Source organism: Olleya sediminilitoris (genome assembly GCF_016785945.1).
GTDB lineage: Bacteria > Bacteroidota > Bacteroidia > Flavobacteriales > Flavobacteriaceae > Olleya > Olleya sediminilitoris.
Map to the genome: position 1 here is coordinate 115,343 of NZ_JAEMEF010000005.1, position 57,671 is coordinate 173,013.

The following is a 57,671-nucleotide window of genomic DNA, read 5'->3' on the forward strand; positions in this document are numbered from 1 at the left end:
TCTACACGTCTAGAATCATGACGTTCTGTACCAATGATGGCTAAACCACCAGCAGCTTTAACTTCGTCACTTAATTTAATATCTGTACCACGTCCAGCCATATTGGTTGCTATGGTAACTTGACCTGCTTTACCAGCTTGGTCAACTATTTCTGCTTCTTTTTTGTGTTGTTTGGCGTTAAGTACGTTGTGAGGTACTTTTCTAATAGATAACATTTTACCTAAAAGTTCTGAAATTTCGACACTAGTCGTACCAATTAATACAGGACGTCCAGCTGCAGAAAGTTTAGTAACTTCTTCAATAACTGCATTATATTTTTCACGCTTAGTTTTGTAAACTAAATCTTGTCTATCATCTCTAGCAATTGGTCTGTTGGTAGGGATTTCTACTACATCTAATTCGTAAATTTCCCAGAATTCTCCAGCTTCTGTAACAGCAGTACCTGTCATACCAGATAGCTTTTTGTACATTCTGAAGTAATTTTGAAGCGTTACCGTTGCAAAGGTTTGGGTTGCGTCTTCAATTTTTACGTTTTCTTTGGCTTCAATTGCTTGGTGTAATCCATCGCTATAACGACGACCATCCATGATACGACCAGTTTGCTCGTCTACAATCATAACTTTATTATCCATGACCACATATTGTGTGTCTTTTTCAAATAAAGCATAAGCTTTAAGTAATTGATTTAATGTGTGAATACGCTCTGACTTGATTCCGAAATCACGAAATAAATCTTCTTTAAGATTAGCTTCTTCTTCCGACGATAAGTTTTGAGCTTCAATTTTTGCAATTTCAACACCAATTTCTGGCATTACAAAAAAGTCAGGATTATCTTTTCCAGATAAATAATCAACCCCTTTATCAGTTAATTCTATCTGATTATTTTTTTCTTCAATAACATAGTACAGTTCTGCATCAATCTTAGGCATTTCGCGATTGTTGTCCTGTATGTAATAGTTTTCGGTTTTTTGAAGAATTTGTTTTACACCTTCTTCACTTAAAAACTTAATTAGGGCTTTGTTTTTAGGAATACCTCTATAAACACGTAGTAGTTTAAAACCACCTTCTTTAGTGTCACCTTCGGCAATAAGTTTTTTAGCTTCTACTAAAACTTGAGTTAAATATTTACGTTGTGTATTAACTATATCGTCTACTTTTGGCTTAAGCTCAGTAAACTCATGTACGTCTCCTTTTGGTATTGGACCAGAAATAATTAACGGTGTACGTGCGTCATCTACTAATACAGAATCGACCTCATCCACAATTGCATAATGGTGTGGACGTTGCACTAAATCTCCTGGTGCATGTGCCATATTATCACGAAGGTAGTCAAAACCAAACTCGTTATTGGTACCATAAGTGATGTCTGCGTTGTATGCTTTGCGACGTGCATCACTATTAGGTTGGTGGTAATCTATACAGTCAATACTTAAACCATGGAAGTTAAATATTGGAGCCATCCATGCGCTATCACGTTTTGCTAAATAGTCGTTTACAGTTACTAAGTGTACACCTTTACCAGCTAACGCATTAAGGTAAACAGGCAATGTTGCTACTAAGGTTTTACCTTCACCAGTTTGCATCTCGGCAATTTTACCTTGGTGCATTGCTACACCACCAATAAGTTGTACATCATAATGTACCATGTCCCAAGTTATAGCTTTACCAGCAGCATCCCAAGAGTTAGACCAAGTTGCTTTGTCGCCTTCAAGGGTTACAAAATCTTTGTCTCCAGATAGGTTTCTGTCAAATTCATTTGCAGTTACCGTAATTGTTGGATTGTCCTTAAAACGTTTAGCAGTTTCTTTTACAACAGCAAAGGCTTCAGGTAATATGTTATTTAATGTTGCTTCTGTAGCAGTGTACGAGTCGTCTTTAATTTTATCAATTGCAAGGTAGATGTCCTCACGTTTATCGATGTCTTCAGTCGCTTCAGCTTCTGTTTTTAAAGCTTCAATTTTACTGTAAAATGGTTCTCTTGTTTCAGCTATTATAGCTTTAAACTCATCTGTTTTAGCTCTTAATTGATCATGAGATAAAGCGCTTAGGGCTTTTTCAAAAGATTTAATTTTATCTACTATTGGTGTGATGGCTTTGACGTCTTGTTTAGACTTGTCGCCAACAAACACTTTTAGTACGGAATTTAAAAAACTCATAGTTTTTGTGTTTTATTTAAGATGAAAGACTTTGGTTTTAAAGGCTTTCATGTTTAGTTTTTAATAGGTTAAGTTGCTTTGCTTAATAGCTTAGTAACTTTAGGTTTGTTAATACTTTGTCAAATCGTGTGAATACTTACGATTGATATTTTTTTTAAAGACACAAAAAAGTGTTTTTAAAACGGGTTTAAATATACGTTTTTAGCTGCGCTTAGCTAAATTTTAAAGCACAAAAAAAGTCTCTAATTGAGACTTTTTTGTACTATTTGATGTTATTAATATTCATCCTCATTCCAGAGGTAATCTTCGTCAGTTGGATAATCTGGCCAAATTTCTTCTATAGAATCGTATGAATCTCCTTCATCTTCAATAGATTGTAAATTTTCTACAACTTCTAAAGGTGCTCCTGTTCTAATTGCGTAGTCAATAAGCTCATCTTTAGTTGCTGGCCAAGGTGCATCACTTAAATAAGATGCTAGTTCTAATGTCCAATACATTTCTTATGCGGTTTTTATTTTTGCAAAAATAAATTTTTAGTTTAAATAGTCAAGAAAAAAGTGAATTATTTTTTCATTAAAAAAAAGAACGTCTTTTAAACTGAAACTACTTGATACTAAAGTGTTTTGCAGTGTTATTAATCACAGTCCTTTATAAAACGGTTTACTTTTTTTCCGGAATCCACTTTACTTCGTCTGCTTGTAAGTCATGAGACAATTTTCGTGCCAATACAAAAAGATAGTCAGATAGACGGTTTAAATAGGTTAAAGCATTAGCTTCAAAAGGTTCTAAATCGTTAAGTGCTGATGCTAAGCGTTCTGCACGTCTACAAACCGTTCTGGCAATGTGACAGAATGACACAGTTTGGTGTCCGCCTGGTAACACAAAATGTGTCATTGGTGGTAAAGCTTCATTCATACCATCCATTTCACGTTCTAAAATAGCAATGTCTTCATCTGATATTTTATTAATGTTTAATCGCTCTTTTCCGTTTTTTAAGATTGCTTTTTCTGGGTCTGTGGCTAAAATAGCTCCTACCGTAAACAGTTTATTTTGAATGACAATTAAAATGTCTTTGTATAATGTGTTTATGTTTTGGTCTCTTATCAATCCAATATATGAATTAAGTTCATCAACCGTTCCGTAGCTATCAATCCTAATATGGTGTTTTGGTACGCGTGTGCCTCCAAACAAAGCAGTTGTACCTTTATCTCCTGTTTTAGTGTAAATTTTCATGTTTACGAAGTTAAAAGTTATTAGTTTAAAAGTGAAACTAATTTTTGTAAAAATGTGACTGTTAAAATGAAATTTAAAAAGATTGTAAGACGTTTAGAGGTAGAGTTATTTGTTACAGAATAAGTTTACAGTCTTATTGTAAAATGTTCTTTAGCTTGTTCTTGTCGGAAAAATACAAACCCAAAAGCATAAGTATCTATAGTTACAGTGACTCTAGGGTGTTTTTTGATAGTTTCCCAAGCTTCAGTCATGTCTTTTGACCAATAAATATCGTCAAAAATTAGTATTGAATCATTGTGGGTTTTTGGTAGTAATGCCTCAAAATAGTATAAGGTAGCTTGTTTGTTGTGGTTACCATCACAATAGATTAAATCGTAGGTGATTTGTGAGTCTAACTGCTGGATCACTGTTTTGAAATCACCTGTTTTTAAAGTAATATTATTTAAGTCGAAATGTTTAAATTGTTCTCTAGCTACTTCTGAAATATTTGGACAACCCTCTATTGTAGTAATGTTTGCTTCTGGACTGCCTAATGCTAAAGCTTGTGTTGCAACACCTAAAGATGTTCCTAATTCAAGAATGGTGTTGGGTTTAAAATAACTAGCAAGTCTGTATAGTAGTTTTGCTTCTTTATAATTTGAACCAGCCACTTTAGTGATTTGTGATATGGTTCTGGATTTGCTTTTAAAAACTTGACTTCCTGCACCTAAATCTGTAACCTTTATTGTAGTCTTGTTTTGTCTTAAGCGTTTCTGGTAAGCTTTTATTGTTTTGTAAGCTTGTTGTTTTTTTGAATTATAAAAACATTTAGTTACTAAATCATATACAAAAGGCGAGTGGACACCATGTTGATTGGTTGATTTTAAAAGTATTTTAAAATACTGTTTAATTTGGTATAGCATATAATGCTTTATTTTTAAAAAGGTAGTAATTATTAAAAGTTGATTGTTTTAAGATTCTTTTAATTTGTTTAATGCTTTGATTTGATTTTTTAAATCAGCATTTTCTTTTTTTAAATCTATAATTCTTTCTTTTTGTAATTCTATCATATAATCCAATTGATTAACATCTACTTCTGGTGTTTCATTGGATACGCCTCTAAATAGCCAATTAGCATCTAAATCTTTAAATTCATTCAATATTTTGTATATTTTGTCTGTACCAAAAACTCTTCCGTTTTTAATATTGCTAATTTGACTACCAGAGAAACCTAATTTTCTGGCAGTGTCATTAATACCTAAACCTTTGTTTTTTAAGTATTTGTAAAATCTAAGTCCTACTTCGTTAAATTCAGGCATTAAAATATTGTGGTTTTAATAATAATTACATCGTTCAATATAATGTATAATCAGACAAAATATTATATATTCGCACAAAAAAATGAATATTTCATCATTTTAACAAATATAATATTACAATAATTATTAAATAAATAATACAAAACCCCTAAATTATGTCTGATTTTTTAAATCAATTTGCGAGTGAATTGAAAGAGAATGTTTCTGGATATCTAGCAGTGACAGTAACTGAAATTAAAAGTGGAATTTCATACTATTCGGATTCAATATCTCCAGATTTTGATCCAGAACTTGCAGCAGCATTTAACCTTGAAGTTGTAAAAGCTAAACTGAAGGCTATTGAAGTTTTAAATTTAGATCAGAGTATTGATGATATATTAATAAATATAACTGGTCAAATTCATATTATTGATATTTCTGAAGATAATAAATACTTTATTTATTTAGCAGTTGATTCAACTAAATCTAATTTAGGTATGACTAAGTCGTTATTAAATAAGTACAAGAATAAACTTTCTGGTAAGCTATAAGTTTTCTTACTTTAAAATAAAAAAAAGCACAATAATTTTATTGTGCTTTTTTTATGTTTTAATCTAACTCTAGTTTTGGTCTTCTAATTTTTCGGCAAGTTCCATCCAGCGCATTTCTTTTTCTTCAATGCTATCTAAAATGGCTTGTATTTTATTAGATAATTCATTGATTTGATCTTGTGTTAAATCGGGATTTAAAAACTTCTGTTCTATTTCTTTTTTATCAAACTCTAAGGATTTGATTTTGCTTTCTAGATTATTATATTCTTTTTGCTCGTTATAAGACAATGCAGTGTTGTTGTCTTTTTTCCAGTTTTTCTTTTCTTTTTTGTCTTCAGAATTTGATGTGTTCTCTGGAGGTTTACTGTCTTCGTAAGTACGATAATCTGTGTAGTTACCAGGAAAATCTTCGACAACACCTTCGCCTTTAAACACTAAAAGATGGTCTACAATTTTATCCATAAAATAACGGTCGTGTGACACCACAATTAGGCAACCAGGAAAGTCTAGTAAAAAGTCTTCTAATACATTTAGTGTAACAATATCAAGGTCGTTGGTAGGTTCATCAAGTATTAAAAAGTTAGGGTTTTGTATTAAAACGGTACATAAATATAAACGTTTACGCTCTCCACCACTTAGTTTTTCAACAAAATCGTATTGTTTTTTTCTGTCAAATAAAAAGCGCTCTAATAATTGTTGCGCGCTAATTTGACGTCCTTTTTTTAATGGAATATAATCACCAAACTCTCTAACAATATCAATTACTTTTTGACCTTCTTTAGGATTAATACCTGCTTGAGTATAGTATCCAAATTTTACGGTTTCACCAATAATTATTTTTCCACTATCAGGTTGTGTGGTTTGGGTAAGCATGTTAAGAAAGGTAGATTTTCCTGTACCGTTTTTACCAATAATACCAACACGTTCGCCACGTTGGAAATTGTAATTAAACTTGTCTAAAATGGTTTTATTTTTAAACGCTTTAGATAGGTTAACCATTTCTACAATTTTGCTTCCTAAGCGTTCCATATTAAGTTCAAGCTCTACCACATGGTCATTTCTTCGTTTATGGGCTTTGTGCTTTATTTCGGCAAAATCATCAATTCTAGATTTAGATTTTGTTGTACGTGCTTTAGGTTGGCGACGCATCCAAACTAATTCTTTTTTAAATAATTGTTTGGCTTTACCAGTTTCTACTTGCTCTCTGGCAACACGTTCTTCCTTTTTTTCAAGGTAATAAGAGTAGTTTCCTTTGTAGCTGTATAACTCGCCATGGTCAAGTTCTATAATTTCGTTACACACACGTTCTAGAAAAAAACGGTCGTGAGTCACCATAAATAAGGTGATGTTTTCTTTAGCAAAAAAAGCTTCAAGCCACTCGATCATTTCTAGATCTAAGTGGTTAGTAGGCTCATCTAAAATTAATAAATCAGGTTTGTTAATTAAAGCATTGGCTAGACTTAGACGCTTTTTTTGTCCACCAGATAAACTACTTATTTTTTGATCTAAATCGTCTAATTTAAGTCTGAATAATATTTGTTTGTATTGGGTTTCAAAGTCCCAAGCATTGTGTCTATCCATTTGCTCGAAAGCTTTTTGGTAGACGTCTTCATCTTCAGGATTAAGTAATGCTTTTTCGTAATTTTTAATAATATCTAACACAGGATTGTCTGCGTCAAAAATAGCTTCTTCAATAGTAAGCGTTGGATCTAGTACAGGTTCTTGTGGTAAAAAAGCGACTTTAATATCTTTTCTGTAAATAATATTACCTTGGTCAGGCACATCAAAACCAGCTAACATTTTTAGTATGGATGTTTTTCCAGTTCCGTTTTTAGCAACAAAAGCAATCTTTTGATCTTTATGAACGCTAAACGAAATGTTTTCGAATAAAGTTAATTCGCCATAAGATTTGGCAATGTTTTCTACAGTTAAATAATTCAAGACGTTAATTTTTTTACAAAGATGGTTATTTTAGATGAATAGAAGAAAAGAGAGTAGGGGAAAAGTGAATGCCAAGCTGTAAGTCGGTTTTTATATTTGAAAAGCAATAATATTATATTTGAAGAAGAGTACCAGCGAATCTTGTTTTTGTGACATTAAAACAGGTATTTAATAGAATAACAAAATCATGAAAATACAGACCTGTTATTGATGTATTTTACTTTTTGTAAAAGTCCAAAAACGTCGATATATGTTTTGTTTTTCAGGTTGAAAGGTTATATTTGTGACTTATCAAACGTCTTATTAATGAAGCAAATTATTATGTGTATTGTTGTTGTACTTGGTCTTTTAAGTACATCTTGTATTACTCAAAAGGACGTGGTTTACCTTCAGGATAAAGGAACTGTTGTTAACGATTCCTTACAGATCCAAGCTTTAGCAACACCTTATAGAGTGCAAGTCAATGATTTGCTAAGTGTAAATGTTAAGGCAGAAAAAAAAGAAATTAACGATTTAGTACAAATATTTAATCCAACAACTAATATTGTTAATGATTCTGAACAGTCATTGTATTACAATGGTTTTACTGTGGATTTACATGGTAATATCGAGTTTCCTATTTTAGGAGAAGTTAATGTTTTAGGCTTTACAACTGATGAAGTCGAGCAAAAAGTAAAGGATGTTATACTTCAAAAATATTTAAAAGACACTGCAAAAATATTTGTAACTGTTAAGTTGTCTGGTTTAAAATACACTACTCTGGGTGAAATAAGTAACAAAGGAACTCAAGTGTTATATCAAGATCGTGTTAATATTTTAGAAGCTATTGCTAATGCTGGAGATATTTTAGATACAGGAGACCGTAAAGATGTACTTATTGTGAGGCAATACCCTAATGGTCAAAAAATACACCACATAGACTTGACTGATATTGCAGCAATGCAATCTGAATTTTATTACATCCAACCCAATGATTTAATTATGGTTAAACCATTAAAACGTAAATCTCTAGGAGCAGGACAAACCGCTACACAAACGTTAACTACAATTGCTAGTATCTTTTCGGTATTAGTAAGCACTTATTTTTTAGCACGTAATTTATAGATTATGGAAGATCATTTAAGTAACGGTAATTCTCAAATGTTTGACTTTAAGGCTTTTGTTTACAGAGCTATTAGTTACTGGAAATGGTTTGTGTTATTATTAATTGTGGGCTTGTATGTTGTTTATCAACAAAATATTAGACGCGAGTTTCCTTATACATTAGAAGCCTCTTTAACTGTACAAGATGATAAAAACCCTTTATTTACTTCTAATACAAGTTTGGTTTTTAACTATGGTGGTATATCAGGAAAAGTTCAAGAAGTGTTACTTAATTTAAAGTCAAGAAAACATCATGAGAAAGTAGTCGATAGTTTAAACTTATATTTAACTTATTCTACACAAGGACGTTTTTATAAAACAGATATTTATGGTAGTCAGCCTTTTAAATTTGTTGGTTTAGATAGTGCATATCAGGTTATAGGTCAGCCAATAAAAATTAATTTTAGTGACGCTAATACTTTTACTTTATCTTATGATTTTGGAGAAGCAACCAAAGTTACTGCTCAAAATTATCTAGATAAAAGCATTAAGACAATTGCTTTAAAGACACCAACGTTTTCTAAGTCCTATACTTTAAATGAATATATAGACTTGCCTTTTTTTAAAGGTAGTATTGTGAAAATTAAAGCTAAAGCTAAAGCTATAGCTATAAATACAGACTATTTTATTCAGTATAACAACTTTAACAGTACTGTATCTTCTTTTGTAAATAATTATGCTGTCACCAATCAACAAGGTTCACCATTGTTAGTGACTAGATTAACTAATAAAAATAAAGCTAAAATTGTTGATTATATTAATACGTCTGTTTTTATTTTAGAACGTGATCAATTGCAACGTAAAAATCAATATGCCATAAATACAGTTGCTTTTATTGACAAACAATTAGCAAGGGTTAAGGGTCAGTTAAACAGAAAAGCAGACTCGTTAAACGACTTTATGCGTAGTAATAAGATATTTGATTTAGAAAACGAAAGTACTTTGCTATCGGCTAAAATTGAAGGTTATAATGATCAAAAAGAAATACTGAATCAATCGTTACTGTCTTATGATTTATTAAAAAATTACTTATTAACAAGTCAGGACTTTACAAGTTTTCCTGCGCCAGCATTACAAGGGATTGACGATCCAAATATTTCGGCAAGTATTTCTAAGATTATAAGTTTGTCCATACAAAAATCTACTTTAGAATCTTCCGTAAGAGATAATGTTTCGGTATTTGGTGATTTAAATAATCAGATTGAATCATTAAAGAATGTGATGTTAGAAAACATTGCTTCGGTTAAAACTAACATTGGTTATCAAATTCAATCTATCAATTCAAAAATATATAGTTCAGAAAGTCAATATTCTACTTTACCAGAAAGTCAACAAAAATTAGAAGCTATTGAACGCGAGTATTTACTTAGTCAAAGTACTTATAATTTGTATTTGGCTAAACGTGGTGAAGCCGATTTAATAAAAGCCTCTAATATTTCTGATATTATTTTAATTGAGCCAGCAAAAGATATAGGTCAAGGTCGTAATAAGGTTAACCTTAGCATACGCTATGTGTTTGCTGTTTTGGCAGCTTTAATACCAATTATAATACTTGCTTTTATTATTACATTTTTTGACAATAAAATACATGTTCCGAGTGATTTAGAAAAACTGGCTAATATTCCGTTATTGGGTGTTGTCGGTAAAAATGATACAGATAATAATTTGGCTGTATTTAATAAGCCTAAATCAGCAGTAGCAGAGGCATTTAGAGCGGTACGTTCTAGCCTTCAATTTATATATAAAAAGCATGAATTAGAAGGGACTAAAACCGTTATGGTGACGTCTTCAATTAGTGGAGAAGGTAAAACGTTTTGTTCTATTAATATAGCATCTGTTTTCGCTTTAAGCGGAAAGAAAACCGTGTTAGTAGGGTTAGATTTACGTAAACCGAAGATTTTTGGCGATTTTGATATTGATAATTCTATTGGTGCAGTTAATTATTTAATAGGTCAAAAGAATTTATCTGAAGTCGTGCAAAAGACTAAAGTTGAACATTTGGACGTCATAACCTCTGGACCTATTCCTCCTAATCCATCAGAATTACTGATAGGAGAACAAATGGATCGTTTTATAGAGGAGTTAAAAGCGAATTACGATTATATTGTTTTAGATACACCACCTCTTGGTTTAGTAGCCGATGCGTTTGAGTTAATTGAATATGCGGATGCGTCTTTATATGTTGTACGTCAGGATTATACTAAAAAAGAAATGCTAGGTTTAATTAATGATAAGCATAATAAAGGTGAGGTAAAAAACATCAGTTTTTTGTATAACTTTTATGATCAAAAAGGAAAGTATGGTTACGGCTATGGTTATGGCTATGGTTATGGTGCTTATGGTAATGGCTATCATGAAAATGAAGTAGAAAAGCTAACGGTATTAAATAAAATTAAAGGACTGTTTAAAAAGTAACTGTATAATTTTAAAAAAAAAATAAATAACAAACATTGAATTCTGTTTCAGAAAATAACGACTGGTTATATACAATTTCACCTAAACGAAAATTAATAGATTTTAATTTTAAAGAAATTTGGCGTTATCGTGACTTGCTATTCTTGTTTGTTAAACGCGATATTATAACTCAGTATAAGCAAACCATATTAGGTCCATTATGGTATTTTATACAACCCTTGTTTACAGGAGTTATATTTACTTTAATATTTAATAATCTAGCAGCAATACCAACAGGAGATGGTATCCCGTCGTTTTTATTTAATTTAGCAGGTATCACGTCTTGGAACTATTTTAGCACCTGTTTGACAGGTACAAGTAATACCTTTTCAGCTAATCAAGGGATATTCGGGAAAGTGTATTTTCCTAGGGTTATCACACCTTTATCTGTGGTGTTTTCAAATTTGTTAAAATTCGGAATTCAACTTTTAGTATTTACTATTTTTTACCTGTATTTTGTGTTCTTTACTGACACAGCTTACAGCGCATTACCACAATTAGAAATACTATTACTTCCTGTTTTAATAACTTTTATGGGCTTGTTTGGTTTAGGATTTGGAATGATTATCTCATCCATGACTACTAAATACAGAGATTTAACTTTCTTGGTTGGTTTTGGCGTCCAGTTATTAATGTATGCTTCGGCTGTGATGTATCCCTTGTCTTATTTTAAGGAAAAAGTACCTGAATATTCTTGGATTGTTGAGTATAACCCAATGACTACCATTATAGAGTTGTTTAGATATATGACCTTGGGTGTTGGTGAGTTTTCAATATCAAAATTTATTTATGCTGGAAGCGTCAGTATTATAGTGTTTTTGATTGGATTGGTCATTTTTAATAAAACGGAAAAGTCTTTTATTGATACAGTTTAGTTTGGTTATTAGTGAGGTAGTGAAAAGTGAAGCGTGAGTATTTAGAAGTGAATAGTGAAATAGATAAAAAGAAGAATGATTAGTTTTTTGTTTTTTATTATTCTTTAAATATTATGAAATATTTTAATTAGGTGTTGGATTAGTTCTTCTTTAGTATATCTCCCTTTTGTTTTGAACAGGAGATATTTTTGTTTAACAGTTTTTTTAATCTTTTGAAGCACTTTTGTTAGTTTTTAACTAAAGTGGTTAACTCTGGTGCATTACCATGAACTATCTATGGCTTTACTATGGAGTATCTATGGAGTATCCATGAAGTATCTATGAAGTAACTATGGTTTAGGAAGATGAAAGTTAGAAGTGAGAGATTGAAAGTTAAAAGAGGATAGTGAAATAGTGAGGATTTAGAAGTGAATGGTTGGAAATGACCTGTTATAGTTTACTTGTAGCGTGATAATTGGTGTTTATTATTTTGCTATCGGTTATTTTTGGATCGCTATTTATTACTGAAAAAATGAAAACTACTAAGTATTAGAAAAACTTTTTTTTACAAAAGCATCTTAGTTTTGCTGTCTGATTGGCTATAATTTTTGTTATTTTACCTGCTTAAAGTATATTGTTTACTACAAACATTGAATAATAAAAATAATGAGTGTTATTTTAAAAGCTGAAAATATCTCTAAACAATACCGTTTAGGTCTTGTTGGTACAGGTACGATTAGTCATGATTTAAATAGATGGTGGTCTAAAATACGTGGTAAAGACGACCCGTATTTAAAAGTCGGCGACAATAACGATCGTAGTACAAAAGGAGAGTCTCAGTATGTTTGGGCTTTACAGGATATTAATTTTGAAGTTAAACGCGGAGAAGTTTTAGGGATTATTGGTAAAAATGGCGCAGGAAAATCAACACTTTTAAAAATACTCTCTAAAGTTACTGGGCCAACGACTGGAGAAATTAAAACAAGAGGACGTATCGCTTCTTTATTAGAAGTAGGAACCGGGTTTCATGGAGAGATGACAGGTAGAGAAAACATCTATTTAAATGGAGCGATTTTAGGAATGACTAAAAAAGAAATAGCTTCTAAAATAGATGAAATTATAGATTTTTCTGGTTGCCAACGTTATATAGATACGCCTGTTAAACGTTATAGTTCTGGTATGACGGTAAGATTAGCGTTTGCAGTAGCCGCTTTTTTAGAGCCAGAGATTTTGGTGATAGATGAAGTTTTGGCTGTAGGAGATGCCGAGTTTCAGAAAAAAGCGATAGGTAAAATGCAGGATATCTCAAAAGGAGAAGGACGTACAGTTTTGTTTGTAAGTCATAATATGGCAGCGGTTAAAAGTTTGTGTACAAGAGGTGTTGTTTTGGAGCATGGAAAGGTTGTTTTTGAAGGAGGTATAGAAAAAGCCATCAATCATTATCTCTCGATAGGTAAATTGAGTGTTGAGGGTGTAAATACTACTTTAGGTGTTTTTAATTTAGAAAATCATAAAGATAAAACTGCAAAAGGATTCGGAATTATTGAAGCTAAAGTATTTGTAAATGGTGTTTTGTCAGAACATTTAGAGTCAGGGTCCAATTTAATTTTTGAATTAACCATAATATCTAATAGGGATTTATTTAAACCAGAGGTAGGTTTTGCCATTAAAGATGAAAATGATATATCATTTATTGCATTGAATAATATAAATATTGGGAAAACCCTAAATATTGAAAAAGGATTAAATATTGTGAGAATAGAAATTAAAGATTTTCCTATTTATGCTTCAGGAAATTACTTTATTAATTTTTATTTTGGTGATGATGGTTCAGTAGATTATGAGTGTTTAATGGATGCAATTAATATTAAGAATGTAACTCATGATGTATATGCTTCTGGTAGACAATTGGTAGAGAGTTTAAATAAAATTTATCACAAATCTATAGAAATTAAAAGACTATGATATTTTTATATAATTATGTGTATTTAGTAATAAGAAAACTATTAAAAAAACTAGACTTTAAATCTGTTGTTTTTTTTTCTTTACCATCTAGTAAAGATTTAATGGAATTAACTTTTAAGGTTAATAAATCCTTTTCTTTTATTCAAGTTGGAGCTAATGATGGTGTTAGTTTTGATGATTTATATGAATTTGTAAAAAAAAGGGATTCCAAAGGTTTAGTTATAGAGCCAATCAAAAAATATTTTAATGAATTAACTTTAAATTATAATTACAATCAACAAATAATAGGTATAAACAAGGCTTTACATCCCTCAAAAAATAAAGTTTTAGTTTTTAAAGTTGTGGATAATGCGATAATAAATTATCCAGAATGGGTAAAAGGAATAGCCTCTTTAAGTCTTGATCATTTAAAAAAACATAATATAATGCACGAAGATATTGAAGAAGAAGAGGTTAAAGCTGATTCTTTTTCTAATATAATTAAAAGTAATTATAATTTTAAAAATTTAGATTATTTACAAATTGATACAGAAGGGTTTGATTTAGAGGTTCTTAAGATGTTTGATTTTAGTAATTTTAAGCCCAATATTATTAAGTATGAAAGTGTAAATCTTAGTAGTCGTGATTTTAAAGAATCTGTTAAGCTACTAAAAAGTAAAGGTTATTATGTTTTTAAAGAAATGAATGATAACATTGCTATTAATCTATCAACTGTTCGATTAAAATGATACCTAAAATTATACATTATTGTTGGTTTGGAAAAAAAAAGAAACCCACTCTTGTAAAAAAATGTATCAAAAGTTGGCATCAGTATATGCCAGGTTTTGAATTTATTGAATGGAATGAAGATAATTGTGATTTGACTTCCCCTTTTTTGCAGTCATGTGTAAAACTTAAAAAATGGGCTTTTATTTCAGACTATATTAGATTAAAAAAACTTTATGAATATGGAGGGATTTATTTAGATACAGATATGCTTGTATTTAAAAACCTCGAGCCTTTTTTAAAGCATGACTGTTTTTTTGGAGCAGAAGATTTTAACTATGTTAATGCTAGTGTTATGGGTTCTGTTAAGAATAACTTGTTTATTAATAAACTTTTAGATTATTATAAAAAAATAAAAGGAATAACAAGTAATACAAATTTAACAGATATAACTATACCAAGAATAATTACAAAGTGTTTGAAGCAAGAAGTTAATTTAAGCAATGTAATATTTGACAAAGTTGAAAATTTTCAAGAAATTACAGTTTACCCATATAAGTATTTTTATCCATTACCATTTGACAAGAGGTATGAAGTTAAAAATTATAGTCAATTTTGTTACACAGAAACTTACGCTATTCACCTTTGGAATGCTTCATGGATTGATTACAGTGAGTTTCATTATTTACGAGTAGGTGAGTATAGAAAAGGTTTTTTTAAAATTTTATCGGGTAATAATTCTCAAAAAGTTAATCTAAAGTATTTAAAAAAAATAATAGCTTCTATTTATCAATCTTTAAAATGAATCACTTAATATCTATAATCATCCCATGTTATAATCAGGGTCTTTATCTTGATGAAACCATAGCTTCTGTTTTAAATCAAAGCTATACTAATTGGGAATGTATACTAATAAATGATGGTAGTACGGACAATACTGCTAGTATTATAGAAAAATGGGAATCGATTGATAATAGGATTAAAAGCCATTACAAAGAAAACGGAGGATTATCTAGCGCAAGAAATTTAGGTTTAAAAAAAGCAAAAGGATTTTATGTTCAGTTTTTAGATTCTGATGATTTATTGCATATAAATAAATTAAAAATAGCTTTAGAATATTTACAAAAAAATGATCTGGATATAGTTGTTACAAATTATGCTCATTTTACAAACGATGTCGAGAATATAACGTCACCTTATTACACTTTAAAACAAGAGTTTTTAAATTATAACAACATACTGTATCAATGGGATACTGATTTTGCGATACCAATACATTGTGCTTTGTTTAAAGCAAGTTTATTTGAGCTTTTTGAATTTCCTGTAACATTAAAAGCAAAAGAAGATTGGTATATGTGGACAGTCTTATTTTACAATAACCCTAAATCTATCTATATAAATGATACTTTATGTTTTTATCGTATACATACTAAAAGTATGACAGGAGATAATTTTAATCATATGATTAATAATACTATGTTGTTTTATGATTTGATTAAAACAGTAATACCCAAGGACGATTATATAAAACTCATAGAATTATCAAATAAAAAATATATTAATAAAAGTGCTGTTGAAAGTCAAAAAAAACAACAGATAAAACAATCAAATGCTTTTAAAATAGGAAATAAAATAGAAGTCTTTTTAAAAAAGATTGGGTTAAATAATCTAAGTCAAAAAATAATAAAAAAGTTTAGTGAAAAATAATGCTAGCCATCGTTATTCCATATTATAAAATTAATTTTTTTGAAGCGACATTGCAAAGTTTAGCTTTTCAAACTAATAAGCAATTTCACGTCTATATAGGTAATGATGCTAGTAATACTGATCCCTCAAATCTACTAGAAGCCTATAAAAATAGTTTTTTATTTACTTACAATAAATTTGATAATAATTTAGGAGGTCAAAATTTAGTAAAGCAATGGGAACGTTGTATTGCAATGACAGCAAATGAAGATTGGATAATGATTTTAGGCGATGATGATGTTTTGGGACCTAATTGTGTTGAGGAATTTTACAATAATTTAGAAATTATAAAAAAACATAACGTGAATGTTGTGCGTTTTGCAACTGTAGTTATTAATGCTAGTGATGTTGTAATATCAAAAAAACATGAGCATCCAAAATTAGAAAAATCAACTGCTTTTTTTGAACGTAAACACCAAGGTGGTACTAGAAGCTCTTTAAGCGAGTATATATTTAAGAAGGAAAACTTTAAGCTTAAGCCTTTTCCTTTAGCATGGCATACAGATGATTTAGCGGTTTTAGAATGTTCAAATTATGGTTTGGTGTATACCATAAATAATTCATGCGTTAAATTTAGGCATAGTACAAAAAATATTACTTCAAATACAGATAATTTGAAGCAGAAAAACGAAAGTTCTTTTCAATACTATTTTTATTTGTATTCAACTAAAATTAATTTTTTTACTAAAAAGCAAGAACATATTATTGTTTATAAATTAAACAAAACGGTAGCGACCAATAAAAAGAACGTTTTTAGAATATTTCGATTAAGTTTTTATTATTTAAGACATTTAAAGATTAATCACTTGATACATTTAAAACTAATGATAGTACAGTCTGTTATAAAACAATAAAAAGATAAAATGAAATTTTTAATAATAGCTCAAGATTTAAGGCATACAGGCACAAGTGAAGGTATAGTATCTCGTTCATTTATTGCAAATTTAAGAGACATATATCCGCAAGCGATTATTGATGTTTTTTATATAAAAAGTCATGATTCGCATGATTGTAATGAGCTTTTAGGTGCAGATTCTATAGTAGAATATACAATACCTAGAAAAATACCTTTAGTAACAAAGTGGTTAAACAAAGTATATTGGCGTTTGTTTAATGAGTCTTTACGGGAACGTTACATACAAAACTTATACAAAAAGAAAATAGCAACAATAGATTACAAGGCCTATAACCATGTGTTTATTAGAAGCTCTGGTTTAGAGTATGAAACACTATTAGCCTGTAACAATTTACCCATTTTAAAACAAGCCATAATAAATTTTCATGATCCTTATCCTAATTTTTGGGATACTGGTTCGAACATTAAATTATCTAATTTAGAATTGTTTAGGTTAAAACGAATAAAAGCAGTGGTTGAACAGGCTAAAGTATGTATAAGCCCATCAACTTATTTATCTAGAGATTTAACTGTACTTTATGGTTCTAATAAGGTTTTTAAAACACTACCACATCAATTTAATAAAACGGCATTTAACTTTGAACAAGTAAAACATGTAAGAGAAAAACAAAAACCTTGCTGTATTATGTATCACGGTACACTACAATTAGGGCGCGATATGGATACTGTTTTAGATGCTTATGTAGATTGTATAAACAAAGATTTTAATATAAAGAATAATTCAGAATTTGTGTTACGTTTAAAAAGTAATCAATACAGTAGGCTAAAAGCAAAATATGAAGCTGTTTCTAATATTATAATACTTGAAGCTAATGATTTTTCAAGTTCGTATATAGAACAAAGCCAGCACTCTAACATTTTAATAATTCTTGAAAATAATAGCGGTTATAGTAATATTTTGCCAGGAAAAATACCTGTTGCAGCTGCTACAGGATGCCAAATATTAAATATTTGTCCAAAAGAAAGCGAAACACGACATATAACAATTAATGAAACCTGTATCGCTACTAGTACAAATAAAAGTGAAATTGCTACCCAATTAGAAGCATTAATAAAACTTCAATTAGATCATGCTCCGGCGATTTTGGCATATGGTGATTATTTTAGTGTAGACCAATTTAAATCTAGTATTCAAGATATTTTAAACTAAATTTTAAAAGATGATATTAAAACGATTCATTAATTTAATTAAAGATAATAGAGAAAGGCATAAACGAACCGAAAAACTAACCAATGAAGTTATTTGGGCAAATGTTTTTCATGATAGTATTAGAGGTGTAGATTGCTTAAATAATTTATCTATTAATGTAGGACGATGGGCTGGAAACTATTCTTTTTTTTATATTTTAAAACGTATTTTATTTGATGTAAAACCACAATCTATATTAGAATTGGGCTTGGGAGAAAGTTCTAAATTTATTTCTACATTAATTAAAAATGATATTATAAATGCATCGCATGTTATTATAGAGCATGATCGTGAATGGATTAATCGTTTTAATACTAACTTTTCTTTATCAAATCAATCTAAGATAATAAACCTTCAAACAGCAAATAAATCAATATTTAACAAAGAATATTTAGGTTATGTTGATATTGAAAATATAACCAATGATTTTAGTTTATATATCATAGATGGACCATTTGGAAGTAAAAACTATTCTCGATTTGATATTGTTAATCTGGCTAAACAATTTAATGAAAAAAAAGAGTTTATAATTATAATTGATGATTATAATAGAAATGGAGAAAAAGAAACAGCCCAAGAGTTGCTAAAAGTTTTAGAAGAAAACAATATTGCAGTAAAATCTAAAAATTACGATGGGATAAAAAGCCAATTAGTAATTGCTACAAAAGCCTTTGAAATGGCTTTAACCTTATAAAGTATTAATTATGAGAAAAGGTGTGAACCCACAAAAAAAACAAGATGTTATTGAAGTAGATTCAATACATAGAATTATTCTTGTTGTATACATACCAAATAATATTTCGTTTTATAAAAATAGTTTTGAAGTTTTTAAATTGTGTTTAGAATCGTTGATAAAAACAATTAACTCTCAAGCGAAAATAACAGTAGTAAACAATGGTTCAAACGAACAAGTAACACAGTATATTTATAAAAAACACCAAGAAAAATATATAGATACACTTATACACCATAATACAAATATTGGTAAAATAGATGCTTTACTTGGAGCAGCAAGAGGCGCGCGAGAAAAATATATAACATTATCAGATGCTGACGTATTATTTAAAACAGGATGGATGGAAGAGGTGACCTCTGTTTTTAATAATTTCAAAAATGTTGGTTCTGTATCTCCTATTTCAGTAAGAAATGCAGAAACTTATGCTACTAGTAGCGGAATGTTAAAAGTATTAACCAAGCAATTAAAATTTGAATATAAAGCAATACCAGAAAATTTTGAAGATTTTAATAGGTATATGAGTAGTATAAATTGGGATTTAGAAACAAAGCCAAATTTGAAATGGCCAGTAGTAGAATCTAATTCAATTAAAGCTAATCTTGGTAGTGGTCATCAAGTTTTAACAATTGATAGGGATTTGTTATTTTCTTACATACCAACAAGTCCATCATATATTTTAATTGGAAGAAATTCTGTAAATGATTTTATAGATGACCCAATTAATAAATCTGGTAAGTTAAGATTGTCTACTTATAATAATTTTGCATATCATATGGGGAATACTGTAGAAAAATGGATGGTACAAGTTCAAGAAGAAAACATGAACAATATAAATAACATAGAAATAAAAGATTACAAGTTAACGTATCCTTTTAAATTAACAAGTCATAAAATTTATACTTTAAAACGATTATTTATAAAAAAACTATTTCTTCTCTTTTTTAAGAGGTAGTTAAATTTACTTAAATGCATCATCAACAATTCGCCATATTAATCACCACAAGAAATAGACTTGAAGATTTAAAGATCACTTTAGGTGAAATTTCCTATTTATTAAATAATGAAAACGTAGCATGTATTATTTGTGATGATGGTTCTACCGATGGCACATTCCAGTATTTAAAAGATAATTATAAGCAAATACAGGTTATACAAAACAAAACAAGTAAAGGTTTAATTTTTAGTAGAAACCGTTTATTGAATTTAACCACAGCAGCTTATGCTATCACTTTAGATGATGATGCCCATATTGTTACTAATAACCCCTTAGAAATTATTGATGATTTTTTTATAAATAATAGTCAATGTGCAGTAATAGCAGGTAGGATTTTTTGGGGGAAAGACTTACCTTGTAATCTTGCAGATGCCTCGAGTAGTACACGCGTAAAAAGTTTTGTAGGTTGCGGTCATGTTTGGCGTATGGATGCGTGGCGAAGTATACCAAATTATCCTGATTGGTTTGTGTTTTATGGTGAGGAGGAGTTTGCAAGCTTTCAATTGTTTAAAAATGAATGGGAAGTATGGTATGTTCCAGCTCTATTTATACAGCATCGCGTTGATGTGAAATCCAGAAAAAAGAAAAAAGATTATACTACAAGGTTAAGACGCTCCTTAAGGTCTGGTTGGTATTTGTATTTTATGTTTTATCCCTTACATTTAATACCTAAAAAGTTTTTATATACCTTGTGGATGCAATTAAGATTAAAAGTGTTTAAAGGTGATTTTAAAGCTTTGAAAGCAATAATTTTAGCGTTGTTTGATTTAATTATTAATCTACCAAAATGTATAAACATTAATAGTAGGCTATCTTTAAATGAATATCAAAAAATTGAAGAATTGAAAAATAGTAAAATATATTGGAAACCAAAGGAAGTATGAGTATTACCTTAAATAAATATTCATTATAATAAATATGATTGACCATTTTAAAAATAAAATTTCAGAAGTAAAACGATTAAAATTAAAGTATAAGTTACGAGCTTACAAAGCAATGTTTTTCCCGTTTAATTTGTCTAAAATTGCTTTTCTTCATAAAACAGATAAATTTGGTAGACATAACTATACTCCTCATTATCAAAAACATTTTAGAAAATATAAATTCAAAAGAAATACAATATTAGAGATTGGTGTTGGTGGATATAAATCCCCTTTTAAAGGTGGTAATTCATTACGTATGTGGAAAAGTTATTTTCCTTTCTCAAAAATATTTTCATTAGATATTTATGATAAATCTTTTTTAGAAGAACGCAGAATTAAAATATTTCAAGGTAGTCAAGTCGATATCCCATTTCTAGATAAAATAACAACTGAAACTGGTGATTTTGATTTAATTATAGATGATGGAAGCCATATAAATGAGCATGTAATAGAAAGTTTCAAATATTTCTTTCCTAAATTAAAAAAAGGAGGTATTTATGTAGTAGAAGATACACAAACCTCTTATTGGGAAGACTATGGTGGAAATTCAACTAATTTAGATAGTAAACATACAATTTATGGTTTTTTTAAAAGTTTAATTGATGGCTTGAATAATGAAGAATTTTTAATCGAGGGTTATAAAAAAACTTATTATGATAAGCATATTATTTCAATGCACTTTTACCATAATATGGTTTTTATTTATAAAGGTGATAATGATGAAAAATCGAATTATGTTATAAATAATAAGAAACCAAATGCCTAAACCAAACATAGCCATAATAACCACTGTTGCTAATTTTGAATTGTATAATATTACTTCAAAACTATTTCCCCAAAACATACGAAAGTATGTGATTGATGGAAGAAATGGAATGCATGGTATAAGTAGTATTTATTATATGTTTGAGAAGCTAAAAGATGAAAATATCGATTGGTTAATTATGGCAGATGAAGATGTTATTTTTAATGATAGTGAAATTGTTTTTTCGATAATAGAAACAATGAAAACCAATAATTATAGTGTGGCTGGTGTTCGAGATGGAGGTGTAATAAAACACAGAACGTTTAATCCTTATATGATAAATACTTTTTTTTCAATTCTAAATTTTAGAGAAGTGTTAAGTATTTGGGATAAAAAAGAGTTACAAAAGAATCAATATATTGTTAAAAATGAATTTTCAAATCAAGATTTAAACCTTGAAGGACAATATGATGTTAGTAGTTTGTATGAACCTTATTATTGTTTTTATCTCTGGTTGAAAAGACTGAACAAAAAAATTCTATATTTAGATGCGAATATGCATCCAGATACTATATCTAATACAGTTTTGTTTAGAAATAAAGTTTTTTTATGCCATACCTGGTATGCCAGAAGTTATGGTAAAAATGAAAAACATACAAACAGAATAGATGTTATACTTAACAAAAATAAGGTGGCAATAGATAGTGGATTAAACAAACAAGATTATATCCTGTATAAAGCACCATTTTTTGCCTTAGAACAAAAAACCAACAAGTTTTTAAAAAAAATTAAACGTAAATTAAAAATAGCATAACCTATCAAAACCATCGCCATTATACCAGCACGAGGCAACTCCAAACGCCTACCTGAAAAAAACATAAAACTTTTGGGTGGTATGCCATTATTAGTGCATAGTATTAAGTATGCTAAACAATTTGATTTTATAGACGCTGTATATGTGTCTACAGATTGTGACACTATAAAGGCAATAGCATTAGCGCATGGAGTTAAGGTTATAGACAGACCAGAACATTTAGCTGGAGATTTTGAGCCTACAGTAAGCGCATTAAAACATGTTTTAGGAGCTGTAAATACTAAAGTAGATATAGTGGTGTTGTTACAAGCCACTAATCCGTTACGACCTAAACTATTATTACAAGATGCATTTACTGTTTTTAATCAAGTAAAAGCAGACAGTTTGTTTACAGTGTCTAAAAATCATCTTAAATTTGGAACTATAAAAAACGAACAGTTTAAACCATATAATTATAAACCAGGACAGCGTAGTCAAGATTTAGAACCTTTATTTTATGAAAACGGGTTACTATATATCACCAAGGCTAGCTGTATTTTAAATGATGAGATTATAACTAAGGATGCTTATCCTTTAGTCATTGATCATCCTTTTGCAAAAGTTGATATCGATACACAAGACGATTTTGATTATGCTGCGTTTATGCTAAACCATTATAATAATGAGTAATCCATATATAGAGATAGCAGGTAGAAAAGTAGGGCAAGATTTTCCGCCTTTAGTCATTGCCGAAATAGGTATTAACCATGAAGGTTCTTTACAAGTAGCAAAAGACATGGTAGATGCGGCGCATCGTGCAGGCGTTGAGGTAGTAAAACACCAAACCCATATTGTAGCCGATGAAATGAGTGGTGCTGCAAAACAAGTTATTCCTGGTAATGCAGACGTGTCAATATATGATATTATGGAGCGTTGCTCATTACATGAAGCAGATGAATTAGCGCTTAAGGATTATGTAGAATCAAAAGGGATGATTTTTATTTCTACACCATTTTCTAGAGCAGCAGCAGAGCGTTTAAAACGTTTTGATATTCCTGCCTATAAAATAGGCTCTGGTGAATGTAATAATTATCCATTACTAGAACACATTGCGCAATTTGGTAAACCTGTTATTTTAAGTACTGGTATGAATACAATTGCCAGTGTAAAAAAAGCAGTCGCTATTTTTGATAAATATGAAGTACCAGTCGCCTTATTACATACCACCAATTTATATCCCACACCAACACATTTAGTACGTTTTGGAGCGATGCTGGAATTACACGAGGCTTTTCCTGATAAGGTCTTTGGGTTGAGTGATCATACTTTAAATAACAATGCGTGTTTAGGTGCAGTAGCATTAGGAGGTTCTATTTTAGAACGTCATTTTACAGATCACATGCAACGTACAGGACCAGATATTGTATGTAGTATGGATGAACAAGCTTGTAAAGCTCTTATTACAAATAGTGCTGAAATGGCTTTGATGCGAGGCGGTACTAAAGCACCTGCAAAAGAAGAGCAGGTGACTATAGATTTTGCTTTTGCAACGGTATGTACTATAAAGCCTATTGCAGAAGGGGAACTCTATACTAAAGATAATATTTGGGTAAAACGACCAGGAACAGGCGCGATTTTAGCCGATAAGTTTGATAGTATTTTAGGTAAAAAAGCAACCAGATCCATAGCAAATGATGAACAATTAACTTGGGCAGATATTGAGTAATATTAAAAAAATAGCATTTTTAACAGGTACCAGAGCTGATTTTGGTAAAATAAAACCTTTAATTCAAAGCGTAGAGTCTGAAACAGGATTTGAGGCTCATGTATTTGTAACAGGTATGCATTTGCTTGAAGCTTATGGTTATACGTTAATAGAAGTAGAACGCTGTGGTTTTAAGCATATTTCTACTTTTAATAATCATACGCATGAAGCTACCATGGATTTAACATTAGCAAAAACAATAACAGGTTTTTCTAATTTTATAGCAGAAACACAACCCGACTTAATAGTTATACATGGTGATAGGGTAGAAGCTTTAGCAGGTGCAATTGTAGGTAGTTTAAATAATGTTTTAGTGGCACATATTGAAGGCGGAGAACTTTCTGGTACTATAGATGAGCTTATACGACATGCTACAAGTAAAATGAGTCATATTCATTTTGTGGCAAATGCACAAGCCAAGCAGTTACTGGAGCAAATGGGAGAATTGCCAGGTTCTATTTATACTATAGGGTCACCAGATATAGATGTTATGTTTTCAAGTACGCTACCTAATTTAAGTATCGTTAAGGATTACTATAATATTCCTTTTAAAGATTATGCAGTTGCTATGTTTCATCCTGTTACGACAGAACATGAAGATATGGAAGACTATGCTCAACAATATGTAGATGCTTTATTGCAAAGTGATAAAGAATATGTGGTGATATATCCTAATAACGACTTAGGTAGTCAAGCCATATTAAAAGCTTATAAACGTTTAGAAAATAATCCGAAGTTTAGAATATTTCCTTCTATAAGATTTGAATATTTTTTAACCTTGTTAAAGTATGCTAATTTTATAATAGGTAATAGTAGTGCAGGTGTAAGAGAAGCGCCATATTATGGTATTCCAACAATAAATATAGGCACACGTCAAGATAATAGAGCGGTTTTAAATTCAATAATCAATACCAATTACACAAAAGATGCTATTGTTAAGGCTATTTTAAAAGATAAAATAAAACAACCTAAAGCACTTGATATTTTTGGAAGCGGAAAGAGTGCCGACGCTTTTATTCACTCATTAAAATTAGACCGCTTTTGGGAGATTAACCATCAAAAACAATTTAGAGCTATATAATGAAAACATTAGGATTGGTAATTACAGATGGTGTTGGCTTTAGAAATTTTATATTAAGTGATTTTTTGAAGGAAGCTGAGCAACAATTTGATAACGTTATTATTTTATCATGTTTACCCAAATCTGTATATAAAACGCATACCGACTGTCAAGTTATAGAGTTGGATGTATTTACTGAAGGTTATGCAACCTGGTTTTTTAGAAAAGCTAAAGAGATTGCCCATTTAAAATTACATGCTAAGGGTAATTTAGGGATTCAGGATAATTTAAAAACTAACAGGTCAACTTTAAAAACTACTCGTGGTTATGGTACACGCTTTATTTATAAATTAACCACGTTGTTTCATTCAGAGAAAGCGATACAAAAGTTTCAATATTTTCAAAATAAAACTTTTGCAAATCATACTATTACAGCGCAATACAAAACTATTTTAGAGGAAGAAGCGATAGATTTATTGTTTTTTACTCACCAACGACCTCCATACATAGCGCCTTTAGTCTATGCAGCACAGCAATTAAAAATTAAAACAGCAGCTTTTATTTTTAGTTGGGATAATTTAGCGTCTAAAGGCAGGATGGCCTCCAGTTTTGATTATTATTTAGTATGGAGTACACTCATGAAAAAGGATTTGTTACAATTTTATAGTACAATACAAGATCAGCATGTAAAAGTTGTAGGTACGCCACAATTTGAGCCTTATGTATTGCCAAGGTACAAAACCAGTAAAGCCGACTTTATAAAAGCCTTTCGTTTGGATGCTTCATTACAAACCATTTGTTTTAGTTGTGGCGATAGTTCTACCAGTAAAAATGACGAATTATATATCACAACTATAGCCGAAGCTATAAAAAACCAACAGATACCAGCAGTTAATTTTATAGTAAGAACTTCTCCAGCTGAAGACCCAAAACGTTTTGATGCTTTGGTAAAAGGGTTTCCTTTTATAAAATGGAATTTTCCTAAATGGGAACAAGTTAGAGCTAACCATCAAGAGTCTTGGTCGCAACGTATACCATCTACTGAAGATGTAAAACAACTTAGAGCCTTGTTGGAATATTGCGATTTAAATATTAATATGTTGTCTACCATGAGTTTGGATTTTATGTTATTTGATAAACCCGTAATCAATACTATATTTGGTAATGCTACTAATGGTTTGTATGATGATCAGCGCTTTTTAGGTTATGAGCATATTATGCATGTTGTAGATAGTAAAGCGACAAGAATTGTAACTACTACAGCAGAATTAATTCAAGCAGTTAATCATGATTTAACTAAAGATAGCAACACTAAAAATCGTAAACAACTTATTGCTCAGCAAATTGGTGTGGACTTAATAAGCACCAGCCAATTGACTGCAAAAACACTAATGCAATGGAGTTAGGCACAAATCATATTGCCATAATCTGTAACTACAAATTACTTGACAGTCGAGTAGGTGGTATGGATTATTTTTTCTGGGCCTTTAATAGATCCTGTCAAGATAATAATATTCGTGTCGATTGGTTTTTTCCAAATACAGCAACACATGGTCAGTATAATGAGTTTCATATTATAGAAAGCAACAGCAGCTCTTTACAAGCTCATTTTATTAAGCATGTTAAAACAACTCAAACAACTTATACTCATGTTATCACACATTTTGTAGAGTTATGTACTTCATTTCATGCTGAGGTCAAGCAATTATTACGTACAAAAGTTATAGCAGTAGACCATAATCCAAGACCTTTAGGAGGTTATACACTTGTAAAACAGCTCAAAAAGCGAATTAAAGGCTATTTATATGCTAAACATATTGATCAATTTATTGGTGTTTCGGATTACACAAGCGATGCTATTATAAAGGATTTTGGTAGTTTTTTAAAACCAAAGATTAAAACCGTTTATAATGGTGTTTTAATTCAGGATATTGTGCCTAAAGTTTCAGAAAGAGCAATGTTGAATCCTAAATTTATAGTGGTGTCACATTTGCGATTTTCAAAAGGGATTCAAGATTTAATAGTAGCAGTTAGCAACTTACCACAACATTTAATTAAAGACTTAAAAATTGATGTTTTTGGAGATGGACCTTATGAAAAAGAGTTATTACACTTGGTTAGTGAATATAAATTAAACACTGTTTTTACTTTTAAAGGTAGCAGTGCGACTTTAAATACTAATTACCAACATTACGATTATCTATTACAACCTACACATATGGAGTGTTTTAGTTTATCTGTTTTAGAGAGTTTAGCAGCCAATATACCAGTAATTACAACGCCAGTTGGAGGTAATGAAGAAGTTGTTACTCATGAAAAAAACGGATTTATATTTAAAGCTAAAGATATATTTGCATTAACAGCTTTGTTACAATCTATTATAACAGGTGAAAAGCAGATTAAAATAAATACACGTAAATTAATTGAAGATCAATTCTCAATTGAATTAATGGTGAAAAATCATTTTAACCTTTTAAATTAATTATGAAAATAGCCTTTTTAACACCAGAGTATCCGCATGAACGTATTGGTCATTCAGGAGGTATTGGTACCAGTATACAACATCTTGCGCAAGCATTACATACTTTAGGTCATGAAGTAATATTGCTTATTTATGGTCAAAATGAAGATGCTCAGTTTAAAGACCAAGGCCTTCAGTTTTATAAAATTAAAAACCCGAAACTAAAAGGTTTGTCTTGGTTTTTAACTCGAAAAAAAATACAAAAACTAATCAATAGTCTACATAAAGCGGGTAAATTAGATATTGTTGAAGCTCCTGATTGGACAGGAATAGCTTCGTTTATTAATGTTAATTGTCCGATTGTTATTAGGGAAAATGGAAGTGATACTTATTTTTGTCATTTAGACCAAAGACCTGTTAAGGCAATTAATCGTTTTCATGAAAAACAAGCCTTAAAGCAGGTTGATGGTATTATTGCGGTTAGCCAATTTACTGGAGATTTAACTAATACACTATTTAATTTAAACAGACCTTTTACAGTCATACCTAACGCAATAACCTTAGACGCCTTTAAACCGTCTAATTTAAATTTAGATACTACTACTAAAACCATACTGTATTTTGGAACGCTAATAAGAAAAAAGGGATTGTTAGAATTGCCTTATGTTTTTAATATCGTCAATCAAATACATCCAGAAGCAACTCTACTATTGGTTGGAAAAGATAGTCCTGATATTAAAACGGAATCTCAATCAACATGGGCATTAATGCAACCTTTGTTTTCAGAAACAGCTTTACGAAAAGTAAATTATATTGGAGCTGTCCCTTATGCAAAAATGAGAGAACAGATTGAGGCAGCTAGTGTATGTGTGTTTCCTACATTTGCAGAAGCCTTACCAGTATCTTGGCTAGAAGCTATGGCTTTGGAAAAACCTATTGTGGCCTCTAGTGTTGGCTGGGCAAAAGAAGTTATTGATGATGGGGAAAATGGGTTTTTAGTCCATCCAACAGCACATCAAGAGTATGCTGATAATATTATAAAACTTTTTGAAGACCAAAGGTTGAGTGAAACTTTTTCTAAAGCCGCAAGACAAAAAGTAGTACAAAGATTTAGTTCAAAGATTGTAGCACAACAGAGTGTAGATTTTTACACGCAATTTATAAAGCCCTAATTGTAAATGAATTTTAAAACATTTAAAGCCTCAAACGGAAGTGTTATTTTATATGTTGGTACTCCAGATTTAAATTTGCTAGATACTTTAGCCAAAGGGGAAGGCGATATTTGGCACAGTAGTTTAGATCAAGGTTTTAAAAACTGTTTGCCAGATATAATATACCAGACTGTAGTCTATTTTTGGTATGGTAATGATTTTGATAATTTAGACCATTGTGTGAGTTGGCGATTAAACCCAAACCAATTTGCTATTAGAGAAAGTGTTTGGGAAACTTTAGGTGGTTTTGATACCGATTATTTAAATCCGATAACAGCAGCCTTGGATTTTGCCTTTAATGGTATGCGTTATCAAGGCGCCATACCTTTACATGTTAAAGGATTGTTTCCTGTAAAAATAGAAGCTGTCAGTCTTAGTAAAGAAGATATTTATACATTCTATTTTAAAAGTTTTAAACGCTCGCAAGCTTTGTACATGTTACTCAGAAAAGGGGTTTGGAAGTTTAGAGAACTTAAAGCTTATAATTATGCAAGACAATTTAAATTGAAATCAAAAACAAAAGTTGTCGCGCCAAGACCCTTAGATGCTATTGAAGGTCAGCCTTCAGTAAGTTATATTATACCAACTATGTTGCGCCAAGACTTTACCTTAAATCTATTAAATGATTTAGAGCATCAAACCTATAAACCAACAGAAGTAGTTGTTGTAGACGCAACACCAGAAGATAAAAGAGTGCTTTCGTTATATAAACCAGACAACTATTCATTTAAAGTTACTTTTAAATGGCAAACGTCTAAAGGCAGTTGCCGAGCACGAAATGAAGCTATACATTTATGTACAGGAGATTATATAGTATTTGGAGATGACGATATACGTATCCCACCTGAATTTATAGAAAACCATATAAAACTATTACAGACTTATAATGCGGAAGCTTGTAATGGGTTAGATATAAGGGCAGACCATCAACAACAGACTTTAGAGGATTTAGATGTTAAATTAAAAGCCTTTGATAATGAACGTTGGAAAGTTGGAGCAGCTCAATCGTTTAGTAATGCTAATTCCTGTGTTTCAAAACGCATAGTAGATAAACTTGTAGGTAATGATATAAATTATGATGGTGGCTATGGAGAAGATAGCGATTTTGGAATGGCTATAACCAAACTAGGAGTTACCGTTTTACATAATCCGTTTTCTGCCAATTTACATTTAAAACCACCTATTGGAGGATATCGTTTTTGGGGTACACAAGCTAAAATAAAAGGAAAAACTAGAAAACAACAACCCTGGGAATTAGATACGCCTGTAAAGCATATTGTACCTAAACCAAGTCCAACCATAATGTATCAATTGCATAAACATTTTACAGCAAGGCAACGTAAAGAATATAAAATTAAGTACTTTGTGTTTTATTTTACTAAAGCCAAATTAATAGAATGGCCCATTAAAATTATAAAATTACCAAAACGTTTACTACAGTATAAAAAGTCTGTTTTTTATGCTAAGGCATTAATGTCTTTGGGTAAACGTACAAAATAGAATATGCAGTTTTCTCTAATAGTTTGTACCTACATGCGCCCTAAACCGCTTTTGCAATTGCTTGAGTCGGTCAACAAGCAAACCTTATATCCTAATGAAATTATTATTGTTGATGGGTCGGTAAATGATGACACTAAACATGTTTTACAAGACCATATGTTTGATAATTTAAATTATTATAAAGTTAATGAAACAAACCGTGGTTTAACTAAACAGCGTAATTTTGGAGTTAATAAGGTTAGTGAAATATCAGACATTATATGTTTTTTAGATGATGATATTATATTGGAAAAGCGCTATTTTGAAATGTTAATTGGTACTTATAAAATACATCCAGAAGCTTTGGCAGTTGGTGGTTATATAACCAATGAAATACGTTGGGATACAGAATCTGCAAGAAATAGCACTTCTTATTTTTATTATGATGGATGGCAACGCTTAGAGCCTTTAAGGTTTAAAATACGACAACGATTTGGTTTATTACCAGATGCAAAACCGGGTTGGATGCCTAGCTTTTCTCATGGAAGATCTGTTAGTTTTTTACCTCCATCAGGAAGCATTTATCAAGTCGAACAAATCATGGGAGGCGTGTCGTCTTATAAAAAGGAGATTTTTAATACCTTGTCTTTTTCAACGTATTTTGAAGGTTATGGTTTGTATGAGGATGCCGATTTTTCGTTACGTATAGCAAAATTGGGGAAGCTTTATATTAATACTAATGCTAAGTTAGCGCATTATCATGCTGCTGCAGGACGACCAAACCAATTTAAGTACGGAAAAATGGTAGTACGCAATGGTTGGTATGTTTGGCGTGTAAAATATAACACGCCTAAATTAGAGGCTAAGCTTAAATTTTATGCCACCTCAGTATTATTAACTTTAATACGTGCCACTAATGTCATTACAAGTTCTAATAAAAAAGAAGCATTCACAGAGACTTTAGGTCGTGTTGTTGGTTTGTTTTCGCTTATATTTAACAAACCAAACATTCCATCTTAAAAAGCAATACATGTCTTTATTATCATTAATAGTTTCTGATTATAAAAAATACAAGTCGTATGGAGGACACTTCTTGTCAATAATTTTCTTTACTCAAGGGTTTTGGGCTATTTTTCAATACAGGATTGCACACCGTTGTTATCAATTAAAAATCCCTGTTGTTAAGCATGTATTGTTGGTTTTATGTTTATTATGGCAAAAGGTGATTGAAGTCTTAACCGGTATATCCATTCCTGCTTCCGTAACTATTGGCTCGTCATTTTATATTGGACATTTTGGAGGTATTATTATAAATGCTAAAGCAACTATTGGTAATAATTGCAATATTTCTCAAGGGGTTACTATTGGTGTCAGTGGACGTGGAGATAACAGAGGTGTCCCAACTATTGGCAATACGGTATATATTGGTGCCAACGCAGTTATTGCAGGACCAATACAAGTTGGAAACGATAGTGTTATAGCAGCAAACTCATTAGTTACTCAAAGTATTCCGAATCATGTTACAGTTATGGGTGTGCCAGCAGTAGTGGTTAATCAAAATTCATCTAACGCTTATATTTAATGAAGTTTTTAGTCATTACCAATGCACCTACTTTAAAAAAAGATTCTGTTTATCAGGCTTATAGTCCGTATGTTCGTGAAATGGATATTTGGTTTAATTCAGTAGATACTGTTAAAATTGTATCACCTACAAAATATAATAGACCATTATTGACTTCCGCTTTTAAAAAGCAACCCTTAGTAGTTTCTATTCCAACGTTAAATTTTACTACATCGCTAGAGGCGTTAAAAAGTTTCTTTTTTTTACCTATTATATTTATAAAATTATTAAATGGAATGTTGTGGGCTGATCACATCCATTTGCGTTGTCCAGGTAATATTGGATTATTAGGCTGTATGCTGCAAGTTTTTTTTCCGAAGAAAATAAAGACTGCTAAATACGCTGGTAATTGGGATCCAAAAGCTAATCAGCCTTTAAGTTATCGCATTCAAAAACGTATTTTATCCAATACCTTTTGGACTAAAAACATGACTGTTTTAGTGTATGGTGCTTGGAGCAATCAGACCAAAAATATTAAACCATTTTTTACAGCAAGTTATACTGATGATGAGCGATGTAAAATAGAAACAAAAGATTACTCAAAAACATTACGGTTTGTATTTGTAGGAAGTTTGGTTAGTGGTAAGCGTCCTTTACTGGCTATTCAAATTATAGAAGCACTACAGCATAAAGGCTATTCTGTGACACTAGATTTATATGGCGATGGTGTATTAAAATCAGAATTACAAGATTATGTTGATGCAAATAAATTACAAAATATTATAGTTTTACACGGAAATCAAAGCAGTCCTATAGTCAAACAACAATTAAAAGCTGCTCATTTTACGCTATTAGCTTCTCAGTCCGAAGGTTGGCCCAAAGCTATAGCAGAAGCTATGTTTTTTGGAGTCATACCCATTGCTACAGCAATATCTTGTGTCCCTAATATGTTAGATAATGGTAATAGAGGTATTTTAATAACGCCCAACGTAAATGAAGCAGTAGTTGCAATTGAAGCAGCACTATCTAACACTAAAACATTAGAGCAAATGTCTGAAAGTGCTCTAGCTTGGTCACAGTATTATACCTTAGATTTGTTTGAAGATGAAATAAAAACGCTAATACAGAATTAAATGCGAGTTCTTCAATTAATTGATAGTTTAGAAGCAGGAGGCGCAGAGCGCGTTGCAGTTAATTATGCCAATGGTTTATTAAGTAGCGTAGATGGTAGTTACCTGTGTGCTACCAGAGCAGAAGGTTTATTAAAATCTAATGTAAACAAAAGGGTAGGTTATTTGTTTTTAAAAAAGACAAAAACTTTAGATTTTAAAGCAATATGGACTTTACATCGTTTTGTTAAAAAAGAAAAAATTACTTTAATTCATGCGCATTCAACGTCTTATTTTTTAGCCACTTTAATAACTATTTTAAATTCTAAAGTTAAACTAGTATGGCATGATCATTATGGTAAAAGTGAATTTTTACAACAACGTCCTCAAAGGGTTTTAAAATATTGTTCCAACTATTTTAATCACATATTTAGTGTTAATTTAAAATTAGAACAGTGGGCAAAAACTTGCTTAAACACCAAGTCGGTTAGCTATTTACATAATTATGCAGTTTTAACAGCTACAAATTTAAAAACGGATTTAAAAGGTGTAGATGGTAAACGTGTCGTCTGCTTAGCTAACCTAAGACCTCAAAAAGATCATTTTAATTTATTACAAGCGTTTCAAATACTTGTAGCTAAATATCCAGATTGGACTTTGCATTTGGTAGGCAAAGATTTTAAGGATGAGTATTCAAAACACATTTCAAAATTTATATTGACAGCAAATTTAGAACAACATATTTTTGTATACGGAAGTTGTAATGACACTTCAGCAATACTTAAAGCAAGTACTATAGGTGTTTTATCATCTCAATCAGAAGGTTTACCTTTGGCTTTATTGGAGTATGGATTAGCAGGACTAGCAGTTGTAGCAACTAATGTTGGAGATTGTAGTCAGGTTATTCAATCAGATAAAACAGGATTATTAGTTAATCCAAAAGATGAATTAAGCTTATTTAAAGCTATAGAGCGGTATATCCAATCTGAAGCGTTAAGAGATGAACACTCTAAACATTTACAGCGATTGGTCACTCATTCATTTTCAGAAAGAAATACTATACAAAAACTAACAAATACCTATTTAGGCCTGAACTAATTTAAATGCAAAATAATTACTTAAAACTTTTAGGCTTACATGTTATCATAGGTGTCTTGGTGTACTTGTTTAGACCATTAGGACAGGTTTATTTTTATGGTGTAATCAGTTATTTTATTTTAAAAATTATATCAACTAAACCTCAATTAAAAGGTTTTCAAATTGTAAGTGCTTGCGCATATATTGTTGGTGCTGAGGTTGTATTTAGGGTAACAAATAGTGGTCCTTTTTATGAGGCTAGTAAGTATTTAATAATTTTATTTTGTGTTATTGGCTTATTTTATCAAGGGTTTAGTAAAAAAGCGACTTCCTATTTGTTATATCTATTGTTGTTAATACCTAGTATATATGTCTCTTTATACGTATTGGATATTGGTCAAAACATAAGAAAAGCTATCGCTTTTAATTTAAGTGGACCAGTTTGTTTAGGCGTAGCTGCTTTGTTTTGTTACAATCTTAAATTAACCAAAACACAATTAGGTAGTATGCTTAATTATGCTGTTTACCCTTTAGTTAGTACTTTAGTTTATGTTATTGCTTATAATCCTAATGTAGCAGCTGTATCCAATAGTACAGGGTCTAATTTTGCAGCATCAGGAGGTTTTGGCCCTAATCAAATGTCGACTGTTTTAGGATTAGGTTTTTTTATAATGACCATTAGGTTTTTTTATTTTAGTAAAACAAAGTTGATTCGTTATTTAGATCTACTGTTTATTCTTCTTTTTGCTTTTAGGGCTATAGTTACTTTTAGTCGTGGTGGTGTATTAACAGCTATAATAATGATTCTAGCTTTTGTTGTAATTTTATATAACCATACAAGTAAGACGCAAAAAAGAAATCTATTGTTTTCTCTAATAGGTTTTTTAGTGATAGGACTAGTAACTTGGTTAATTTCAGCTAGTCAAACCAATGGGTTAATAGAAAAGCGTTATGCTAATCAAAACGCTATGGGTATTGAAAAAAGTGATGTTACTACTGGACGAGGAGAATTGTTTTTAGCAGAATTTGATGAGTTTCTAGAACATCCATTTTTAGGAGTAGGAGTAGGACGAGTCAAAGATCTTCGATTTCAGAAAACAGGTATTCATGCAGCATCACACAATGAAATGAGTCGTATTATTGCAGAGCATGGATTATTAGGCATGATTGCTTTTACTATTTTACTATTAGTACCTTTGTTTTTTAGATTGCAAAATCGAAGCAATGTCCTCTTTTTTTCCTTTTATTTATTTTGGTTACTCACTATCAATCACTCAGCGATGCGTATTGCAGCACCAGCTTTTATTTATGCATTAAGTTTATTATACATCATAGATGACACACCTAGTTTACATAGGAAACAAATTAACAAAGCACAATAAAACCATAACGACCATTGAGACTTTGGGCAAAGGTCTAGAGGCTTCAGGTTTTAATGTGACTTATGCTTCTAGTTATAAAAACATAGTTTTTAGATTTGTAGATATGTTGTGGACTGTTTTTAAGCATCGTAAAACAGCAGACTATGTGCTAATAGACGCTTATAGTACTTTAAATTTTTATTACGCATACGCTGTAGGTTTATTATGTCAATTTTTAAATTTAAAATACATTCCAATATTACATGGAGGACATTTACCTAATCGTTTAAAAAGCAGTCCTAAGCTATGTAAGCAGTTATTTGATAAGGCCTATATAAATATTTCGCCTTCAGAATATTTAAAATCCTCATTTCAAGCTTTTGGTTATAAAAATGTAAAGGTTATTCCTAATAGTATTACTCTTGACAATTATCCATTTACCAAGAGACCAATGGATACTATCCGATTACTTTGGGTACGTTCGTTTTCAAAACTATACAATCCTAAATTAGCTATAGATATCCTGATCCAATTAAAAAAACAAGGCTATCCTGTCAGTTTGTGTATGGTTGGTCCAGATAACGATGGTAGTTTGTTAACAACCCAAGCCTATGCTAAAACTTTAAATCTTGATGTCACCTTTACAGGGAAATTAAGTAAGGATGAGTGGATTGCATTATCTAAAAATTATAATCTATTTATAAACACCACTAATTTTGATAATACTCCAGTAAGTATCATTGAAGCTATGGCTTTAGGTTTGCCAATTGTGAGTACCAATGTTGGAGGTCTTCCGTTTTTAATTACTGACCAATCTACTGGTTTATTAGTGTCACCAAATAGCACTGAAGCCTTTGTTGGAGCTATTTTAAAGTTGTATAATAACAAAGCCTTAGCATCAAGCATTGTAAATAACGCAAGACAACAAACAGAGGCTTTTGATTGGAATGCTGTAAAATTACAATGGATTTCTACTTTGCAATAAAAAACTTGTTAAAGCCAATTTACTTACTATATTTGAAGTTATACGACTACAACCTTAAACCAAACTACTAGAATGTCCACTAGGCAAGGCATACATTTTGAAATTTCAGAACGTAAATTACTTTTACGGTTATTTGATTTACTTTTTATAGGTGTGTCTTTGTATGGTGTTAGTACTTTTTTTGACTTTGATTATTTTAATGTCAATGCACAACATTGGGCTTGGTTTGTTGTTTTAGCAATTTATATTAGTGTTTTTGGGACTGTTTTAGAATTGTATGATTTACAAAAATCAAGTCGTTTAGACACCGTTTTAGGGACCATTTTATTGACAACTTCGGTAACTGTTTTATTTTATTTACTAACTCCTTTTTATACGCCTTCATTGCCAGAAAACAGATTACAAATCCTGTATTTTTATCTAGCTATTTTAATTGGCTTATATGTTTGGCGTTGGATGTACATCACTTTTATTTCGTCTCCGCGATTTTTTAAAAAAGTATTATTGGTAGGTGAAACCTCTAATATCAAGGCCATTATTAATGCTTTTGCAAATGCAGATCCAAATTATAAAATCATAGGTTTTATTAACTGTGAAATAGCAAAAAAAGAAACTATTACATTTAATGGGTTAACAGAATATCAACCTTCAGAACTGCAAACAATAATTGAAAAAGAAGGGATTTCAGAAGTTGTCATAGCAAGTTATAACTCTGAAAATATTACACCTTCTATTTATACTGATTTAATTTCTTTGCTTGAAAAAGGATTTCCAATAAAGGAATACACACAGGTTTATGAAGATATTACTTATCGTGTACCAGTGCAGTTTGTAGGTAAAGATTTTTATAAATATTTTCCTTTTAGTAGAAACAATAAAAACAAGCTGTACCTTGCTTATAGACGTCTTTTTGATTTAGTAATATCTATTATTGGTTTGGTGTTAGGGACCTGTATATTACCTTTAATTTTACTTGGGAATATTTTAGGTAATCGTGGGTGTTTATTCTATAAACAAGAGCGAATAGGTAAAAATGGGATGCCATTTACGATTTTTAAATTTAGAACAATGGTTAAAGATGCTGAGGCTGCAGGAGCAGTTTGGGCTACCAAAAATGATAGTCGCATTACTGCTTTTGGTAAATTTTTAAGAGTGACACGTTTGGATGAATTTCCTCAGTTTATCAATATTCTTAAAGGCGATATGAGTTTAATTGGTCCACGTCCAGAGCGTCCATATTTTGTTAACGAATTGTCTCAAGTGATTCCGTTTTACGAAACCAGACATATTGTTAAGCCAGGTCTTACTGGTTGGGCTCAAGTTAATGCACGTTATGGGTCTAGTGTGGATGATAGTTTACTTAAACTTCAGTTTGATTTATATTACATCAAACACCGAAGCTTTTTATTGGACACCAATATTATTATTAAAACCCTAAGTACAATGATCTTTTTTAGAGGTCAATAAAAAAATCTTAAACGGATTGGTTTATTTTGTAATACCTTAATAAATATATGTATCTTATTGCTAAAGCTATTATTAAAGGTACCAAAGCAGGCGCAAAGCGTTGCACACCAATGGTCCAATGCATAACCATTAAACATAGCATTAATATCATGAATTTGATGTAAGCGATGTACCATTTTTTTGGAGTAGCTTTTAATATTTGCAGTATGCAAAATAAGCTTATTGGAAATGCCCATAAGACGTTATAGTTATAAGCTGTTGCTGTATGGTCTGTTGCAAACCATAATAAAAATAACAGTACGCCAACACTACCAGTTATTATAAAAATAGTCATGTCCAAGCCTTTAGTTCTTGTATTGTTTTTATAATCTTTATACGTTATAAATAGTATTACACTAGCTACTATTACTAGTATAAACAAAGGACTGATTAAAAAGGCGCTAACTTTATTACCGTTTATACCTTGTTTGGTATAAATAGCGTTGCTATTAGTTACAAGTTTTTGATTGTTGTTTTTTAATGTCGCATTATTAAAAAAAACATTAACTTTTTCTGGTAAAAATAATTGTTCTCTAGCAGTTGCTTTACGATCAATAATAGACCCTAATGCAATGTCAATACCAAAGCTTCCCCAAGTATTCCAATGTAAATTATGATCTATTAATTGTCTAAAAGTCTGTTCTTGATAGTCTTTTGGTACATTATAAACTAGTTGACCATCCAAAGTAGTTTCAACTATATCTCTAATTTTTGTAGCACAATTATCATAAAAAAAGTCATAGAGATAAGCCCCTTGATTTTTTTTGTAATTGGCTTCTAAGGTATTATAAAGGTCTTGTTTTTGTGTTGTAGTTAAGTTTAAAGTTTGCTCTGTTATTGACCTGTCTTCATTTTTGTAAAATGAAATTAAGTTTTTGTAGTTATTTTTTCCTTGTAAATAGTTTAATTTTCCTCTGGCAAAATTTAAATAGAAATTAGGTGCATCAAAATCGTATCTACCAAAATCATAAGCTATATCAAAAAAGCGTGATTTAACACGAATGGCATTATGGCCAAAAGCATCGTTTAGGTTGTTTCCTGGTCCAAAAGTGATTACACTAACCGTAGTGTCTTTTGATAATTGAAGATTTTGAGACCAACCTAAAGTCGCCCAACATAAAAAGAGAATTTGTAATACTAATTTCATGTTACAAAGATAACTTATCTAAAAACACTAAAGTCTAATTTTAACGAAAACACATTAGAATATAAAGCAACACTTTGGTCACCAATATCTGTAAAAGCATAATCTACATGAATGCCTTTATATTTAAAACCTACGCCAAAACTTGGTTGAAAGGTTAAATCTTCAGAGTTATCTATTTGTAATTCGTTTTGAAAATTACCAACTCCAGTTCTTAAATAAATCATGTCTATGTAACCAAATTGAAATCCTAAAGCAGGATTTATACTTACAAAAGACGTTGAGATCACATCATTATTTTCTTCAAAACGAACGTTTAAATCCAGTTCGGCATCCAAAGTATAGTCATAATGAAAACGATATGATTTTGCGATACCTATTTGTAGTTTAGGTATTGTAATTTCTGTAGTTTCAGGTAATTCTTGATTTTGTCCTTCTACAGCATTTTGTACTTTAGCAAATTCATCTTCGTTTATAGTCCAAGCATTAAAAGTTGTTGTAATATCACGAGCCATAACACCAAATCTCCAATTGTTTTCAGTTTCAAACTGAATAGCAGCATCCAAACCAAAGCCCCAACTTTTAGCAAAATCTCCTATAATACGTCTAATAATTTTGGCGTTAACACCATAACTCAATCCTTGTATTGGTAAATCTCTGGCGTATGAAAATGTAACACCATAATCAGCAGTAGAGAATAAGCTGATTCTATCATAGTTTATATTACCTTGTTCGTCAATTAATTGTGTAGTATCTAAAATGTCATCTACAGCAAAACGAATAAGAGATACTCCAAAAGCACTTTGGTCGTCCAGAGGCATTGCAAATGCAGCGTAATCGTAATTGGCAATATTAGCAAAATAACTAGAGTGCATTAATGCTAGTTGGTTATCTTCAAGATGAATTAAACCAGAAGGATTCCAATATCCTGCATTAACATCGTTTGTTCTAGCAACCGTTGCATTACTTAAACCTAAAGCAGCAGCATCTACACCAATATTCATAAATTCGTTGGAGTATTTACGTGTCGTTTGAGCTATAGTAAGCGATGCAGTTAATAATAGAAAAGATAGTAAACGTGCTTTCAAGTTTAATTTTTTTACAAAGATGGTATAATTTTTCTATATATTAAACTTCAATTTTAATAGTATATTGCTTAGGGTTTGGAATAGACCCAAATACTTTGTTATTTTTACCAAAAACTAATCGATGAACATTAAAGCATTTATACCAAATTTTATCACGCTTCTTAATTTATTATGCGGAAGTATAGCAGTGATTTTTGCAGTTAATAGCCATTTTATTTTTGCTGCATTTTTTGTTTTTCTAGGTATATTTTTTGATTTTTTTGATGGGCTTTTAGCTAGAAAATTAAAGGTCCAAAGCGAGCTTGGTTTACAATTAGATAGTTTGGCAGATATGGTTACCAGTGGTTTAGTACCAGGTATTGTTTTGTTTAAGCTATTAGAGTTGGCTACAAATAGCAAAGCGGTTACACCTATTAATGAGTGGTCAGAAACTATGCAATGGACAGGTTATAAATTAAATTTGTTACCTTTTATAGGGTTGTTTGTTACCTTAGCTTCTGCTTATCGTTTAGCACGTTTTAATATAGACCAAGAGCAACAAAATTACTTTAAAGGGTTGCCAACACCAGCCAATGCTTTATTAATCTTATCATTGCCTTTAATTTTAGAATTTCAGAATAACGATGTTATTAATGCTATTATTTTAAATCCTTGGTTTTTAGTTATACTAACTATTGTTAGTTGTTACATATTAAATGCTTCAATAAAATTATTTGCTTTAAAGTTTAAAAACTGGAGTTTTAAGCCCAATGCAGTACGATACATCTTTATTATTTTAACACTAGTACTTATTGTGGTGTTGCATTTTGCAGCCATACCTGTAATAATACTCTTATATATATTTCTATCATTATTTAACAATATCAATTAATACATACTATGCTACAAATTATTTTTACATTATTAATGCTTGTTTTATTACAGGCTGTTTTAGGTTTTGACAACTTATTATACATCTCATTAGAGTCTAAAAAAGCACCTCAAGACGATCAACAACGTGTTAGAAAAGTAGGTATTATAATTGCAATTGTTTTACGTATTGTTTTGTTATTTGTTTTGGTTAAAATCATTGGTTTTTTTCAAGAACCATTTTCTTTTTTAACAGGACATATAGGTGAGGTTGCCTCATTTGAGTTTAATGGTCATAGCATCATTGTGTTAGCAGGAGGTGGTTTTATTTTATACACTGCTATTAAAGAAATTTGGCATATGATTGGTGCTCCAGATTTAGATCATGACATTGAAGGTGAAGGTAAAAGTCGTAAATCTTCAAACGCAGTTATTACAAGTATTGTAATTATGAATTTAGTGTTTTCATTTGATTCTATTTTAGCAGCCATAGGATTAACTAGCGATATAGAAAATAGTGTTACTGCTTTTATTGTAATGACTATTGCTATTGTAATTAGTGGTTTGTTAATGCTGGTTTTAGCAGATCGTATTTCGGCATTTTTAGCAAAAAACAGAATGTACGAAGTATTAGGACTATTTATCTTATTTATAGTAGGAATAATGCTTATTACAGAAGGTGGTCATTTAGCGCATTTAAAACTATTTGGAAACCCAATTGAGTCTATGAGTAAAACAACCTTCTATTTTGTAATTGCTATTTTGGTTATTACAGATATTGTACAAGGTCGTTATCAAAAGAAAATTATAGCAGAAAATGCAAAGGTAAAAGTTGATGCTACAGACAAAGAGCAAGTTTAATACCTTACACTTTTAAAATTAAAAAAGCCCAATTGAAATTTCAATTGGGCTTTTTTAGTTATAATTATATTGAGACTTTAATCTCTAATCTTCTTCTTACGTAACTCAAAGTTTTGACCTAAGTAGACTTTACGTACCATTTCATCATTAGCTAGTTCTTCAGGTTCACCTGCTTTAAGGATGCTTCCTTCAAACATTAAATAGGTTCTATCTGTAATTGCTAAAGTTTCCTGTACGTTATGGTCTGTAATTAATATTCCAATGTTCTTTTTTGTTAATTGGGCTACAATACGTTGGATGTCCTCAACAGCTACTGGATCTACTCCAGCAAAAGGTTCGTCTAGTAAAATAAAGCTTGGATCTGTAGCTAATGCACGAGCAATTTCGGTACGACGTCGCTCACCACCAGATAATAAATCTCCTCTGTTTTTACGGATATGACCTAAACTAAACTCGTCAATTAAAGCTTCCATCCTGTGTAATTGTTCTTTTTTACTTAGTTTGGTTAATTGTAACACGCTAAGAATATTGTCTTCGATGCTTAATTTTCTAAACACTGAAGCCTCTTGTGCTAAATACCCAATACCATTTTGGGCACGCTTATACATTGGATATTTAGTAATATTAGTATTGTCTAAAAATATATTACCAGCGTTAGGTTTTACTAATCCTACTGTCATATAAAACGAGGTGGTTTTACCAGCACCATTGGGACCTAAAAGTCCAACAATTTCGCCTTGACTAACCTCTAAAGAGACATCTTTTACTACTTTACGTCCATTGTAGGACTTCATTAAATGTTCGGCTCTAAGCTTCATTTTGTGTGTTTAATTGCTTTAAAAGTAAGCATTTCAGTATAACTTCTAAAAAAGGCACTTTAATTTATATAAAGTTTAACCTATTATTTATTGTTGGTCTTGAGCTTCTAAAGCTTCCCAATACTCATACGCACGTCTTAGGTGAGGTATTACAATAGTACCACCAATTAAAGTGGCAATACTTAATGTTTCCATGACTTGCTCTTTAGTAAGTCCTTCTCTGTAACTAGACTCTAAATGGTATTTAACACAGTCATCACAACGTAAAACTGTACTAGCTACTAAACCTAATAATTCTTTGGTTTTAACATCCAAAGCACCTTCAGTAAACGCATTAGTATCTAGATTAAAAATACGTTTGATTATTTTGTTATTATCGCCTAGAATCTTCTGATTCATTTTTTCGCGATAGTCGTTAAACTCTTTAACTTGTTCTGACATTTGTTTTGTTTTTATTTTCTTTCTTTATAACAATTCTAGAGATATGTATACTTATCTCATATAGTATTAAAACTGGAATGGCTACTATAATTTGACTAGCCACATCAGGAGGTGTAATTACAGCTGACACAATAAGTACTATTACCAAAGCAAATTTGCGGTATTTACGCAAAAACTCAGGTGTTACTAAGCCAACTTTAGTTAAAAAGTAGATTAGTATAGGTAATTCAAATATGATACCAGAAGCCAATACAGAGGCTCTGATTAAACCAACATATGAGGCAATATCAATTTCGTTTGATACTTCGCTACTTACAGAGTAAGTTCCTAAAAAGTTTATGGATAAAGGTGTGATGATGAAATAACCAAACAGGACACCCATAAAAAATAATAAAGAGGAAATGATTATAAATCCTGTAGAAGTTCTTTTTTCTTTTGAAGTTAAACCAGGACTAATAAATCGCCATAACTGATAAATTACATATGGAAATGCTACTATAAAACCAGCGTAAATGGAGGTCCATATATGTATGGAGAATTGTCCAGCCATTTCACGGTTTTGGATAATAAACGGAAACTCGTCTGCGCAAAAACTAATGTCTTCAATACCAAAAAATTGAGACATTTGACACAACCATTGATAGGTTGGAAAACTCATTTTTTGTGGTGCAAATAATACGTTGTCAAACATGATGCTTGGAAAACAAAACGCTACCAAACCACAAATAACAACAGCAACAACAATCCTAATTAAATGCCATCTTAAATCTTCAAGATGATCCAGAAAGGACATCTCGTTTACATCTTTTTTTGCCATTATAATATACCTTCTCTAATTAAATCATGGATATGAACAACACCTGCATATTTACCATTGTTTTCTACTAAAATCTGAGAAATACCATAGGTTTCTAAAAGTTCCATAGCATCAATAGCCATAGCGTCTTCTTCAATACGTTTAGGATTAGCACTCATGATATCTTTAGCAGTTAAATTGTTAAAGTTGTCTACCTTACTAAGCATACGTCTTAAATCTCCATCTGTAATGATACCTACAATTTTATTGTTTTCTGTAACAGCAGTAACGCCTAACATTTTTTCAGAAATTTCAATAATAATTTCTTTAATGTTAGTGTCTAATGTTACTTCTGGTTTTTGATTAACAGATGCAATATCATGCACACGTAAATATAATTTTTTACCCAAAGCACCACCAGGATGGTATTTAGCAAAGTCTTTGCTAGAAAAACCACGTAATTCTAATAGGCTTACCGCTAAAGCATCACCTAAAACTAATTGGGCAGTTGTACTTGTTGTAGGCGCTAAATTGTTTGGACAAGCTTCTTTTTGTACAAAAGCATTTAAAATATAGTCAGCTTGTTGGCCTAAAAACGATTCTTTATTACCAGTAATGGCAATCATCTTATTTTTAGCGTTTTTTATTAGAGGCACTAAAACTTTAATTTCAGGAGTGTTTCCGCTTTTAGAAATACAAATTACAACATCGTCTTCTAGTATAAGACCTAAGTCTCCATGTATGGCATCTGCAGCATGCATAAACACCGCTGGAGTCCCAGTTGAGTTTAATGTTGCTACAATTTTTGTAGCTATAATGGCACTTTTACCAATACCAGTAATAATTACACGACCTTTACTGTTGTATATTAATTGGACTGCTTCAGCAAAGTCATTATCTACTAAATTGGATAAATTTAATATGGACTGACCTTCTAATTTAATAGTTTCTTTGGCACTTTCAATAATAGAAGCTTTTGTTTTCAATGTATTTATTTTTTTGGTTTATAAAGATTTTACTATCTTTAGTCTTATTCATTAAAACTTTAATTGTTTTAGCGAATTATATTGACAGCAAATTTAACGAAAAATTGAAAGAGGAATTCAATTCTTTACAACTATTTATTTGTGAGTCAATAGTGAGTAAGTGTAAAAAAAAATTAATTTAATACGTAAGTTTAACATAGTGAAAAGCGATTTGCATTCTGCACTAAAAAAGTACTTTGGTTTTGACGAGTTTAAGGGACTCCAAGAACAAGTCATACAAAGTATTACTAAACAAGACAATACATTTGTTATTATGCCGACTGGTGGAGGTAAAAGTTTATGCTACCAGTTACCAGCTTTGATGCAAGAAGGAACAGCTATTGTAGTTTCTCCTTTAATTGCATTAATGAAAAATCAGGTGGATGCCATTCGTGGTATTTCTAATGAAAACGGGATAGCACATGTATTAAATTCATCTTTAAATAAAACCGAAATAAAACAGGTTAAAGAGGATATTACTAATGGAGTAACCAAGTTATTATATGTTGCACCAGAATCCTTAACTAAAGAAGAAAATGTCGAGTTTTTAAGAACGGTCAAAATCTCGTTTATGGCAGTAGACGAAGCCCATTGCATTAGTGAATGGGGACATGATTTTAGACCAGAATACCGAAATTTGAAATCCATAATAAGACGTATTGGTGACAATATACCCATTATTGGTTTGACAGCAACAGCAACACCTAAAGTGCAGGAAGATATCTTGAAAAACTTAGGTATGAATGATGCTAACACCTTTAAAGCGTCCTTTAATAGACCTAATTTATACTACGAGATTCGTCCCAAAACTAAAAATGTAGATGCAGATATTATCCGTTTTGTAAAACAAAACGAGGGTAAGTCTGGTATTATTTATTGTTTAAGTCGTAAACGTGTAGAGGAGTTAGCCCAAGTCTTACAAGTTAACGGTATTAAAGCAGTCCCTTATCACGCAGGTTTAGATGCCAAAAAACGCTCAAGCCATCAGGATATGTTTTTGATGGAAGATATTGACGTTGTAGTTGCAACCATAGCCTTTGGTATGGGAATAGATAAGCCTGATGTGCGTTTTGTAATTCATCATGATATACCTAAAAGCATAGAAAGCTACTACCAAGAGACTGGTCGTGCAGGTCGTGATGGAGGTGAAGGACACTGTTTAGCCTATTATGCTTACAAGGATATAGAAAAATTAGAAAAATTTATGTCTGGTAAACCTGTTGCAGAGCAAGAGATTGGTCAAGCTTTGTTACAAGAAGTTGTCGCTTTCGCGGAAACTTCAATATCACGACGAAAATTTATACTTCATTACTTTGGTGAATCTTTTGATAACGAAACAGGTGAAGGTGGAGATATGGATGACAATATGAGACATCCAAAAGAAAAACAGGAATCTAAAGATGATGTAAAGCTGGTTTTAGAAATTGTAAAAGCTACAAACCAAAAATATAAAGCAAAAGAACTTGTTAATGTTATCACAGGTAAATCTAATGCTTTAATTGCCTCTCATAAAACGGATGGTCAACCCTTTTTTGGTAAAGGAAAAGATAAAGACAAGTCCTATTGGATGGCATTAACGCGTCAAATGTTAGTTGCTGGATTATTAAAAAAAGATATTGAAACCTATGGTGTTATTAAACTAAAACCAAAAGGTGAAGACTTTATCGCACAACCAGAATCTTTCATGATGACTAAAGATCATGAGTTTAGTGAAACAGCAGACAACTCTATAATTACCGCACAAAGTGGAGGAGGAGCAGTTGTTGATGAGGCTTTAATGACCATGTTAAAAGACTTGCGTAAGTCTAATGCTAAAAAATTAGGCGTACCACCTTTTGTGATTTTTCAAGATCCTTCATTAGAAGATATGGCTTTAAAATATCCAATATCTTTAGCCGAACTGTCTAATGTTCATGGAGTAGGAGAAGGTAAAGCTAAAAAATATGGTAAAGATTTTGTCAAATTAATCGAGAAATATGTTGAAGACAATGATATTATTCGACCAGATGATTTAGTTGTAAAATCAACAGGAAGTAATTCAGGTTTAAAATTATATATCATTCAAAATGTAGACCGTAAACTACCTTTAACAGATATAGCATCTGCAAAGGGAATGGAAATGTCTGCTTTTATTAAAGAAATGGAAGCAATCGTATTTTCTGGGACTAAACTAAATATTGATTATTGGATTAATGATATTTTAGATGAAGACCAGCAAGAAGAGATCCATGATTATTTTATGGAGTCTGAAACCGATAAAATAGATGTTGCTATTGACGAGTTTGATGGTGATTATGATGATGAAGAATTACGATTATATCGTATAAAGTTTATCAGTGAAGTCGCTAACTAATTAATAGTAATTATTACACTTAAAAAAAATCTAATAGCTAATCGCTATTAGATTTTTTTTTAATCTGTAGTTTCAATTGGTTTAAAAACTAACGTTTGCTTTTTTATAGTTAAAGTTAAACTTTTTATTGTAGATCGTTTGATGCTTTCCACAGTGTCTTTTTCAATTTCAAAATCTATTCTGGTGGCACTCCCTTTAAATCCAATGTCTATTGGGTCAGATTCAATTTCATTCATGTCAGATTTTAAATCCATTACATAACCATTGCCTTCTACAATTAAATTTGCTCCAGTTTTAGTTTTTGTATTTAATTTACCAACCACATACGTTTGTAAATAATAATAACCACCCAACTCGTTATAGCCAGCATAAATAACATTAGCATCTGCAACGCCTAGCGGTTGGTCTTCACTATGTTTTAAAATTGTGTCTATATAATTAGCTTGATCTGCTACTGTTGTATTGTTTGAGTTTTTGCTTCCAAAAAGCTTACCTAATAATCCCATAATTGTTTATAAATGTGTGTCAAATTTAATATAATTAAATAGAATAGGTTTGGGTTAAAAAAAACATAACTCATACCTTATAATTTTTAACTTCTTTATACCTTTGCACTTCATTAAAATACAATGTAATGCAAGACGGTTTATACGCAAAATTTAATACTACAAAAGGCGAAATTTTAGTCGCTTTAGAATTTGAGAAAACTCCTGGAACAGTAGGTAACTTTGTTGCTTTAGCAGAAGGAAATATGGAAAATGAAGTTAAACCACAAGGTACACCTTATTATGATGGTTTAAAATTTCATAGAGTTATAGATAACTTTATGATCCAAGGAGGTTGTCCTCAAGGTACAGGATCAGGTAATCCTGGTTATAAATTTGATGACGAGTTTCATCCTGATTTAAAACACAGTGGACCTGGTATTTTAAGTATGGCTAATGCAGGACCTGGTACTAACGGAAGTCAGTTTTTTATTACGCATGTTGCTACAGATTGGTTAGACGGTAATCATACTGTATTTGGTAATGTTGTAGAAGGTCAAGATGTTGTTGATGCTATTGCACAAGGAGATGAAATCACTACTTTAGAAATTGTTAGAGTTGGTGCTGCTGCAGAACAGTTTAATGCTATTGAAGCGTTTAGAACTTTTGAAGGTGCAAGAGAAAAACGTGAAGCTGCAGAACTTGAAGCTAAACGTGCAGAATTAGACAAATTAGCTGCAGGTTTTGAAGAAACTAAAAGTGGTTTACGTTACCAAATTATCCAAAAAGGATCAGGTAAGAAAGCAGAAAAAGGAAATCAAGTTTCTGTACATTATAAAGGACAATTAGCAGACGGAACTGTTTTTGATAGTTCTTACAAGCGTAATCAACCTTTAGATTTTCAAGTAGGAGTTGGACAAGTTATTTCTGGTTGGGATGAAGGTATCCAATTATTAAACGTTGGTGATAAAGCACGTTTTGTTATTCCTTCTAACTTAGGTTATGGAGCAAGAGGTGCAGGCGGAGTTATTCCACCAAACGCAGTACTTGTTTTTGATGTCGAGTTAGTTGACGTTAAATAAATATAAAATATTTTATTATATTAAAGCCTCATAGATATTATGTCTATGAGGCTTTTTATTTATATACTGATGACAGATCAACAACTTCAACTTCTAAAATACCCAATAGGAACCTTTAATTGTCCTGATGTAATTACAACTAGTGATATTCAATCTTGGATAGCTATATTAGATCATTTTCCTTCTAGATTAGCACAGATGGTTAATCCTTTAACAGATGCACAATTGGATACATCATATAGACCAGAAGGTTGGACCATTAGACAGGTAATACATCATGTTGCAGATAGTCACCATCATAGTTATATTAGATTTAAATGGGCAATGACAGAACAAAATCCGGTTATTAAAGCTTATGAAGAAAATGCTTGGGCTAATCAACATGATTATAACCAACCTATAGCTTTATCAATACTCCATATTAAAGCTGTTCATGCTAAACTAGTCTATTATCTTAAAGGTTTAACTGAAAAAGATTTACAGCGTACTTTTATTCATCCGGAAAGTGGTAATACAGTTTCTTTAAATCAAAATGTTGGTATTTATGCTTGGCATAGTAATCACCATTATGCGCATATTTATGAATTATTAAAACGTAAAGGTTGGCTTTAGTCATCTAAAGGTATTGAGAAACCTATAGTTGCTCCACCTATAAATTGCTGAACACTATTTATAAAATAATAAGAGAAGGCAATGTCAAAATTATGTTTTTTACCTAATTCTAACCCAACGGAAAAAGGAATGGTTATAAATACACCACTATCATTAATATAAGTAAATGGTGTGACAGTTTTAAAATTTCCGATTGAAGCACCAATTCCAATTTCAAAATAAGGTGCAACGTATGGTATAGGAGCTGTAATTCTTGTTTTTCCTCCTATTAAAAGACTGTTAGCTGTAGTTTCAAAAGGTTTTTTGTTTGGATCGTCGCTAGCAGTTGTGAAAATTAAACCAGCATATGGTCTAAAATCTACCCAGTTAGAAACGGTTAACACGTATTCGCCATGTAAATAAAATCCATCACCTTCTATGTTTACATCGTCATAAGGAAAACTGTAACCAAACCCAATATTAAAATCTAAAGCTTTATTTTTTATAAATTGGGCCTGTGTTTGAAAAGCGATAAATAGGAGTATTATGACTAATAGTTGATTTTTTGACATAGTATTTGGGTTTATTTCTGATTAGTTTTGTTTTCTATTTAAAGTCACTAAGCCTAGTATTGGACCTATAGCTAAAATAATATATATATAATTAGAGTTAGTATAACTTAATAATAATGTTATGCACTGTAAGCTTATTATGGTAATAAAATAGCCTAAGCAATTTACAATTGTTAAAGCCGTACCTTTTATGTCTGAAGGAGCTTTTTGTACTACTAATGTTGAAAGTAAAGGTGAGTCAGCTACAACTACCATTCCCCAAAACATTAAGAAAATAATAAACACTAATTGATTTGAAACAGTAAATAGTAAAGGCGAAACTAAACAACAAACGCCAGACAATAGCAGTGCTAAACTAGCTGTTTTTTTTTCACCTAAAATTTTAGATACGCTACCAAAAAGCAGACAGGCTAATCCACCAATACCAATAATAAAAAACGAAAGCAACGGTATGTTAAACACCACTTCAGGATGTATTGTTGTATAGGTTTTTAGCATGATGGGTACAAATGCCCAAAACGTATATAATTCCCACATGTGCCCAAAATATCCGAAAGCTACAGCCCTAAAAGATTGTTTTTTAAACACTTTAAAGCAGGCCGACCATTCCGTTTTAGCGCCAACTTTACAATACGGACCATTAGGTATAAAAAGTAATATTAGTAAACCACCAATTATAGCCAAAATAGAAGTAGTGATAATTACAAGTTTCCATGGGTAACTTGCTGTTAGGTCTTTTAAAATATGCGGAAAAGCTGTGCCAATAACCAATGCACCAACCAATAAACTTAGTGACTGTCCTAAACCGTCTTTGTAATAATCGGACGCTATTTTCATACCCACAGGATAGATACCTGCTAAACAAAACCCAGTTAAAAACCTTAGTACTAATAGGCTAGAAAGAGTATGTTGCTCCCAGATAATTAACCCATTAAATAAGGCTCCAAAAATGGCGCTTATAAAAAATACTTTGGAAGGCGAAAATCGATCGGCTAATGCTAATATTGCAAAAACTAATGTCCCACCAATAAAACCAAATTGTACAGCAGAGGTTAGATGCCCTAAAGCATTGGTATTTAGATTAAAACTTATAATCAGGTCATTAATCACACCATTTCCTGCAAACCAAAGTGAGGTACAGCAAAACTGAGACAGAACTATAAGGGGTAAAATGTGTTTTGTTTGTTTCAATGTAATTAATACAAATTAATTGTAAACTATTTTTGATATGTAAAGCTAATATTAAATACTGATATACCAATTTATAGCTAGCCAAAAACGTTGTCTTGTAGATTGGTTAACAAAATCATTAATTCTGTAATCTAAACCAAACTCAAGCTTGTTGTTATCCGTAAAAACATAGCCTACATTTGGTAAAACTCTGATTTCTAAATCGTAATTCTCCTTATTTTTAAAACGGTTAAGGTACTCGTTACTAATTTTTAAATACCATTCGTTTTTATCAACAGATTGACCATTTAAAGGGATGTCAAAAGTAACACGATACCGTAAACGTAATGCCATAGTTTCATTTGAAGCAAAGGTTTGATCTGTTGAAAATCTGTGACCTAACCTAAAAGCATTAAAACGATTAATAATAGTGAATTGTTGAATGGTTCGTTTTACAATATCTTGATCTCTGAATCTTAATAAAAAACCACCAGCAATTGTGTTATTTAAACCTGTTTTTTTTGAGGCTACTATGGCTGCATCAGTATGAACGTAATCATAATTAGTTGTTTGATTGTTTCCAAATTGACCAGTTTTAAATAATTGTCTAAATTCTGATTTAAAATTTATTTTCCAATTATTTTCTAATGATTTACTAAGGTTAATCGTTGGTAATGTTCCTATATTATAAGTGTTTTGTGCTTTTGTGTTAAAACTAAAAACACAACATAGTAATAAGAGGTAAAAAGGCTTCATTATTAAAACTGGATATTATCAGTGTTTCTAAAAATTATTGTTTTTGTGGATTTTAGTGTGCCTTCTTCATTAAATAAATATTCATAAAGCGCTTTGTCGTTTTTTGTTTTTCCTTTTAAAACTATTTCATAGTTAGTGGTGATGTTGTTGGGATGTCCAGATTTAAAGAAAGTCAACAATGCTTCCTTTGAGCCAATATATTGGATTTGTATTTTTTTAATCCAATGTTTATCAAATTTGGTTTCTAATACATTTGTTATGTTAGCATAGGTTTTAACAGAAATATCGTCTTTATGGGTTTCAACTTCAATATCTTGAAGACTTCCATCCATGTTAAACTCAATACTGTATTTTTTGTTTTGATATTTAGTTTTGGCTTCAATGGATTGACCTGTTTCATGTATTTCGTGATACCATTTAACTTGTTTTGAAGCTAATAATTGATAAACAAACTGTTTAGCTTGATCTGGAACCATATGAACAGAAAGTCTTGATTCTTTTTCAAATTTAGTTTGAGCTATTATTGTATTTCCTAAAAATAGGAAACAGAAAAGTACACAAAGATTTTTCATTTTAAAAACATTAAATTGCATTACAAATATAACGACAAACTAACAGTTATGAGTGATACAATTCAGTTTGAAGATTTTACTAAAGTAGATCTTCGCATAGGAACAATATTAGAAGTTAATGATTTTCCTGAAGCAAGACAGCCAGCGTATCAATTAAAGATTGATTTTGGAGATTTAGGAATTAAAAAAACTAGCGCACAAATTACAACGCTATATAATAAAGAACAATTATTACAACGTCAGATTGTTGCTGTGGTTAACTTTCCTAAAAAGCAAATCGCAAATTTTATGAGTGAATGTTTAGTATTAGGAGCTGTAAATGGTAAGGATGTTATTTTATTAAATCCAGAACATAAAGTGCCCAACGGTACCATTGTATCTTAAATAGAAAATATAAAAAAAGCCTTATCGTTTAGAGAAGGCTTTTTTATTTGTTGTTTGTAGGATTTTAAATATCATCAAAATCTACATCAGTAAATCTACTTTCAGCAGTAGCTTCAGTGGTTGAGGTTGCTTCAGGAGCAGTAGTTGTTACCTGAGGTGTGTCGTATTCTTTTTTGAAATCTTTTTGGTGACGTTCGCTAATAACTTCATCTCCTTTTTCGTTGATGATGTAATCTGTCATTTCTCTTAAGATGTCATTAAACTCGTTAAAATCTTCTTTGTACAAATAGATTTTATGTTTTTTGTAATGAAATGATCCATCGTCATTAGTAAACTTTTTACTTTCAGTAATTGTTAAGTAGTAGTCTTCTGCTTTAGTAGCTCTTACATCAAAAAAATAAGTTCGTCTTCCTGCTCTTAATACTTTCGAAAAAATTTCTTCCTTCTCCATCATCTCGTTATTATGCATAATCTAAATTGTGTTGTTAGTTGTTTCTGATAAACCAAAAATCAAAAAAAAAGTTGAATGCCACAACATTTTAATGTAAATCTTTTTATTTAGTTGTTTTTAAATACAGCTCTTTGTAGTATCCATCAGTATTAATTAGCTGTTGATGTGTTCCTGATTGTACAATATTTCCGTCATCTAAAACTATTATTTTATCTGCATTTTTAGCAGAAGATATCCTATGGCTTACAATTAAAGTAGTTTTACCTTTAGTAATGGTTTTAAGATTGTTTAATATTTTTTCTTCAGTTTCTGTATCCACAGCAGATAAACAATCATCAAAGAGCATGATTTGAGGCGTTTTAATTATTGCTCTTGCAATAGATACACGCTGTTTTTGTCCACCAGATAGCGTAATACCACGTTCGCCTAAAACAGTATTGTATTTGTTTTTAAACTTAACAATGTTTTTATGGACTTGTGCTAGTTTGGCAGCTTCTATCACTTCTTGATCCGTAGCATTTTCTTTACCAAACTTAATGTTGTTATTGATACTGTCGCTAAACAAAAAGGCATCTTGAGGGACGTAACCTGTAGCGTCGCGTAAACTATACAAGTTAAGTGATTCAATAGATTGGTGGTCTACTAAAATCTGTCCTTTATTGACGTCATATAACCTACCAACTAAATCTAAAATTGTAGATTTTCCAGATCCTGTTTTTCCTATTATAGCTAATGTTTCGCCAGGATTAACCTTAAAGCTAATATCTTTTAATGCTTGAATGTTTGTGTCATCATAAGTAAAGGACACATTTTTAAATTCAATTTCGCCAATAATATCAGACGTATTAGGATTGTTGTTTTGTATTTCTGGTTCAGTTTTTAAAAACTCGTTAATTCTGTTTTGAGAGGCTTCAGCTTCTTGTACAATTGAAGTTACCCAACCTACAGTTGCAACTGGCCAAGTTAACAGGTTAACATACATTATAAACTCTGAAATTGTACCTAGACTAATTTCACCATTCATATATTGTTTACCACCAATATAAATGACTAAAACATTACTAAGTCCGATTAATAATATCATCATCGGAAAAAACAAGGCTTGTATCCTAACTAAACTTAACTGTTTTTGTTTACTGTCTTCAGATAATTTATCAAACTGCGATGAGGTTTGAGGTTCTATACCGTAAGCTTTAATCACTGAAATTCCGCTAAATGTCTCTTGAGAAAATGTAGATAATTTAGATAAATACTGTTGTACAATGGTACTACGTTTATGTATTTCAGAGCTAATTTTATAAATAATAATGGATAGTATCGGTAAAGGTATTATAGTATATAAAGTTAATGTTGGCGCTTGTTTAAACATAAAAATTAATGCAACAACAAATAAAGTAAGTGTGTTAATACTGTACATAATAGCAGGTCCAGTATACATACGTACTTTTGTAACGTCTTCGCTAATACGATTCATCAAATCACCAGTTCTATTCTTCTTATAAAAATTTAAAGACAATTTTTGGTATTGCTGATAAATTTCATTTTTTAAATCAAACTCAATATAACGTGATACATTAATTATTGTTTGACGCATCCAAAAGGTTAATATTCCGGATAATATTGCCGAGCCAATTAAAAACATAATATATTTTAGTAATTTAGCTCTATAATTAACCACACTATTTTCAGGGTTTTGTAGCTGGTCATTGACCACGTCTATAATAGATCCAATAAATTTAGGAACAAAAACAGTAAATAATTTAGAAATTATAGTTATTAAAACACCAATTATAATTTGGGTTTTATACTTGTAAAAGTATTTGTTAAGATGTTGTAATTCTTTCATTTAAATGAAAACGTAGGTTCGTATTTTTTTTAATAATTTCACATTTTAACGTGTAAATTATTGTTTTAATGTTAATAATAGAGTAATTTTGTGCATTGATTTTATAAATAATGTAAAATCTATGTATTAAATTAAAATGTTTACTAAATGGTTTCAGAATTAATCAATACCAATCAATTATCAAAAGCAGATCCTGTTTTTGGGCAATTATCTTTTGATAATCACGAACAAGTCGTTTTTTGCAACGACAAAGATACAGGATTAAAAGCAATAATCGGAATTCATAACACAGTTTTAGGACCTGCTTTAGGAGGTACCAGAATGTGGCAATATGCCAATGAATGGGAAGCTGTAAATGATGTATTACGTTTATCTAGAGGTATGACTTTTAAGTCTGCTATTACAGGTTTAAACCTTGGTGGTGGAAAAGCGGTCATTATAGGTGATGCTAAAACACAAAAAACGCCAGAATTAATGAAGCGTTTTGGAGAGTTTGTACACAGTTTAAGTGGTAAGTACATTACTGCTGAAGATGTTGGTATGGAAACTGCTGACATGGATACAGTTAGAGAAGTGACACCTTATGTAACAGGTATATCTGAAGATAAAGGAGGAGCAGGTAACCCATCTCCAATCACAGCTTATGGTGTGTTTATGGGTATGAAAGCTGCTGCAAAATATAAATTTGGAACAGATGTTTTAGAAGATAGAACAGTCATTGTTCAAGGTATTGGTCACGTTGGAGAATCACTTGTAGAGCATTTAACAAACGATGGAGCCAAAGTAATTATTGATGATATTAATCAAGAACGATTAGAAGCAATCAGTAAAAAATATGGTGCCTCTATTTACAAAGGAAATAACGTATATGCTGAAGCTGTAGATATATATGCACCTTGTGCTTTAGGAGCAACAATTAACGATACTACAATTAATACTATTCAAGCTAAAGTTATTGCTGGTGCTGCAAATAACCAATTAGCAGATGAGTTGACTCATGGTCGTATCTTACAACAAAAAGGTATTGTTTACGCACCAGATTTTTTAATTAATGCTGGTGGAATTATTAATGTTTATGCCGAGTTAGAAAACTATGGTAAACAAGAAATAATGAGAAAAACTGAAAATATCTATAATACTACTTTAGAAATTTTAAGTAATGCTGAAACTAATGATATAACAACGCATCAAGCAGCATTAAATATTGCTTTAGCAAGAATTGAAGCAAGAAAAAAAGAAAATCAACAATAGATATCATATAATATACTATTTTTGCAAGGCGAAAGTGAAAACTTTCGCCTTTTTAATTATTAAAAAAAAGTATTTCAAACTAATTGAAATTTAAAGTTCTTTGTAAGTATGCTAAGTAGACGACATATTCGTGTTAAAGTAATGCAGGTTTTATATGCATTTAATGGTACAGAAAGTGATGATTTTTCTAAAGACCAAAAATTTTTATTATACAGTATAGATAACATGTATAATTTATATTTAACGATGTTTTCGTTAATTATAGAAGTAGGAAAGCGTTCTAAATCTCAATTAGAAACCATCCAAAAAAAGCATTTAGCAACTCCAGAAGAAAAAAATCCAAACAAAAAATTTGTAAATAATCAAGTTTTACAATTAATCACTAACAACGAAGCTTTAAAAAGCGAGTTTGAAGCTAAAAATATTAACAATTGGCAGTTAGATAATGAGTATGTTGAGATTATCTATAAGGATATTTTAGCAAGTGATCTTTACAAAGAGTACATGTCTACTAAAACATCTACTTTTAAAGAAGACAAAAATTTTATTTTAGATGTCTTTAAAGAAATTATCGCACCAAACGATAAACTTTACGATTATATCGAAGACAAAAACCTAACTTGGTTAGATGACCTACCAACGGTTAATACAGCTATATTAAAGTTATTACGCAAAATTAAAGAAACGTCAGACGACCGTTTTTTAACGCCTAAACTATATAAAGATATAGAGGATAAGCAATATGCTATTAATTTGTTTAAAAAAACATTGTTAAATCAGTCTAAACTTAGCGAAGAAATTGCAGGTAAGACTAAAAACTGGGATACAGAGCGTATTGCAAGTTTAGATTTGGTGTTGCTAAAAATGGCCATTTGCGAGCTAACGAATTTTCCGTCAATACCAACTAAAGTAACCATTAACGAGTATCTTGAAATATCAAAAGAGTACTCAACACCAAAAAGTAGCATCTTTATAAATGGTATTTTGGATAAACTGTTAAAAGAATACCAAGAGGACGGAAAGCTAAATAAAGTTGGTCGAGGATTGATGTAGTAAAAAAATATTATTATTTTTACAGTTCTAAATTTATAAAACTAGAAACTTTAAATGTTAAGGTTTCAACAAAACTAAATACCTATTATGAAAAAAGTATTGATTCTATTAAGCGCAGTATGCTTAATCAGCTTAACATCATGTAAGCAAAATGCAGCAGCTAAAATTGACGCAAGTAATGTAACTG

General features: G+C 30.8%; 57 protein-coding genes (2 of these 57 running past the window's edge). 38 read left to right on the top strand and 19 right to left on the bottom strand.

Annotation, left to right across the window (positions count from 1 at the left end):
* From secA to JAO71_RS07705, 5 genes are all read right to left on the bottom strand, one after another.
* A protein-coding gene (secA, locus tag JAO71_RS07685) for a preprotein translocase subunit SecA (RefSeq protein ID WP_203000008.1) crosses the window boundary here: on the bottom strand, positions 1 to 2,156 show its 5' portion. 1,201 nt of this gene lie to the left of the window's left edge; 2,156 of the gene's 3,357 nt are visible here — the first part of the coding sequence; the start codon lies at positions 2,154 to 2,156; its stop codon lies off the left edge, out of view.
* A gap of 275 nt (positions 2,157 to 2,431) precedes the next feature.
* On the bottom strand, positions 2,432 to 2,653 hold the full coding sequence (locus JAO71_RS07690; RefSeq protein ID WP_006989959.1) for a DUF2795 domain-containing protein: 222 nt from the start codon (positions 2,651 to 2,653) through the stop codon (positions 2,432 to 2,434).
* A gap of 163 nt (positions 2,654 to 2,816) precedes the next feature.
* On the bottom strand, positions 2,817 to 3,389 hold the full coding sequence (locus JAO71_RS07695; RefSeq protein WP_054852837.1) for a cob(I)yrinic acid a,c-diamide adenosyltransferase: 573 nt from the start codon (positions 3,387 to 3,389) through the stop codon (positions 2,817 to 2,819).
* A gap of 125 nt (positions 3,390 to 3,514) precedes the next feature.
* Complete coding sequence (locus JAO71_RS07700; RefSeq protein WP_203000010.1) at positions 3,515 to 4,291, bottom strand: O-methyltransferase; 777 nt, start codon at positions 4,289 to 4,291, stop codon at positions 3,515 to 3,517.
* A gap of 48 nt (positions 4,292 to 4,339) precedes the next feature.
* Positions 4,340 to 4,687, bottom strand: a complete 348-nt coding sequence (locus tag JAO71_RS07705; RefSeq protein ID WP_203000012.1) for a helix-turn-helix domain-containing protein — start codon at positions 4,685 to 4,687, stop codon at positions 4,340 to 4,342.
* 155 nt (positions 4,688 to 4,842) lie between these two features.
* On the opposite strand from JAO71_RS07705, the gene JAO71_RS07710 reads away from it, so the two are divergent.
* Complete coding sequence (locus JAO71_RS07710) at positions 4,843 to 5,217, top strand: hypothetical protein (RefSeq protein ID WP_054852834.1); 375 nt, start codon at positions 4,843 to 4,845, stop codon at positions 5,215 to 5,217.
* A 69-nt stretch (positions 5,218 to 5,286) separates the two neighbouring features.
* Here the strand turns inward: JAO71_RS07710 and JAO71_RS07715 are convergent, their stop codons facing one another.
* Positions 5,287 to 7,158, bottom strand: coding sequence for an ABC-F family ATP-binding cassette domain-containing protein (locus JAO71_RS07715; RefSeq protein WP_203000014.1), 1,872 nt, complete (start codon positions 7,156 to 7,158; stop codon positions 5,287 to 5,289).
* Between the two features lie 306 nt (positions 7,159 to 7,464).
* Between JAO71_RS07715 and JAO71_RS07720 the strand changes: the two genes are divergently transcribed.
* The 28 genes from JAO71_RS07720 to JAO71_RS07855 all read left to right on the top strand — a co-directional run bounded on the left by JAO71_RS07720 (position 7,465) and on the right by JAO71_RS07855 (position 37,857).
* Positions 7,465 to 8,262, top strand: coding sequence for a polysaccharide biosynthesis/export family protein (locus JAO71_RS07720; protein WP_028290658.1), 798 nt, complete (start codon positions 7,465 to 7,467; stop codon positions 8,260 to 8,262).
* 3 nt (positions 8,263 to 8,265) lie between these two features.
* Entirely contained in the window at positions 8,266 to 10,716 is a 2,451-nt protein-coding gene (locus JAO71_RS07725; RefSeq protein WP_203000021.1) for an exopolysaccharide transport family protein, read from the top strand.
* Positions 10,717 to 10,751: 35 nt separating this feature from the next.
* Positions 10,752 to 11,630, top strand: a complete 879-nt coding sequence (locus JAO71_RS07730; RefSeq protein WP_203000022.1) for an ABC transporter permease — start codon at positions 10,752 to 10,754, stop codon at positions 11,628 to 11,630.
* Positions 11,631 to 12,275: 645 nt separating this feature from the next.
* The gene (locus JAO71_RS07735; protein WP_203000023.1) at positions 12,276 to 13,574 is read left to right on the top strand and encodes an ABC transporter ATP-binding protein; all 1,299 of its coding nucleotides are present in this window, start codon (positions 12,276 to 12,278) and stop codon (positions 13,572 to 13,574) included.
* On the top strand, positions 13,571 to 14,302 hold the full coding sequence (locus JAO71_RS07740) for an FkbM family methyltransferase (protein ID WP_116824351.1): 732 nt from the start codon (positions 13,571 to 13,573) through the stop codon (positions 14,300 to 14,302). Before JAO71_RS07735 ends, JAO71_RS07740 begins: the two co-directional genes overlap by 4 nt.
* Positions 14,299 to 15,084: a glycosyltransferase gene (locus JAO71_RS07745; RefSeq protein ID WP_203000025.1), complete on the top strand. Its 786-nt coding sequence runs from the start codon at positions 14,299 to 14,301 to the stop codon at positions 15,082 to 15,084. Before JAO71_RS07740 ends, JAO71_RS07745 begins: the two co-directional genes overlap by 4 nt.
* The gene (locus JAO71_RS07750; RefSeq protein WP_203000026.1) at positions 15,081 to 15,986 is read left to right on the top strand and encodes a glycosyltransferase family 2 protein; all 906 of its coding nucleotides are present in this window, start codon (positions 15,081 to 15,083) and stop codon (positions 15,984 to 15,986) included. Before JAO71_RS07745 ends, JAO71_RS07750 begins: the two co-directional genes overlap by 4 nt.
* On the top strand, positions 15,986 to 16,879 hold the full coding sequence (locus tag JAO71_RS07755) for a glycosyltransferase family 2 protein (RefSeq protein WP_203000028.1): 894 nt from the start codon (positions 15,986 to 15,988) through the stop codon (positions 16,877 to 16,879). The genes JAO71_RS07750 and JAO71_RS07755 overlap by 1 nt, the downstream gene beginning before the upstream one ends.
* A gap of 9 nt (positions 16,880 to 16,888) precedes the next feature.
* Positions 16,889 to 18,091: a glycosyltransferase family protein gene (locus tag JAO71_RS07760; protein ID WP_203000030.1), complete on the top strand. Its 1,203-nt coding sequence runs from the start codon at positions 16,889 to 16,891 to the stop codon at positions 18,089 to 18,091.
* A gap of 10 nt (positions 18,092 to 18,101) precedes the next feature.
* A complete protein-coding gene (locus JAO71_RS07765; RefSeq protein ID WP_054852822.1) occupies positions 18,102 to 18,824 on the top strand; it encodes a hypothetical protein in 723 nt (240 codons plus the stop codon).
* A gap of 10 nt (positions 18,825 to 18,834) precedes the next feature.
* Positions 18,835 to 19,818 carry a glycosyltransferase family A protein gene (locus JAO71_RS07770; RefSeq protein ID WP_054852821.1) on the top strand — a complete coding sequence of 328 codons (984 nt, stop codon included), beginning with the start codon at positions 18,835 to 18,837 and terminating at the stop codon, positions 19,816 to 19,818.
* A gap of 14 nt (positions 19,819 to 19,832) precedes the next feature.
* Entirely contained in the window at positions 19,833 to 20,744 is a 912-nt protein-coding gene (locus JAO71_RS07775) for a glycosyltransferase family 2 protein (RefSeq protein ID WP_203000032.1), read from the top strand.
* A gap of 34 nt (positions 20,745 to 20,778) precedes the next feature.
* On the top strand, positions 20,779 to 21,549 hold the full coding sequence (locus JAO71_RS07780; protein WP_036599855.1) for a class I SAM-dependent methyltransferase: 771 nt from the start codon (positions 20,779 to 20,781) through the stop codon (positions 21,547 to 21,549).
* Complete coding sequence (locus JAO71_RS07785) at positions 21,542 to 22,342, top strand: hypothetical protein (protein WP_116824357.1); 801 nt, start codon at positions 21,542 to 21,544, stop codon at positions 22,340 to 22,342. Before JAO71_RS07780 ends, JAO71_RS07785 begins: the two co-directional genes overlap by 8 nt.
* Before the next feature lie 3 nt (positions 22,343 to 22,345).
* Positions 22,346 to 23,011, top strand: a complete 666-nt coding sequence (locus JAO71_RS07790; protein ID WP_203000180.1) for an acylneuraminate cytidylyltransferase family protein — start codon at positions 22,346 to 22,348, stop codon at positions 23,009 to 23,011.
* A complete protein-coding gene (locus JAO71_RS07795; RefSeq protein WP_203000034.1) occupies positions 23,004 to 24,047 on the top strand; it encodes an N-acetylneuraminate synthase family protein in 1,044 nt (347 codons plus the stop codon). Before JAO71_RS07790 ends, JAO71_RS07795 begins: the two co-directional genes overlap by 8 nt.
* Entirely contained in the window at positions 24,040 to 25,167 is a 1,128-nt protein-coding gene (gene neuC, locus JAO71_RS07800) for a UDP-N-acetylglucosamine 2-epimerase (RefSeq protein ID WP_203000042.1), read from the top strand. Before JAO71_RS07795 ends, neuC begins: the two co-directional genes overlap by 8 nt.
* The gene (locus JAO71_RS07805; RefSeq protein ID WP_203000044.1) at positions 25,167 to 26,552 is read left to right on the top strand and encodes a hypothetical protein; all 1,386 of its coding nucleotides are present in this window, start codon (positions 25,167 to 25,169) and stop codon (positions 26,550 to 26,552) included. The genes neuC and JAO71_RS07805 overlap by 1 nt, the downstream gene beginning before the upstream one ends.
* Positions 26,543 to 27,628: a glycosyltransferase family 4 protein gene (locus JAO71_RS07810; RefSeq protein ID WP_236011209.1), complete on the top strand. Its 1,086-nt coding sequence runs from the start codon at positions 26,543 to 26,545 to the stop codon at positions 27,626 to 27,628. The genes JAO71_RS07805 and JAO71_RS07810 overlap by 10 nt, the downstream gene beginning before the upstream one ends.
* Before the next feature lie 2 nt (positions 27,629 to 27,630).
* Positions 27,631 to 28,779 carry a glycosyltransferase family 4 protein gene (locus JAO71_RS07815; RefSeq protein WP_203000046.1) on the top strand — a complete coding sequence of 383 codons (1,149 nt, stop codon included), beginning with the start codon at positions 27,631 to 27,633 and terminating at the stop codon, positions 28,777 to 28,779.
* 6 nt (positions 28,780 to 28,785) lie between these two features.
* On the top strand, positions 28,786 to 30,318 hold the full coding sequence (locus tag JAO71_RS07820) for a glycosyltransferase family 2 protein (RefSeq protein ID WP_203000048.1): 1,533 nt from the start codon (positions 28,786 to 28,788) through the stop codon (positions 30,316 to 30,318).
* 3 nt (positions 30,319 to 30,321) lie between these two features.
* Positions 30,322 to 31,317, top strand: a complete 996-nt coding sequence (locus JAO71_RS07825) for a glycosyltransferase family 2 protein (RefSeq protein ID WP_203000050.1) — start codon at positions 30,322 to 30,324, stop codon at positions 31,315 to 31,317.
* Positions 31,318 to 31,327: 10 nt separating this feature from the next.
* Complete coding sequence (locus tag JAO71_RS07830) at positions 31,328 to 31,879, top strand: serine O-acetyltransferase (protein WP_203000052.1); 552 nt, start codon at positions 31,328 to 31,330, stop codon at positions 31,877 to 31,879.
* The gene (locus JAO71_RS07835; RefSeq protein ID WP_203000053.1) at positions 31,879 to 32,991 is read left to right on the top strand and encodes a glycosyltransferase family 4 protein; all 1,113 of its coding nucleotides are present in this window, start codon (positions 31,879 to 31,881) and stop codon (positions 32,989 to 32,991) included. Before JAO71_RS07830 ends, JAO71_RS07835 begins: the two co-directional genes overlap by 1 nt.
* A complete protein-coding gene (locus JAO71_RS07840; protein ID WP_203000055.1) occupies positions 32,992 to 34,065 on the top strand; it encodes a glycosyltransferase in 1,074 nt (357 codons plus the stop codon).
* 5 nt (positions 34,066 to 34,070) lie between these two features.
* Positions 34,071 to 35,426, top strand: coding sequence for an O-antigen ligase family protein (locus JAO71_RS07845; protein ID WP_116824367.1), 1,356 nt, complete (start codon positions 34,071 to 34,073; stop codon positions 35,424 to 35,426).
* Positions 35,380 to 36,390, top strand: a complete 1,011-nt coding sequence (locus tag JAO71_RS07850; protein WP_203000057.1) for a glycosyltransferase family 4 protein — start codon at positions 35,380 to 35,382, stop codon at positions 36,388 to 36,390. The genes JAO71_RS07845 and JAO71_RS07850 overlap by 47 nt, the downstream gene beginning before the upstream one ends.
* Before the next feature lie 72 nt (positions 36,391 to 36,462).
* Positions 36,463 to 37,857: a sugar transferase gene (locus JAO71_RS07855; protein ID WP_054852802.1), complete on the top strand. Its 1,395-nt coding sequence runs from the start codon at positions 36,463 to 36,465 to the stop codon at positions 37,855 to 37,857.
* Between the two features lie 7 nt (positions 37,858 to 37,864).
* On the opposite strand, the gene JAO71_RS07860 is transcribed toward JAO71_RS07855, so the two are convergent.
* Together JAO71_RS07860 and JAO71_RS07865 are read right to left on the bottom strand one after the other, a co-directional pair.
* Positions 37,865 to 39,043, bottom strand: a complete 1,179-nt coding sequence (locus tag JAO71_RS07860) for a lipoprotein N-acyltransferase Lnb domain-containing protein (RefSeq protein ID WP_203000059.1) — start codon at positions 39,041 to 39,043, stop codon at positions 37,865 to 37,867.
* Positions 39,044 to 39,057: 14 nt separating this feature from the next.
* Positions 39,058 to 40,128: a putative type IX sorting system protein PorV2 gene (locus tag JAO71_RS07865; protein ID WP_236011211.1), complete on the bottom strand. Its 1,071-nt coding sequence runs from the start codon at positions 40,126 to 40,128 to the stop codon at positions 39,058 to 39,060.
* Between the two features lie 127 nt (positions 40,129 to 40,255).
* Here JAO71_RS07865 and JAO71_RS07870 point away from each other — a divergent pair, with 127 nt between their 5' ends.
* Positions 40,256 to 40,999 (top strand): CDP-alcohol phosphatidyltransferase family protein, encoded by a 744-nt coding sequence (locus tag JAO71_RS07870; protein ID WP_371440204.1) that lies wholly within the window; start codon positions 40,256 to 40,258, stop codon positions 40,997 to 40,999.
* Between the two features lie 8 nt (positions 41,000 to 41,007).
* Positions 41,008 to 41,838: a TerC family protein gene (locus JAO71_RS07875; protein WP_203000062.1), complete on the top strand. Its 831-nt coding sequence runs from the start codon at positions 41,008 to 41,010 to the stop codon at positions 41,836 to 41,838.
* A 77-nt stretch (positions 41,839 to 41,915) separates the two neighbouring features.
* On the opposite strand, the gene lptB is transcribed toward JAO71_RS07875, so the two are convergent.
* The 4 genes from lptB to JAO71_RS07895 form a co-directional block, all read right to left on the bottom strand.
* Positions 41,916 to 42,656 carry an LPS export ABC transporter ATP-binding protein gene (gene lptB, locus JAO71_RS07880; RefSeq protein WP_028289946.1) on the bottom strand — a complete coding sequence of 247 codons (741 nt, stop codon included), beginning with the start codon at positions 42,654 to 42,656 and terminating at the stop codon, positions 41,916 to 41,918.
* 87 nt (positions 42,657 to 42,743) lie between these two features.
* Entirely contained in the window at positions 42,744 to 43,097 is a 354-nt protein-coding gene (locus JAO71_RS07885; RefSeq protein WP_028289945.1) for a carboxymuconolactone decarboxylase family protein, read from the bottom strand.
* On the bottom strand, positions 43,081 to 43,914 hold the full coding sequence (gene tatC / locus JAO71_RS07890; RefSeq protein ID WP_203000072.1) for a twin-arginine translocase subunit TatC: 834 nt from the start codon (positions 43,912 to 43,914) through the stop codon (positions 43,081 to 43,083). The genes JAO71_RS07885 and tatC overlap by 17 nt, the downstream gene beginning before the upstream one ends.
* Positions 43,914 to 44,879, bottom strand: a complete 966-nt coding sequence (locus JAO71_RS07895) for a KpsF/GutQ family sugar-phosphate isomerase (protein ID WP_054852797.1) — start codon at positions 44,877 to 44,879, stop codon at positions 43,914 to 43,916. The genes tatC and JAO71_RS07895 overlap by 1 nt, the downstream gene beginning before the upstream one ends.
* A 199-nt stretch (positions 44,880 to 45,078) precedes the next feature.
* Between JAO71_RS07895 and JAO71_RS07900 the strand changes: the two genes are divergently transcribed.
* Positions 45,079 to 47,271, top strand: a complete 2,193-nt coding sequence (locus tag JAO71_RS07900) for a RecQ family ATP-dependent DNA helicase (protein ID WP_203000074.1) — start codon at positions 45,079 to 45,081, stop codon at positions 47,269 to 47,271.
* A gap of 59 nt (positions 47,272 to 47,330) precedes the next feature.
* On the opposite strand, the gene JAO71_RS07905 is transcribed toward JAO71_RS07900, so the two are convergent.
* Positions 47,331 to 47,777, bottom strand: coding sequence for a hypothetical protein (locus JAO71_RS07905; RefSeq protein ID WP_203000076.1), 447 nt, complete (start codon positions 47,775 to 47,777; stop codon positions 47,331 to 47,333).
* A 128-nt stretch (positions 47,778 to 47,905) separates the two neighbouring features.
* Between JAO71_RS07905 and JAO71_RS07910 the strand changes: the two genes are divergently transcribed.
* The gene (locus tag JAO71_RS07910; protein ID WP_028289940.1) at positions 47,906 to 48,838 is read left to right on the top strand and encodes a peptidylprolyl isomerase; all 933 of its coding nucleotides are present in this window, start codon (positions 47,906 to 47,908) and stop codon (positions 48,836 to 48,838) included.
* A gap of 69 nt (positions 48,839 to 48,907) precedes the next feature.
* Positions 48,908 to 49,450, top strand: a complete 543-nt coding sequence (locus JAO71_RS07915; protein ID WP_203000086.1) for a YfiT family bacillithiol transferase — start codon at positions 48,908 to 48,910, stop codon at positions 49,448 to 49,450.
* Here the strand turns inward: JAO71_RS07915 and JAO71_RS07920 are convergent.
* Genes JAO71_RS07920 through JAO71_RS07935 form a run of 4 tightly spaced genes read right to left on the bottom strand, consistent with a single transcriptional unit; the run spans position 49,447 to position 52,499 of the window.
* Positions 49,447 to 50,001: a hypothetical protein gene (locus tag JAO71_RS07920; RefSeq protein ID WP_036599849.1), complete on the bottom strand. Its 555-nt coding sequence runs from the start codon at positions 49,999 to 50,001 to the stop codon at positions 49,447 to 49,449. The two genes, JAO71_RS07915 and JAO71_RS07920, sit on opposite strands and share 4 nt — an antisense overlap.
* 21 nt (positions 50,002 to 50,022) lie before the next feature.
* Entirely contained in the window at positions 50,023 to 51,192 is a 1,170-nt protein-coding gene (locus tag JAO71_RS07925) for an MFS transporter (protein ID WP_203000088.1), read from the bottom strand.
* A gap of 51 nt (positions 51,193 to 51,243) precedes the next feature.
* Positions 51,244 to 51,927, bottom strand: coding sequence for a DUF2490 domain-containing protein (locus JAO71_RS07930; RefSeq protein WP_203000090.1), 684 nt, complete (start codon positions 51,925 to 51,927; stop codon positions 51,244 to 51,246).
* Positions 51,928 to 51,929: 2 nt separating this feature from the next.
* Positions 51,930 to 52,499 carry a hypothetical protein gene (locus JAO71_RS07935; protein WP_203000092.1) on the bottom strand — a complete coding sequence of 190 codons (570 nt, stop codon included), beginning with the start codon at positions 52,497 to 52,499 and terminating at the stop codon, positions 51,930 to 51,932.
* Positions 52,500 to 52,547: 48 nt separating this feature from the next.
* Between JAO71_RS07935 and JAO71_RS07940 the strand changes: the two genes are divergently transcribed.
* Positions 52,548 to 52,883 carry a tRNA-binding protein gene (locus JAO71_RS07940; RefSeq protein WP_203000093.1) on the top strand — a complete coding sequence of 112 codons (336 nt, stop codon included), beginning with the start codon at positions 52,548 to 52,550 and terminating at the stop codon, positions 52,881 to 52,883.
* 64 nt (positions 52,884 to 52,947) lie between these two features.
* On the opposite strand, the gene JAO71_RS07945 is transcribed toward JAO71_RS07940, so the two are convergent.
* Together JAO71_RS07945 and JAO71_RS07950 are read right to left on the bottom strand one after the other, a co-directional pair.
* The gene (locus tag JAO71_RS07945; RefSeq protein WP_028607939.1) at positions 52,948 to 53,352 is read right to left on the bottom strand and encodes a PUR family DNA/RNA-binding protein; all 405 of its coding nucleotides are present in this window, start codon (positions 53,350 to 53,352) and stop codon (positions 52,948 to 52,950) included.
* A gap of 85 nt (positions 53,353 to 53,437) precedes the next feature.
* A complete protein-coding gene (locus tag JAO71_RS07950; protein WP_203000095.1) occupies positions 53,438 to 55,180 on the bottom strand; it encodes an ABC transporter ATP-binding protein in 1,743 nt (580 codons plus the stop codon).
* Positions 55,181 to 55,327: 147 nt separating this feature from the next.
* On the opposite strand from JAO71_RS07950, the gene JAO71_RS07955 reads away from it, so the two are divergent.
* The 3 genes from JAO71_RS07955 to JAO71_RS07965 form a co-directional block, all read left to right on the top strand.
* Positions 55,328 to 56,431, top strand: coding sequence for a Glu/Leu/Phe/Val family dehydrogenase (locus JAO71_RS07955; protein WP_028289932.1), 1,104 nt, complete (start codon positions 55,328 to 55,330; stop codon positions 56,429 to 56,431).
* 108 nt (positions 56,432 to 56,539) lie between these two features.
* On the top strand, positions 56,540 to 57,484 hold the full coding sequence (gene nusB, locus JAO71_RS07960) for a transcription antitermination factor NusB (protein ID WP_236011213.1): 945 nt from the start codon (positions 56,540 to 56,542) through the stop codon (positions 57,482 to 57,484).
* Between the two features lie 87 nt (positions 57,485 to 57,571).
* A protein-coding gene (locus JAO71_RS07965; protein ID WP_036599036.1) for a DUF1573 domain-containing protein crosses the window boundary here: on the top strand, positions 57,572 to 57,671 show its 5' end (the start). 398 nt of this gene lie beyond the right edge of the window; the window shows 100 of its 498 coding nt (coding positions 1–100); it begins with the start codon at positions 57,572 to 57,574; the stop codon falls past the right edge of the window.

Coding starts and splice junctions, on each gene's coding strand:
- JAO71_RS07690 (WP_006989959.1), bottom strand. CDS start 2,653: ATGTATTGGACATTAGAACTAGCATCTTATTTAAGTGATGCACCTTGG.
- JAO71_RS07695 (WP_054852837.1), bottom strand. CDS start 3,389: ATGAAAATTTACACTAAAACAGGAGATAAAGGTACAACTGCTTTGTTT.
- JAO71_RS07700 (WP_203000010.1), bottom strand. CDS start 4,291: ATGCTATACCAAATTAAACAGTATTTTAAAATACTTTTAAAATCAACC.
- JAO71_RS07705 (WP_203000012.1), bottom strand. CDS start 4,687: ATGCCTGAATTTAACGAAGTAGGACTTAGATTTTACAAATACTTAAAA.
- JAO71_RS07710 (WP_054852834.1), top strand. CDS start 4,843: ATGTCTGATTTTTTAAATCAATTTGCGAGTGAATTGAAAGAGAATGTT.
- JAO71_RS07720 (WP_028290658.1), top strand. CDS start 7,465: ATGAAGCAAATTATTATGTGTATTGTTGTTGTACTTGGTCTTTTAAGT.
- JAO71_RS07725 (WP_203000021.1), top strand. CDS start 8,266: ATGGAAGATCATTTAAGTAACGGTAATTCTCAAATGTTTGACTTTAAG.
- JAO71_RS07735 (WP_203000023.1), top strand. CDS start 12,276: ATGAGTGTTATTTTAAAAGCTGAAAATATCTCTAAACAATACCGTTTA.
- JAO71_RS07740 (WP_116824351.1), top strand. CDS start 13,571: ATGATATTTTTATATAATTATGTGTATTTAGTAATAAGAAAACTATTA.
- JAO71_RS07745 (WP_203000025.1), top strand. CDS start 14,299: ATGATACCTAAAATTATACATTATTGTTGGTTTGGAAAAAAAAAGAAA.
- JAO71_RS07750 (WP_203000026.1), top strand. CDS start 15,081: ATGAATCACTTAATATCTATAATCATCCCATGTTATAATCAGGGTCTT.
- JAO71_RS07755 (WP_203000028.1), top strand. CDS start 15,986: ATGCTAGCCATCGTTATTCCATATTATAAAATTAATTTTTTTGAAGCG.
- JAO71_RS07760 (WP_203000030.1), top strand. CDS start 16,889: ATGAAATTTTTAATAATAGCTCAAGATTTAAGGCATACAGGCACAAGT.
- JAO71_RS07765 (WP_054852822.1), top strand. CDS start 18,102: ATGATATTAAAACGATTCATTAATTTAATTAAAGATAATAGAGAAAGG.
- JAO71_RS07770 (WP_054852821.1), top strand. CDS start 18,835: ATGAGAAAAGGTGTGAACCCACAAAAAAAACAAGATGTTATTGAAGTA.
- JAO71_RS07775 (WP_203000032.1), top strand. CDS start 19,833: ATGCATCATCAACAATTCGCCATATTAATCACCACAAGAAATAGACTT.
- JAO71_RS07780 (WP_036599855.1), top strand. CDS start 20,779: ATGATTGACCATTTTAAAAATAAAATTTCAGAAGTAAAACGATTAAAA.
- JAO71_RS07785 (WP_116824357.1), top strand. CDS start 21,542: ATGCCTAAACCAAACATAGCCATAATAACCACTGTTGCTAATTTTGAA.
- JAO71_RS07795 (WP_203000034.1), top strand. CDS start 23,004: ATGAGTAATCCATATATAGAGATAGCAGGTAGAAAAGTAGGGCAAGAT.
- JAO71_RS07805 (WP_203000044.1), top strand. CDS start 25,167: ATGAAAACATTAGGATTGGTAATTACAGATGGTGTTGGCTTTAGAAAT.
- JAO71_RS07810 (WP_236011209.1), top strand. CDS start 26,543: ATGGAGTTAGGCACAAATCATATTGCCATAATCTGTAACTACAAATTA.
- JAO71_RS07815 (WP_203000046.1), top strand. CDS start 27,631: ATGAAAATAGCCTTTTTAACACCAGAGTATCCGCATGAACGTATTGGT.
- JAO71_RS07820 (WP_203000048.1), top strand. CDS start 28,786: ATGAATTTTAAAACATTTAAAGCCTCAAACGGAAGTGTTATTTTATAT.
- JAO71_RS07825 (WP_203000050.1), top strand. CDS start 30,322: ATGCAGTTTTCTCTAATAGTTTGTACCTACATGCGCCCTAAACCGCTT.
- JAO71_RS07830 (WP_203000052.1), top strand. CDS start 31,328: ATGTCTTTATTATCATTAATAGTTTCTGATTATAAAAAATACAAGTCG.
- JAO71_RS07835 (WP_203000053.1), top strand. CDS start 31,879: ATGAAGTTTTTAGTCATTACCAATGCACCTACTTTAAAAAAAGATTCT.
- JAO71_RS07840 (WP_203000055.1), top strand. CDS start 32,992: ATGCGAGTTCTTCAATTAATTGATAGTTTAGAAGCAGGAGGCGCAGAG.
- JAO71_RS07845 (WP_116824367.1), top strand. CDS start 34,071: ATGCAAAATAATTACTTAAAACTTTTAGGCTTACATGTTATCATAGGT.
- JAO71_RS07850 (WP_203000057.1), top strand. CDS start 35,380: ATGACACACCTAGTTTACATAGGAAACAAATTAACAAAGCACAATAAA.
- JAO71_RS07855 (WP_054852802.1), top strand. CDS start 36,463: ATGTCCACTAGGCAAGGCATACATTTTGAAATTTCAGAACGTAAATTA.
- JAO71_RS07860 (WP_203000059.1), bottom strand. CDS start 39,043: ATGAAATTAGTATTACAAATTCTCTTTTTATGTTGGGCGACTTTAGGT.
- JAO71_RS07875 (WP_203000062.1), top strand. CDS start 41,008: ATGCTACAAATTATTTTTACATTATTAATGCTTGTTTTATTACAGGCT.
- lptB (WP_028289946.1), bottom strand. CDS start 42,656: ATGAAGCTTAGAGCCGAACATTTAATGAAGTCCTACAATGGACGTAAA.
- JAO71_RS07885 (WP_028289945.1), bottom strand. CDS start 43,097: ATGTCAGAACAAGTTAAAGAGTTTAACGACTATCGCGAAAAAATGAAT.
- tatC (WP_203000072.1), bottom strand. CDS start 43,914: ATGGCAAAAAAAGATGTAAACGAGATGTCCTTTCTGGATCATCTTGAA.
- JAO71_RS07905 (WP_203000076.1), bottom strand. CDS start 47,777: ATGGGATTATTAGGTAAGCTTTTTGGAAGCAAAAACTCAAACAATACA.
- JAO71_RS07910 (WP_028289940.1), top strand. CDS start 47,906: ATGCAAGACGGTTTATACGCAAAATTTAATACTACAAAAGGCGAAATT.
- JAO71_RS07915 (WP_203000086.1), top strand. CDS start 48,908: ATGACAGATCAACAACTTCAACTTCTAAAATACCCAATAGGAACCTTT.
- JAO71_RS07920 (WP_036599849.1), bottom strand. CDS start 50,001: ATGTCAAAAAATCAACTATTAGTCATAATACTCCTATTTATCGCTTTT.
- JAO71_RS07930 (WP_203000090.1), bottom strand. CDS start 51,927: ATGAAGCCTTTTTACCTCTTATTACTATGTTGTGTTTTTAGTTTTAAC.
- JAO71_RS07935 (WP_203000092.1), bottom strand. CDS start 52,499: ATGAAAAATCTTTGTGTACTTTTCTGTTTCCTATTTTTAGGAAATACA.
- JAO71_RS07940 (WP_203000093.1), top strand. CDS start 52,548: ATGAGTGATACAATTCAGTTTGAAGATTTTACTAAAGTAGATCTTCGC.
- JAO71_RS07945 (WP_028607939.1), bottom strand. CDS start 53,352: ATGCATAATAACGAGATGATGGAGAAGGAAGAAATTTTTTCGAAAGTA.
- JAO71_RS07950 (WP_203000095.1), bottom strand. CDS start 55,180: ATGAAAGAATTACAACATCTTAACAAATACTTTTACAAGTATAAAACC.
- JAO71_RS07955 (WP_028289932.1), top strand. CDS start 55,328: ATGGTTTCAGAATTAATCAATACCAATCAATTATCAAAAGCAGATCCT.
- nusB (WP_236011213.1), top strand. CDS start 56,540: ATGCTAAGTAGACGACATATTCGTGTTAAAGTAATGCAGGTTTTATAT.